Consider the following 43647-nt stretch of genomic DNA (forward strand, 5'->3'; position numbering starts at 1 on the left):
GACGCCGACCGGCGGTGGGAAGATTGACTGTTGAAGCGTCCATGTGTCCTCCAGAAGATGGTGTTGGAGGACATGATCGTCAGGGGATTACGAGCGACTGAGAAGATGACTTGGCTGGACGCTTACGTCGGAAAGGACTTCGAACACGGGGCGGGGTCGGGCAAGCATGCTTCTTGTTTCCTGGTTCATGACAACTCCAACAAAAGGTTTTCGGCTTCGATTCCAGTGATCATTTCATCCCGGCAGCCCTGAGTGCCTGTGCCAGGTGAACGCCACGGCTATCTCGCAATATACGCAGCCAAAAAAATGGATCCACCCCTGAATGAGCCGAGTTTTGCGAACGTGAGCATGCGCGATTGCGAATGTTGCAAACCATCTTGGGAATGAGGCTGAACCACTCTTGCACCGTTGATTGAGCGTCGCAGGAGGTGGCTTTCGGTACGACACGAGGCGATGCATAGGCCGCGTGCCGTATTGATCTTTTTGGCGATGCCTTCTTGGTTGGTAATGACAACGCCACCCCGTGGGCCGCGCTGGCTCTTAAAGCGCGCGCTCGAACATGGGAGATCCTTGAAGAATGAGTCCCGGCACCAGGCCGGGACGATGGATGCTGGAGACGCCTTTCTCAGGCAGCACGGGTGCGCAAGGTTCTCGCCGCGGCGACCATGTTGGTCAGCGCGGGCGTCACCTCTGCCCACTGGCGCGTCTTCAGGCCGCAATCCGGATTGACCCACAGGCGTTCGGCGGGGATGCGCTCGGCCGCCTTCTGCATCAGCGCAACAATGTGCTCCTGGGTCGGGATGTTGGGCGAGTGGATGTCATACACACCGGGGCCGATCTCGTTGGGGTACTTGAAGTCGTCGAAGGCATCGAGGAGCTCCATGTCGGAGCGGGCGGTTTCGATGGTGATCACGTCGGCGTCCATGTCCGCAATGGAGGCGATGATGTCGTTGAACTCCGAATAGCACATATGGGTGTGGATCTGGGTCTCGTCGCGGACGCCGTTGGCGGTGATGCGGAAGCTCTCCACTGCCCAGTCCAGGTAGTCTTGCCACTGGGCCTTGCGCAGCGGCAGGCCTTCGCGCAACGCGGCTTCGTCGATCTGGATCACGCGGATGCCGGCCTTCTCCAGGTCCAGCACTTCCTGGCGGATGGCCAGCGCAAGTTGCCTGCACGACGCCGAACGCGGCTGGTCGTCGCGCACGAAAGACCAGTTGAGGATCGTCACCGGGCCGGTGAGCATCCCCTTCATCGGTTTGCTGGTGAGGGACTGGGCGTAGGTGATCCATTCAATAGTCATCGGGCGGGGACGGCTGATGTCGCCGAACAGGATGGGTGGCTTCACGCAGCGGGAACCGTAGGACTGGACCCAGCCGAACTGACTGAAGACGTAGCCTTCGAGCTGCTCGCCGAAGTACTCGACCATGTCGTTGCGCTCCGCCTCCCCATGCACCAGCACATCCAGGCCCAGGGCCTCCTGCTCGCGTACGCTGCGTTCGATCTCCCGGCGCATCGCTGACTTGTAGCCGGCCATATCCAGATGGCCCGCCTTGAACTCGCTGCGTGCCTGGCGGATCTCCGCCGTTTGCGGAAAAGAACCGATGGTGGTGGTGGGAAATATGGGCAGCTTCAGCCATTCGGCCTGCTTGGGGGCCCGCTTGTTGTAGCGGCTTTCGCGCATGCCCAGGTGGGTATCGATGCACGCGACGGCGGCCTGGACGGCGGGATGGGTCACCCGCGATGACGTGCGCCGGGCGGCGAGCGCAGCCTGATTGGCGGCAAGTGCGTCGCGGACGGCGTCGCGGCCATCCCGCAATGCGGCGCCCAGCAGCTTCAATTCGTCGAGTTTCTGCAGGGCGAAAGCCAGCCAGGACTTCACTTCCGCATCCAGCTTCTCCTCGCTGGCCAGATCCACCGGCACATGCAGCAAGGAGCACGAAGGGGCAATCCACAGGCGCTCCCCCAGGCGCTGGGCAATTGGCTCCAGCCAGTCGAGCACTGCCGTGAGGTCAGTCTTCCAGATGTTGCGGCCGTTGATCACGCCCAGGGACAGCACCTTGCTGGAAGGAAGCAGGTTGAGGATGGGGCCCACGTCTTCACGACCATTGATCGCATCCACATGCAGCCCCGCCACCGGCAGATTGGCGGCCAGGTACTGGTTCTCCTGAAGCTGACCGAAATAGGTCGCCAACAGCAGCTTAGTTCGGCTGCTCTTGAGTTCGTGATAGGCAGTGTTGAAGGCGTGCCGCCAGTCCGCATCAAGTTCGGTGACCAGCAGCGGTTCGTCGATCTGCACCCATTCCACGCCCTGCTCCGCCAGAGTATCCAGCAGTTGGGCATAGACCGGGAGCAGGCGTGGCAGCAGCGCCAGCTTGTCGGAATCATCCTTGGCCTTGCCAATGGCCAGGTAAGTCACCGGGCCGATGATGACCGGCTTGGCCTTCACGCCCTGGGCCTTGGCTTCGGCGAGTTGTGCGAGCAGGCGCGAGGCATCGAGCTGGAAGTCGGTTTCTGCGGTGAATTCAGGGACGATGTAGTGGTAGTTGGTGTCGAACCACTTGGTCATCTCACCGGCGGTCACGCCACCGCAGCAGCCGGTATGGACCTCCGCGGCCTGGGCTGAACGGCCTCGGGCCACGCGGAAGGTATTGTCGAGCACATCCCCGTGAAAGCCGCGCACCCGCTCGGGCAGGTTGCCGAGGGTGAAGCTCATGTCCAGAACCTGATCGTAGTAGGAGAAGTCGCCCACGGGCACCAAATCAATACCGGTCTGATCAGCCCAGTGGCGCTGGCGCAATTGTGCGCCGAGAGCCTCCAGGGCATCGCGGGAAGAATCCCCCTTCCAGTAGGACTCCAGCGCGAATTTCAACTCGCGCCTAGCGCCGATGCGGGGAAAGCCAAGAGTGTGGGTGGTGGTCATGTGTTGCTCCGGGATGCGATGAAGCATCGAATGGTAGGGAGCAGAGTCAATGAAGTAAAATGGTCTTATCTCAACAATCTATGAATTTTTCTCACTCAAATGCTTGAGCGAATTCACCTAGCCGTCATTCTCGAAGTAGAAAACCGGGGTTCCCTGACGGCCGCTGCCGACACCCTGTGCGTTACCCAGTCCGCCCTCAGCCACAGCATGAAGAAGCTGGAACAGCAGCTTCGCACCGACATCTGGCGGCGCGAAGGACGCAGCTTGCGTCTTACCCAGGCCGGTGAGTACCTGCTTGCGGTCGCCAACCGGGTGCTGCCGCAGTTCTCCCAGGCAGAGGAGCGCCTGCGCCAGTTTGCCCAGGGCGAACGCGGCACGCTGCGCATCGGCATGGAATGTCACCCCTGTTACCAGTGGCTGCTCAAGGTGGTCTCTCCTTATCTGGCAGCCTGGCCCGACGTGGATGTGGATGTGAAGCAGAAATTCCAGTTCGGCGGCATTGGCGCCCTTTTTGGCTACGAGATCGACCTGCTGGTGACGCCTGATCCGCTGTTCAAGCCGGGGCTCATTTTCGAGCCGGTGCTCGACTACGAGCAGGTGTTGGTAGTCGCCCGGGATCACCCCTTGGCGCAGGCGCCCCATGTCACGCCCGGGCAGATCGCGCAGGAGATCCTGATTACCTATCCGGTTGCGCCCGACCGGCTCGACATCTATACCCGCTTCCTTCAGCCGGCGGGCATCGCCCCCAGGCGCCACAAGACCATCGAGACCACCGATATCATGCTGCAGATGGTTGCCAGCCGACGGGGTGTGGCCGCCCTGCCCCGCTGGCTGGTCCTGGAGTACGCCAGCAAGGTCGATGTGGTCCCCGTCCGTCTTGGGCCCGACGGTATCTCCAAGCAGATCTTCCTGGGCGTGCGGGAAACCGACAGCGCCATCGACTACCTCCAGGCCTTCATCGAACTGGCCCGCCAGCCGATGGCAGCCGCCGTTATGCCCTGACGCCCTTCAGCAGACTGATGATGCTGGAGAAGTCCAGCCCGCCATGGCCGGCCCGGCTGTGGGCGGCATACAGGGATTCGGCCAGGCTTCCCAGGGGTACCGGCGCGCGCCGGGCGATGGCCGCCTCCAGGGCGAGGCCCAGGTCCTTGAGCATCAGGTCGCTGCCGAAGCCGCCAGAATAGCCGCGGGAAGCCGGTACATTGTCCATCACGCCCGGTACCGGGTTGTACTTCTCGAGCACCCAGTTGCCGCCGGAGCTCGTCCTCATGATGCCGGCAAGCACCGCCGGATCCAGGCCGAGGGACTCGCCCAGGGACAGGGCCTCGCTTGTGCCAATCATTAGGATGCCCAGGAGCATGTTGTTGCACAGCTTGGCGGCCTGGCCGGCCCCGGCATCGCCCGCATGGGCGATGTTCTGCCCCATCTTGCGCAGCAGTGGCTCGGCCCGCGCCAGGTCGTCCTTGCACCCACCCACCATGAAGGTCAGGGTGCCAGCCGCAGCGCCGGCGGTGCCACCCGAGACGGGCGCGTCCAGCACCGCGATGCCGGCAGCCCGCCCCGCCTGGGCCAGCTTCTGCGAACTGGCCGGGGCGATGGTGCTGCAGTCGATGAGCAGGGTTCCGGCAGGCAGGTCAGCCAAAAGGCCGGGGGTCTCGCCGTCGCCGAGGAACAGCCCTTCCACGTGGTGGCTGGCCGGCAGCATGCTGATGACGACGTCGGCCCCGGCAACGGCGGCCCGGGCTGACTCGGCGATGTACGCGCCGTGTTCGGCAAGACGGTCCCGAGAGGCGGGATCGAGATCGAAGCCCCGCACGGACAAGCCTCCTTTGGCAAGGTTGGCGGCCATCGGCCCGCCCATGTTGCCCAGACCGATGAAGGCGATGGTGTGGTCGTTCATGTGTGTCTCCTTGATGTTGTCAGCCGAGATCGGCCAGGGGGTGTGAGCCCGCAGCGCGAAGACGGAAATGCGCGCCAATCTCGTCCGGCCCGACGTCCCGCAGACTGGCGTGGCGCCAGCGCGGGTTGCGGTCCTTGTCGATGAGCAACGCCCGCACGCCTTCGGCGAAATCACCTTGCACCGTGCACCCCACCGAGACCGCGTACTCCAGCCGGAACACGTCGGCCAGCGACAGATGCTGTACCCGCTGCCACAGGGCCCAGGAGAGGTGTGCCGAACTCGGCGCGCCGCGCGTGAAGGCCTTGCCGGCCGTTGCGAGCCAGGGATCGGCATCGTCGGCCAGGGCCGTCAGGCGTTCGGCGATGCCGTCCAGCCCATCGTGGCCGATCAGCGCCTCGATCCGGTCGAAGTGGGCCCGCAAAGGGCCCGCCAGGTTGTCACGCGGCGTTGACAGGCGATCAAGCAATGCGCCCAGGCGGGCGTGGTTGGCCTCGTTGCCGCCAGCGACCTCTGGCGCCTCCCAGCGCGTGTCGCCCAGCAGTCCCGCAACACGGGCTCGCTCAGACTCATCGACGATGAAATCCGCCAGGCCGGCAAAGCGCGCATCGGCGGCGCCGAGGGGCGCGCCGGTGAGCGCCAGGAACAGCCCCACATGGCCGGGCATGCGGCGCAGGAACCAGCTCCCGCCCACGTCCGGGTACAGCCCGATGGAGATCTCCGGCATCGCCATGCGGGTGGAAGGCGTTGCCACCCGGTGGGAGGCCCCTGCCATCAGCCCGATCCCTCCCCCCATCACAATGCCCTGCCCCCAGCACAGCACCGGCTTGGGATAGGTGTGAATGCGATAGTCGAGGCGGTATTCGCGCTCGAAGAAAGCCGCTGCCGCGGGCGCGACTTCGCCGGCCGGCACGGCCTTGATCGCCCGGTACAGGGCCGCCACGTCGCCGCCGGCGCAAAACGCCTTTTCGCCACTACCGTCAAGCAGCACCCCGACAATGTGGGGATCCGCGGCCCAGGCATCCAGCTGCGGCGCCAGTCGGTCGATCATTTCCAGGGACAGGGCGTTGAGGCTCTTCGGTGCATTGAGGGTGGCGTGCCCGAAGCGCCGGCCGCAGGCCGTGGGGATCTGACGCAGGATCACGCATTCATTGTCCATCGTTCGCTCCTTCATGCGTTGAGCCATTGCGGTTTGCGCTTCTCCAGGAAGGCAGCGACACCTTCACGCTGGTCCGCCGTATCGAAGAGCTTGACGAACTCGGCCCGCTCCACGGGCAGCGCCTCAACCGGAGACATGCTGCGGGCTGCCTGGATAAGGCGCTTGCAGGCCGTCACGCTGGTGGGGCTCTGGCGCTCGACGGACCGGGCCAGTTCAAGGGCGCGAGCAAGTGCTTCGCCCCGGCCGGTAACCTCTTCCACCAGGCCGATGCGCAGCGCCGTGGACGCATCCAGACGCTCGCCGCACAGGATCAGGCGCTTGGCCCAGCCCTCACCAACCAGCCACGACAGCCACTGGGTGCCGCCCGCGCAGGGCAACAGGCCTACCGCAGCCTCCGGCAAGGCGAGCACCGACTGCTCCTCGACCACCCGCAGATCGCAGGCGAGCGCACATTCAAGGCCGCCACCCATGGCGTAGCCGTTGATCGCGGCGATGGAGACACCGCGAAACCCGGCGAGCGCCTCGAAAGCCCGCCCAAAGGCATGGGACATCCCGGCGGCAACGGCCTTGTCGCCATCGGCGAAGAGCTTGAGGTCCGCCCCGGCCGAAAAGAACTTGTCGCCCTGGCCGGTCACCACCAGGCTGTAAATGTCTCTGTCGGCGTTGAGATGGTCGACCAGCTCGACGAGGGCCATCAGGCTCTCCTGGGTCCAGGTGTTGGCCGGCGGATTGGCCAGGGTCAGAATTGCGGTGTGGCCGCGCTTTTCGAGCTCGAGCCCGGGATAGGTCCGTGTGTTCATTGCAGTGTCTCCATGGAGTTGTCGTTGAGCATGCGGCGGGCGATGATGACGCGCATGATTTCGTTGGTGCCTTCGAGGATCTGGTGCACCCGCGCATCGCGCAGGTAGCGCTCCAGCGGGTATTCCCGGATGTAGCCGTAGCCGCCATGGATCTGCAGTGCCTCGTTGCAGATCGAGAAGCCCAGGTCGGTGGCAAGGCGCTTGGCCATGGCGCAGTAGAGGGTGGCACTGCCGGCGCCCGCATCCAGCCGGCTTGCCGCCAGGCGCACCATCTGCCGGGCAGCAACTAGTTCGGTGGCCATGTCGGCGAGCTTGAACTGGGTGTTCTGGAAGTCCGCCAACGTGCGGCCGAACTGGCGTCGCTCCTGGGCGTAGGCCAGCGCCGCGCTCAGGGCACCCTGTGCCGCCCCGACCGAGCAGGCGGCGATGTTCACCCGGCCTCCGTCCAGGCCCTTCATGGCAATGGCAAAGCCCTCCCCTTCGGCCCCCAGCATGTGCTGTGCCGGCACCCGCACACCATCAAAGGTGATCCCGCGGGTAGGCTGGCTGTTCCAGCCCATCTTGTCTTCCTTCTTGCCATAGCCGATGCCGGGGCTGTCAGCCTCGACCAGAAAGGCCGAGATGCCCTGAGGGCCTGCCTCACCGGTACGCGCCAGGACCACCAGCAGGTCGGTGGCACCGGCGCCGGAGATGAAGGCCTTGGCGCCATCCAGCACGAAATGGTCGCCATCACGACGGGCCCGGGTGGCGAGTGATGCCGCATCCGATCCGGCACCCGGCTCCGTGAGGCAATAGGAGGCCAGCAACTCCCCCATCGCCAGGCGCGGCCCCCATTTGGTGGCCACCTCCGGCCGGGCGAAGCGGGTCACCATCCAGGTCGCCATGTTGTGAATGGTCAGGTAAGCCGTGGTGGACGGGCAGGCGGCGGCCAGCTCTTCAAACACGATGCTGGCATCGAGCCGGGGCAGCCCCAGGCCACCATGTTCGGGCGCCGCATACAAGCCGCAGAAGCCCAGCTCACCGGCGCGTCGCAGGACGTCCACCGGGAAATGCCCCTCCGCGTCCCAGCGGGCGGCCTGGGGCGCAAACTCCCGCGCCGCAAACTCCCTTGCGGTATCACGGAAGGCGCGCTGATCTTCGGACAGTTCGAAGTCCATGATTGTGGCTCCGCGCCCGTGCCTACTTGAGGCTGATGGTGGTGTTGACCGGCGCCGCCACGTCGTCCTCGAACCAGCGCGCGGTGACTGTCTTGGTCTGGGTGTAGAACAGGACCACCTGCTTGCCGTAAGGGCCCAGATCACCGAGCTTGGACGCCCGCGAGCCGGTGAAGGAGAACAGCGGGACGGGCACCGGAATGGGTACGTTGATACCCACCTGACCCACGTCGATCTCCTCCTGGAACCTGCGGGCCGCCGCGCCGGACTGGGTGAAGATGGCAGTGCCGTTGCCATTGGGATTGGCGTTGATCAGGGCAATGGCGGCGTCAAGGGTGTCCACCGCCATGGTGCACAGCACCGGGCCGAAGACCTCCTCATCGTAGATCCGCGTCCCCGGCGTGACGCCGGAGAACAAGGTCGGGGCGATGAAGTTGCCCTTCGGGTAACCGGCCACCTCCGGCTGACGGCCGTCCAGCTCCAGGCTGGCGCCTTCGTTCACGCCCGCCTCGATGAGATCGAGGATGCGCGCCCGCGCGGCGGTGGAGATGACCGGCCCCACATCGGTACCCGGCTCGTGGCCGGCATTGACCTTCAGGCCACGCGCCCGCTCCACCAGCTCGGGCAACCAGGACGCTGCCGCGCCGACAAAGACCACCACGGAAGAGGCCATGCAGCGCTGGCCTGCCGCACCGAAGCCGGCACCCGCGAGGGCGTTGAGGGTTTGCTCCTTCTGCGCATCGGGCAACACCACCACGTGGTTCTTGGCGCCCATCATGCACTGGGCGCGCTTGCCGGCCTGGGTGGCGCGGTTGTACACGTGGGTCCCGACACGAGTCGAGCCCACAAAGGAGATGGCCTTGATGTCCGGGTGGTCGCACAGGCCATCCACCACCTCGGCCGCGCCATGAACCACGTTGAGCACGCCGGGCGGAATCCCCGCCTCCACCGCCAGCTCGACCAGACGCATGGTGGACAGGGGATCCTGTTCGGAGGGCTTGAGCACAAAGGTATTCCCGCAGGCGATGGCCATCGGGAACATCCACAGGGGGATCATCGCCGGGAAGTTGAAGGGGGTGATGCCGGCGCAGACCCCCAGAGGCTGAAGCAGCGTGTAGGTGTCCACACCGCCGGCCACATTGTTGGCCAGCTCACCCAGTTGCAGGCTGCCGATATTGGCGGCGTGCTCCACCACTTCCAGCCCGCGGAACACATCGCCTTCTGCATCGGCCAACGTCTTGCCCTGCTCGGCCGTCAGGATGGCAGCGACTTCCTTGAGATTCTCGCGGATGAGCTGCTGGTACTTCAGGAATATCCGTGCCCGGGTGCCGACCGGTGTCGACTTCCAGGTGGAGAGGGCCTTCCGTGCCGCGGCGACGGCCGCAGCCAACTCATCGCTCGTCGCCATTGGCACGCGGGCCAGAACTTCCTGGGTCGCGGGATTCACCACATCACGCCACTGGGTCGTGCGGGATTCAAGGAACTCGCCGCCAATCAGCAGCTTGACGGTAGGCACAGTACGGGGGGTGGAATCGATCATGCGTGTCTCCTTGACGTGTTTGTCATGACGGACCGGTTTGTCCCGGCACGTTCGGAGAGATCGTATTTACAGCTGCAGGAAACAACAATAAGCTATTGATGTAAACGAGAAATGTTGCGAATAAATTCGCACGTGGAATGATGATTCTGCGAATTGAGTGAATCCACCGGAGGAGACCCGAATTGAATCAAAAACTGTTCATCGGGCCACGCCTGAGAAGGCTGAGAGAGCAGGCCGGCTTGAACCAGGCGGCCATGGCCGGCCGCCTGGGCTTGTCCCTGAGTTATGTGTGCCAACTGGAGAACAACCAACGGCCGGTGAGCGCGGCCGTACTCCTCAAACTGGTCGAGGAATTCCAGTGCGACATCGCGGAGCTTTCGGAGGATCAGGACAGACGCCTGCTTGGGGAGTTGCAGACCATCTTCCGCGATCCGTCACTGGTCGGCAGACAAGCGGATCGGGTCGACATCGCCCGAATGGTGGAGCAGGTACCCGAGCTCGCATCGGCATTCATCGGCCTGGCCCAGAGGCACCACATGCTGCAAGAAGAATATGCGCTCATGGTGGATCGCATCCACGGCGACACGCAGCCTGCCACCCTGGCTCCGCTGCCCCACGAGATCGTTCGCGATTTCTTCAATCGTCGAAACAATCACATCGACAGCCTCGACCGCCTGGCCGAGGCGCTGGCCGCCGAGTTGCAGCTACGCCCCGGTGAGCGCGTCGCAGCCCTGCGCGAAGCACTGCGCAAACAGCACCGGATAGAGCTGATCCGCCTGGAGGAAGTGAAGGACGGAATACTGCGGCAGTTCGACGAGCGGAGAAGGCGCCTGGGTATCGCCAGTGGCCTGAGCGACGCCCAGCAGTCCTTCCAGATTGCAACCCAGTTCGCCCTGATTGCCCACCAGGAGGTGATTGATGCCGAGATCGCCGCGGCCGGCATCAATGAAGCCCAGGGGCAGGCCCTGGCCCGGCAAGGGCTGGCCCACTACTTCGCGGGTGCCCTGCTCATGCCCTATGCCGACTTTCTGGATGCGGCGCGCCGCGAGAAATATGACATCGAAGCCTTGCAGCGGCGTTTTGCCGTCGGCTTCGAGTCGGTCTGCCACCGGCTGTCCACGCTGCAAAGAAGCGGCGCCCGCGGTGTGCCCTTTTACCTGGTCAGGGTGGATCAGGCGGGCAACATCTCCAAGCGGCAAAGTGCCACCGCCTTTCATTTCGCCCGCCATGGTGGCGCATGCCCGCTCTGGCATGTGCACGATGCCTTCTCCCGCCCCGGCGCGATCATCACTCAGGTGGCCGAGATGCCCGACGGATCACGTTTCTTCGGTATTGCACGCACCATCAGCCGCGGTGGCGGCGGCTACGGTGCCCCCCGGAAACTCTTCTCCATTGGCCTGGGCTGTGAATTGAGTCAGGCCCGCCATTTGGTCTATGGCGATGGACTCGATCTCGATGCTCCGCACCGGGTGATTCCCATCGGCCCAGGTTGCCGGGTGTGCCCGCGGCAGAACTGTATCCAGCGCGCCTTCCCGCCCGCCGGACGAACCCTGGACATCCGGGTGGATCAGGAGTCCCTGGTGTCCTATCGCTTCGACGACGAAGCGCCAAGGGCGAGGCCGATGAACCTGTTGTAGCGGAACGGTGAGGGGAGGTGGATCGAAGGCACCTTGCCGTTCAGATGTCGGGCAATCATGAAGGCGTCTTCATCACCCGCTTGGCCACTTCGAGTCGGCGCCATACAAAATAATCAGTGAGTGCCTTTCTGGCTGCCTGACGGGCCCGATCCGGAGGGGCCTCCCTTTCCGTCAGCGCCTGCCTGGCATCGAGATCGGCCGTCAGAAAGCCGGGGCCGAGGGCCAGATAGATCTTGTCCGTCACGCGCTGCAATAGATCCTGCACGAAGGGATTGGTCTCCCAGTCATGATGAAAAGCCTCGAGATGCTCCGTGATCCTGAGCAGATCGGCCAGCTCGAATGCACTGAACTCGGTGACCGTGCAATGGTTGATGCGTCGATGAGCCACCGTGACCAGGCCGTCCCTGGCCAGTACCTTGATGGCCTCCCTGACCGGTGTGCGGCTGACTCCGAGCTCTCTTGCCACCGATGTCTCGTCGATGGCCGCGCCCGGAGGCAGCTCGTGATTCAGGATCCGGCTGCGCAGGGAATCGGCAATGGCCTCAAAGAGTGCTTTTGGACGAGGAATGGACTCAATCTGTGGCGCGGACATGCTCAATCCCAATACAAGCACCCTCCCCCTTCCGAATGGCTGATCCCGTTCGGAAGAGGCGAATAAAAGAGCCGCACGAACCCAGGTCCTGGAGAGACCCGCTCGGGAGAGAAGGAATTGGTTCGGCGGCGAAACCGTGGATCGATTTGCGGATTGCCGGGCTCGATCACCCGGCAATCCGCTGCGATCAGATGTAGCGTTTTTCGAGCGCGTCCCAGCCCGGTTTGCCCACCAGGCGCTGGCGCTCCGCAAAGGGCGTCACCAGACCGCCGGACTCCAGGATCTCCTTGTCGTCACGCAGCACGCCGAGGGCTTTCTGCATGCCCATCACCGCGCCCTGCAGCGCGGCATTGGCGTAGAGGACGATGCCGAAACCGAGCTCACCGAGCTCCGCGGCGTTGAAGATCGGTGTCCTGCCGCCAATGACCATGTTCATCAGCTGCGGGGTGGCGAGGCGCTGCGGGAGCGCCCGGATCTCTTCGGCCGTGGTGACGGCCTCGACGAACAGGATGTCGGCGCCGGCTTCGGCGAACCGCTGGGCCCGCTCGACGGCCGCCTCGAAGCCATGAACCGCCGCGGCGTCGGTGCGGGCCATGACCAGGAAATCCGGATCGCGGCGCGCATCCACGGCCGCCTTGATCTTGCTCACCGCCTCTTCGGTGGAGATCACGTCCTTGCCGGCAAAGTGCCCGCAACGCTTGGGCGCCACCTGGTCTTCGAGCTGAATGCAGTCGGCCCCGGCACGCTCCAGGGTGCGCACCGTGTGATACACGTTGAGGGCGTTGCCAAAGCCGGTATCGGCATCTACCAGCAGGGGCAGCTCGACGGCATCGCGGATACGCGCGGTGTGGTCGGCAATTTCGGCCAGGCCCATGAAGCCCTGGTCGGGCATGCCGAACCACATGTTGGTCACGCCGGCACCAGTGATGTAGAGGGCTTCGAAGCCCAGGTCGGCGATGACGCGTGCCGAGAGGGCGTTGAAGGCGCCGGGGACGATGACGCCACGCTTGGCGGCCACCAGTTCCTTGAGTTTCTTGCGGGAAGACATGGGGAGTCCTTGCTCAGAATGCGTCGCCGGGCACGCGGACCCAGCCTTCCATCAGAATCCGCGCACTGCGGCTCATGATGGCTTTGGTTACTGTCCATGTGCCGTCCACCAGACGGGCTTCGGCGCCCACGCGCAGGGTGCCGGAGGGGTGGCCGAAGCGCACCGCGCTACGCTCGCCCCCGCCGGCCGCCAGATTGACCAGGGTGCCGGGGATGGCCGCCGCCGTGCCGATGGCGACCGCCGCAGTGCCCATCATGGCGTGGTGCAGCTTGCCCATCGACAGGGCGCGCACCAGCAGGTCCACCTGGTCGGCGCTGATGGGCCTGCCCGATGAGGAAATGTAGCCATGGGGGGGCGCGACGAAGGCGATCTTGGGGGTGTGCTGGCGGGTGGCGGCCTCTTCGGGGGTCTTGATCAGACCCATGCGCAGGGCCCCGGCCACGCGGATCGCCTCGAAGCGGGCCAGGGCTGCCGGGTCGCCATTGATGGCTTCGCGCAGCTCGGTGCCGGTGTAGCCGATCTCGGCGGCATTGACGAAGACGGTCGGAATGCCGGCCGAGATCATCGTTGCCTTGAAGGTGCCGACGCCCGGCACTTCCAGCTCATCCACAGGCTTGCCGGTGGGGAACAGGGCACCGCGCTCCTCCCCTTCATCGGACGGTTCGACGAACTCCAGCATGATCTCGGCGGCCGGAAAATTCACGCCGTCGAGCTCGAAATCGCCCGTTTCCTGGACCTGCCCCGCCCTCACCGGCACGTGGGCGATGATGGTCTTGCCGATGTTGGCTTGCCAGATCCTCACCACGCAGACGCCGTCGTGGGGGACGCGCGCCGGATCCATCAGCCCGGCGTGGAGGGCGAAGGCGCCCGCAGCGGTGGACAGGTTGCCGCAGTTGCCGCTCCAGTCCACAAAGTCCTTGTCGATGGAGACCTGCCCGTAGAGGTAGTCCACATCGTGATCCGGCCGGGTGCTGCGGGACAGGATCACGCACTTGCTGGTGCTCGAGGTGGCCCCGCCCATGCCGTCGATATGGGTAGCGTAGGGGTCGGGGCTGCCGATCACGCGTTGGAACAAGCGGTCACGGGCCTTGCCCGGTACGCGACAGGATTCCGGCAGGTCGTCCAGCCGGAAGAACACTCCCTTGCTGGTGCCACCGCGCATGTAGGTGGCAGGAATGCGGATCTGGGGAACAGCGCTCATCAGGCGGTTTCCTTTTCAGTGGCCAGGAAGTCCTGGGCGAAACGCTGCAGGACGCCACCGGCTTCGTAGATCGAAACTTCTTCGGCCGTGTCCAGCCGGCAGGTGACGGGCAGCTCAATGGTCTGCCCGTTCCGGCGGTGGATCACCAGGGTCAGGTCGGTGCGCGGCTGGCGCGCGCCGATCACATCATAGGTTTCGGTGCCATCCAGGCCCAGCGTCAGGCGGGTGGTGCCGGGTTTGAACTCCAGGGGCAGCACCCCCATGCCCACCAGATTGGTCCGGTGGATACGTTCGAAGCCTTCGGCCACGATGGCCTCCACCCCTGCCAGGCGCACGCCCTTGGCCGCCCAGTCCCGGGACGAGCCCTGGCCGTAGTCGGCCCCGGCGACGATGATCAGGGGCTGCAGACGCAGCATGTAGGTTTCGATGGCTTCCCACATGCGCATCACCTGCCCTTCCGGCTCGACCCGCGCCAGCGAGCCCGCGCGGACGCTGCCATCGGCGTTGCGCACCATCTCGTTTCTGAGGGTCGGGTTGGCAAAGGTGGCACGCATGGCGGTCATGTGATCGCCCCGATGGGTGGCGTAGGAGTTGAAGTCTTCCTCCGGCAGGCCCATCTTCGCCAGGTATTCGCCGGCCGCCGAATCGGGAAGGATGGCGTTGGACGGCGACAGATGGTCGGTGGTGATGTTGTCCGGCAGGATGGCCAGGGGCCGCATGCCCTGCAGGGTCCGCTCGGCGGCCAGCATGCCCTCCCAGTAGGGCGGACGGCGGATGTAGGTGGACCGTGGGCGCCAGGCGTAGAGGGGGTTGATGGCGGTGCCCTCATCCCGGCGGGGGGCGAACATCGGTTCGTAGATCTGGCGGAACTGCTCGGGTTTCACGGCGCGGGCGACGATGGCGTCGATCTCCTCGTCGGATGGCCACAGGTCCTTCAGGCGGATCTCCCTGCCGTCCACCACGGCGAGCACGTCCTGCTCGATGTCGAAGCGCATCGTGCCGGCAATGGCGTAGGCCACCACCAGGGGCGGCGAGGCCAGGAAGGCCTGCTTGGCGTAGGGGTGGATGCGCCCGTCGAAGTTGCGGTTACCGGAGAGCACAGCGGTGGCGTAGAGATCGCGCTCGATGATCTCCTGCTGGATCGCCGGATCCAGGGCGCCGGACATGCCGTTGCAGGTGGTGCAGGCATACCCGACGATGCCGAAGCCGAGCTTCTCGAGTTCGGAGAGCAGCCCCGCCTCTTCCAGATACAGTCTGGCCACCTTTGACCCCGGCGCAAACGAGGTCTTGACCCAGGGCTTGCGGACAAGGCCCAGGGCGTTGGCGTTGCGGGCCAGCAAGCCGGCGGCCACCACGTTGCGCGGGTTGGAGGTGTTGGTGCAGCTGGTGATGGCGGCGATGATCACCGCGCCGTCGGGCAGCAGACCCTCATATTCTTCCGCCCGAGCCATTTCCAGCTTGACCGGGCCGGCGATACCGCGCTGGGTGAGCGCCGAGGTCGGCAGGCGCTTGTGGGGGTTGGACGGGCCGGCCATGTTGCGCACCACCGTCGTCAGGTCAAACTCCAGCACTCTTTCGTACTTCGCTGTCTTCAGTGTGTCCGCCCACAGGCCGGTGATCTTCGCGTACAGCTCCACCAGCGCGACCTGCTCCGGCGTGCGGCCGGTGAGCTTCAGATAGTCGATGGTTTGCGCATCGATGTAGAACATGGCGGCGGTGGCGCCGTACTCGGGACACATGTTGGAGATGGTGGCCCGATCACCGATGGACAGGCTGTCGGCCCCTTCGCCAAAGAACTCCACCCACGCACCGACGACCCGCTCCTGGCGCAGGAACTCGGTGAGCGCCAGCACGATGTCGGTGGCGGTGATGCCGGGTTGACGGGTGCCCGTCAGCCTGACACCGACGATGTCGGGCAGGCGCATCATCGACGCCCGGCCCAGCATGACGGTTTCCGCTTCGAGGCCCCCCACGCCGATGGCGATCACACCCAGGGCGTCCACATGGGGCGTATGACTGTCGGTGCCGACGCAGGTGTCGGGAAAGGCGACGCCGTCCCGCACCTGGATCACCGGCGACATTTTCTCCAGGTTGATCTGGTGCATGATCCCGTTGCCCGCCGGAATCACATCCACATTCTCGAAGGCCCGCTTGGTCCATTCGATGAAATGGAAGCGGTCTTCATTGCGGCGGTCTTCCACTGCCCGGTTCTTGGCGAAGGCCTCCGGATCGAAGCCGCCGTATTCCACCGCCAGGGAGTGATCGACGATGAGCTGGGTCGGCACCACGGGATTGACCTTGGCCGGATCGCCACCCTGATCGGCAATGGCGTCGCGCAGGCCGGCGAGGTCCACCAACGCGGTCTGGCCGAGGATGTCATGGCAGACCACCCGGGCCGGGTACCAGGGGAAGTCCATGTCACGCCGGCCCTCTATGATCTGCACCAGCGCATCGGTGAGCATGGCCGGGTCGCAGCGGCGGACCAGTTGCTCCGCCAGCACGCGGGCGACATAGGGCAGCCCGTCGTAGGCGCCTGGGCGGATGGCCTCGATGGCGGCACGGGCGTCAAAGTAGTCCAGCCGGGTGCCGGGCAGGAATTTGCGGTAAGCAGTGTTCATGGTCACCTGGCCCTTACTGGCGCTGCTCGATGGGCACGAAGACCCGGTTTTCCGGCCCGACATAGTTCGCACTCGGACGGATGATCTTGTTGTCGATACGCTGCTCGATGATGTGTGCCGCCCAGCCGGAGCTGCGGGCGATCACGAAGAGCGGGGTGAACATGGCCGTCGGGACGCCCATCATGTGGTAGCTCACGGCGCTGAACCAATCCAGGTTGGGGAACATCTGCTTGACCTCCCACATCACGGCTTCCAGGCGGGCTGCGATGTCGTACATCTTGGTGGAGCCTGCATCCACCGACAGTTCGGCCGCGACCCCCTTGATCACCTCGTTACGGGGGTCGGACACGGTATAGACCGGGTGGCCGAAACCAATCACGACCTCCTTGGCCTCAACGCGGCGACGGATGTCGGCCTCGGCTTCATCCGGGCTGTCGTAACGCTTCTGGATCTCGAAGGCCACCTCGTTGGCGCCCCCGTGCTTGGGGCCCCGCAGTGCACCGATGGCGCCGGTGATGGCCGAGTAGATGTCCGACCCCGTGCCGGCGATGACCCGGCCGGTGAAGGTGGAGGCATTGAATTCGTGCTCGGCGTAGAGGATCAGGGAGGTGTGCATGGCACGCTCCCACAGGGCCGAGGGCTTCTGCCCGTGCAGCAGGTGCAGGAAATGCGCGCCAATGGAGTCGTCATCCGTCTCCACATCGATGCGCTTGCCGTTGGTGGACCAGTGGTACCAGTAGAGCAGCATGGACCCCAGGGAGGCCATCAGGCGATCGGCGATGTCCCGTGCGCCCGGGATGTTATGGTCGTCCTTCTCCGGCAGGGCGCAGCCCAGCGCCGATACCCCGGTGCGCATCACGTCCATCGGATGGGCAGAAGCCGGCAGGCATTCCAGGGCTTCCTTGACGTTCGTCGGCAGTCCGCGCAGGGCCCTGAGCCTGGCCTTGTAGGCCTTCAGCTCCGCCCGGGTCGGTAGCTTGCCATGCACCAGCAGGTGGGCCACCTCTTCGAACTGGCAGCGCTTGGCGATATCGAGGATGTCGTAACCCCGGTAGTGCAGGTCATTGCCGCTCTTGCCCACGGTGCACAGGGCGGTGTCGCCGGCGGTGATGCCCGAGAGGGCCACCGACTTCTTGGGCTTGAATGAGGACTCTTGTGGTGTGTTCATTCCTGTCTCCTATGCAATCCGGCTAGGGCTTGCGCTTGTCTTGAGGAGTTCGCAATATACGCACCCTGACCGCAGTGACGAGCACTAAAAAGGCGAAGCGTTGCGAACACGATCCTGCGAAATTGCGAATATTGCGAAGATGCCATTCATTCAAACTCAAGAGAGGAGCACCAGATGAAGAAGACCTTCATGGGAATCCGTCTGCGACGCTTTCGTGAAGAGCGGGGCCTTACCCAGGTTGCCCTGGCCCGGGCCCTTGAGCTCTCCCCCAGCTACCTCAATCAGCTCGAGCAGAACCAGCGCCCCCTCAGCGTGCCGGTGCTGCTCAAGCTCAACGCCGTGTTCGGCGTCGATGTCCAGCAGTTCTCCGAGGACGACGAAGCCCGTCTCATCGCAGACCTGCGTGAAGTCTTCCTGTCTGCCCCCGGCGAGACCACGGTGTCCACCGCCGAGATCCGTGAGCTGGCGGCCAACATGCCCGCCGTGGCGCGCACGCTGATCGCAGCGGCACGTTTCGCCCGGCCCCCATGCCCTACGAGGAGGTGCGGGATTTCTTCTACGCCCGACACAATCACATCGACGAACTCGACCGCCTGGCCGAGTCGATCTTTGAATCCTGTGGCGACGGCAGGGATCTGGTCGCCGCCCTCACCCAGCGCCTGGAATCGGGGCACGGCGTGCGGGTCGCCATCGACAAGGACGACGGTGGTGCCCAGCGCAGCTATGACAGTGCCGCCCGGGTGCTGCGCCTGTCCTCGCGCCTCCAGTGGGGGCAGCAGGCCTTCCAGCTCGCCACCCAGATCGCCTTTCTCGAGGCCGGCAGCCTCATCGACGGGCTGGCGAGCGAAAGCAGCTTTGCCCTGGAAGAGTCCCGCGCCCTCGCCCGCATCGGCCTCGCCAGCTACTTTGCCGGAGCGCTGGTGCTGCCCTACAGCCGCTTCCTGGAGGCCGCCGAGGCGCTCCGCTACGACATCGGCCTGCTGGAAAGGCAGTTTGGCGTGGGCTTCGAGACGGTCTGCCACCGCCTGTCCACCCTTCAGCGCCCTGCTGCCCGCGGTGTGCCCTTCTTCTTCATCCGGGTGGATCGGGCTGGCAACATCTCCAAGCGTCAATCCGCCACCGATTTCCACTTCTCGCGCATCGGCGGCACCTGCCCCCTGTGGAATGTGTACGAGGCCTTCACCTCACCGGGGCGCATCTTCACCCAGATTGCGGCCATGCCCGACGGGCGCCGTTACCTGTGGATCGCCCGCACCACATCCCGGGAAGCCGGTGCCTATGGCTCTCCGGAGAAGACCTTCTCCATTGGCCTGGGCTGCGACCTGCGCCACGCGGACCGGCTGATCTACTCCCGCGGGCTGGACCTCGCCACCCCCGAGGCCGCCACGCCCATCGGCGCCGGCTGCAAGGTGTGCGAGCGGGATCATTGCTCACAGCGGGCCTTCCCGGCCATGGGGCGAAGCCTGTCCATCGACGCAGACCACCGCTACTTCGAGCCCTATCGCCAGGACTGAGGGCGCCCCGCCCTACTCCCAGGCCAGGGCACCTCCCGTCTGGTACTCGGTGACCCGCGTCTCGAAGAAGTTCTTCTCCTTGCGCAGGTTGGCCTGTTCGTCGAGCCAGGGCAGGACGTTCTCGGCACCGGGGAAGGGTTCGGCGAGGCCGACCTGGCGGGCCCGGCGGTTGGCCATGAAGCGGAACTGGCGGGTATGCAGGTCGGCGTTGTAGCCCAGGATGGGGTCGCGCAGGATGTAGGCGGCGTAGGCCGACTCGGCGGCTTCGGCTTCGTCCCACAGGGCCTTCAGGGCGGCGGGGTCGAGGCTCAGGTCCTCTTCCTTGAGCAGTTCGCGCACCACCCGGATGCCGAAGGCGCAGTGCAGCACCTCGTCGCGCATGATGTACTGCAGCTGCTCGGCGGCGCCCTTCATCAGGCCCCGGCGCTGCAGGGCGAAGATGGGGGTGAAGCCGTTGTAGAACCAGCAGCCTTCGAAGATCGCCGCGAAGAAGAAGTAGGACAGGGCGAATTCGTGCAGGTTGTCCCGGTCGGTCAGGTCGAAGTCGGGCCGCATCACCCGCTCCAGGCGCCGGTTGGCCAGGGCGATCTTGCCGTGGATGGCGGGCACCACCCGGTAGCGGTTGTAGATCTCCTGCTGGTCGAGGCCGATGCTCTCGATGCAGTGCTGGTAGGTCCAGGTGTGCAGGGCTTCTTCGTATACCTGGCGGGCCTGGTAGATCTGCAGCTCGGGGGCGCTCATCTTCTCCATCACCGCCAGGCCGATGTTGCGCATGGCCAGGATGTCGGAGGTGGTGAGGTAGGCCAGCACGTTCTCGAAGACGTGGCGTTCGGCGCCGCTGAGCTTGTGGTGGTAGTCGTGCACGTCCTGGGCCATGGAGATTTCCAGGGGCGTCCAGTGATTGCGGTTGGCCTTGAGGAAGAACTCCCAGGCCCAGGGGTACTTGAAGGGCGCCAGCTGGTTGATGTCGGTCTTGCCACCGACGATGCGCTTGTCGGCGGCATTCACCGGGGCCAGGGATGGCGCAGGGTGGGTCGCTGACGTGGCACCCGCAGGTGCAATGCCCAAGCCGGCCGGCGCCGGCCGGGGGGCAGAAGGGGCCGGGTTCGGCGTAACCGTTTCCCAGTCATCGAAGCGAAAGGCGTTCATGGTCTTGAATTCAGGCTGGTGAGCGCACCCGTTGTGGTGCGCAGGGTTCATTGGCAGGCTTCACAGTCCGGATTGTCGATGCTGCAGAAGCGGGGCTCCTCCCCTCCCCCGCTTTCGGCGCCACCCGTCTTTTCCATCTGGCTGGCACCCAGGGTGCGCAGGTAATAGGTGGTCTTGAGCCCGCGGATCCAGGCCAGCTTGTAGAGCTCGTCGAGCTTCTTGCCGGACGGCAGGGCCAGGTAGAGGTTGAGGGACTGGGCCTGGTCGATCCACTTCTGGCGCCGGGCGGCGGCCTCGATCAGCCAGCGGGGGTCGATCTCGAAGGCGGTGGCGTAGCGGGCCTTGAGTTCATCGGGCACCCGCTCGATGCGGGCCAGGGAGCCGTCGAAGTACTTCAGGTCGGAGACCATTACCGGGTCCCACAGGCCGAGAGCCTTCAGGTCGCGGACCAGGGCTTCATTGACCACCGTGAATTCGCCGGACAGGTTCGATTTGACGTAGAGGTTCTGGTAAGCAGGCTCGATGCTGGCCGACACGCCGATGATGTTGGAGATGGTGGCGGTGGGGGCAATGGCCACGCAGTTGGAGTTGCGCATGCCATGGCGGGCAATGTGGGCCTTGAGGGCGCTCCAGTCGAGGCGGACGTCCGGGTTGGTCTCCAGGTAGCCACCTCGGGCGGCGCCCAGGATGGCCAGGGACTCATGGGGCAGCACGCCCTTGTCCCACAGGCTGCCGCGGAAGCTGGAGTAAGCCCCCCGCTCCCGCGCCAGTTCGGCTGATGCCCAGTAGGCCTGGAAACACACGGCTTCCATGCTGGCGTCGGCAAACTCCACCGCGGCAGGCGAGGCGTAGGGAATGCCCAGCCGGTACAGGCAGTCGGCAAAGCCCATGATCCCGAGCCCCACCGGGCGATGGCGCAGGTTGGCGTTGCGGGCCTTGGGGGTGGCGTAGAAGTTGATGTCCACCACGTTGTCGAGCATGCGCATGGCGGTCTGCACCGTCCGCGCCAGCTTGGCCTGGTCGAGCTGGCCGTCCTTGAGATGGGCGAGCAGATTCACCGAGCCCAGGTTGCACACGGCGGTCTCGGCATCGGAGGTGTTGAGGGTGATCTCGGTGCACAGGTTGGAGCTGTGCACCACGCCCACGTGCTGCTGGGGAGAACGCAGATTGCACGGGTCCTTGAAGGTGATCCAGGGATGCCCGGTCTCGAACAGCATGGTCAGCATCTTGCGCCACAGCTGCACGGCGGGCAGCTTCTTGAAGAGGCGGATCTCGCCGGCCTCGGCTCGGGCTTCGTAGGCAAGGTAGGCGGTTTCGAAGGTCTGCCCGTATTTGTCGTGCAGGTCGGGCACGTCCGACGGCGAGAAGAGCGTCCACTCCGCGTTCTCGTGGACCCGTTTCATGAAGAGGTCGGGAATCCAGTTGGCGGTGTTCATGTCGTGGGTGCGGCGGCGCTCGTCGCCGGTGTTCTTGCGCAGCTCCAGGAACTCCTCGATGTCCAGGTGCCAGGTTTCCAGGTAGGCACATACGGCACCCTTGCGCTTGCCGCCCTGATTGACCGCCACCGCGGTGTCATTGACGACCTTGAGGAAGGGAATCACCCCCTGGCTCTGTCCGTTGGTGCCCTTGATACGGCTCCCCAGGGCGCGTACCGGCGTCCAGTCGTTGCCCAGGCCGCCGGCGTACTTCTGTAGCAGGGCGTTCTCCTTGATGGACTGGTAGATGCCCTCCAGGTCGTCGGCCACCGTGGTCAGGTAGCAGGAGGACAGCTGGGAATGCAGGGTGCCACTGTTGAACAAGGTCGGCGTGGAGCACATGAAATCGAAGCTCGAGATCAGGTCGTAGAACTCGATGGCCCGGGCCTCCCGGTCGATCTCGCCGAGGGCCAGCCCCATCGCCACACGCATGAAGAAGATCTGCGGCAGCTCGATGCGCCGGCCGTCGATGTGCAGGAAGTAGCGGTCGTAGAGGGTCTGAAGGCCCAGGTAGCCGAAGAGTCGATCCCGCTCGGGTCGGATAGCAGCGGCAAGCCGGTCCAGATCGAACTCGGCAAGGCGCGGGTCGAGCAGCTCCGCTTCGATCCCTTTCCGGATGAAGCGGGGGAGATAGTCCGTGCAGGCGGCGCCCATCTGTTCGGCGGGCACCGGACGATCCAGCACCTCCTGCACCAGCCTCGCCAGCAACAGGCGCGCGGTGGCGTAGTCGTAACCCGGGTCCGTCTCGATGAGACTGCGGGCCGACAGGATCAGGGCCTGGGTGACTTCCTCCACCGCGACCCCGTCGTACAGATTGCGCAGGGCGTGCTCAAGGATCAGATCTGCCGAGACGCTCTCCTCCAGCCCGATGCAGGCGGTTGCGCACACTGCTCGCAGCTCGGCGAGATCAAGGGGGTGCCTGGCGCCGTCCACCATTACGTGCAGCACGGAGGGCTCGACGGCCGAAACGCTCGCGACGAACCGGGCGGCCCGCTCCTCGGCACGGCGCTCCCGGTAGAGGACGTAGGCACGGGCCACGTCGTGCTCGCCGGAGCGCATCAGGGCCAGTTCCACCTGGTCCTGGATGTCCTCGATGTGCACGGTGCCCCCGTCGGGCAGGCGTCGGGTCAGTGAGCGCACCACCACGTCGGTAAGGCGCGCCACCACTTCCCGCACGCGGGAAGAGCCGGCACTCTGGCTCCCCTCCACGGCGAGGAAAGCCTTGGTCATCGCCACGGAGATCTTCTCCGGATCAAAGGCGACGACGGCGGCGTTGCGACGGATAACCTGGAAGGCGACGAGCGAGGGCTCGGTGCCTGCATTGAGGGCTAGGACGTTCGAGGACAAAGGGACTCTCCGGTTCGGGGGGCGGAGAATCCAGCGCAGATGGGCAGTGCGAGGCCGCGTCGGGATAGAGATACACCCCTACCCGGGTACGACTCGCCGCATTCGGAAAAACTCGACATGCACACACCTTTCGCCAGGGACACCCCGCCCTGTTGTTGCAAAGAAAGTTGTGGCAGGTCTCCTGGCTCTCGGGTCAGCGTGCACCACCGGCCTTCCCGGACCGATTCAGGCATCCAGTGGCAAAGTGGGAGTGGTGCACTCACCGATGACAGTTGCGGGGGCAGCTCCGGATTGCAGGTCTGAGCCTGGCACCGGATTCCCTTTTAATCCCCATGGCAGCGGGAACCAACAACGACTGCAGTATGCAGACGAGACCGATGTGTCGTCAACAAAAGTACTACATATAGTTGATTTCTAAAAATTCGTACCATATACGCGGACAGCGCCGCTTTACATGCGCGCTATTGAAGACCGCAGAGATGTCGGTTTGCCCAGTTCATCCCTACCCTGCTCTTGGTGAATGGTTCCGACTGCAATCAGCTGAACGAAAGAATCATTGTTTGCTAATATTCTGCGCTTGTGGCCATTCGGCTACCCCATACCAACACCCGAGGATATCCATGAAAACCGCCCACGATCTGGTCATGGCCGCCAAGGCCCTCATCCGTGAAGTGTCTCTTGACGATGCCGAACAAGCTATTCGCGACGCAGATGTGTTGCTGGATGTAAGAGAGGCAGATGAATTCGCGGCAGGTCATCTGCCTGGTGCCCTCCACATTTCCCGCGGAATGCTGGAGTTCAAGCTTGCCGGGACCCCCGAACTGGGCAGTCGGGATTTGAAGCTCGTGCTCTATTGCAAGACCGGCGGCCGGGCCGCACTCGCGGCCAGAGCCTTGCAGGATATGGGTTATGTCCACGTTCAATCCCTGGCGGGTGGCTTCGATGCCTGGGCAGCCACGGGCCGGCCGGTTGCCAGACCGAGTCTTCCTGCCTTTGATTGATCCTTTTCGGCCTGATCCGGGTTGGCGCCACAAATTTTCCGCTGGCCCGGTACCTTTGACGAACGTCCACACCATTTAGCTGTCGACTGAGACTCTGGAAGCCTGTAGTTTCAGACCGATTAGGCTATCAACGAACGTTGTGGAGTGTTTGAGTGAAGAAAAGGTTGATCTGGGCCCTGGTGGCAACTGCGTTTGCCGCACCTGCTGCCTCGCTGGAGTCTCCGGCGACCCCCCGTCTTGCGCCAACCGTCGAGCACGCCCAGACGGCTTACCTGAGCTCCCAGCTGCTGGGGCGCTATCACTACAAGACCCAACCCCTCGACGACGCCATGTCGGAGAGAATTTTCGAGCGCTATCTCAAGGCGCTTGATCCAGAGCGGCTGTTCTTTACCCAGGCGGACATCGACAGTTTCTCGGATGCCCGCACGCGGCTTGACGATGCGATCCAGCGCGGCAATCTGGGCATCCCGTTTGCCATCTTTCAGCGCTACGAGCAGCGCACCGTGGAACGACTGACCCATGCCCGCGAGGTGCTCAAGCAGGGTTTCGAGTTCGATACCAAGGAAAGTTATCCCTATCTGCGTGAGAAGGCTCCGTGGCCGAAGGATGACGCCGAAGTCCGCGACCTGTGGCGGAAGCGCGTCAAGAACGACTGGCTGCGCCTCAAACTGGCCGGCAAGGACGACAAGGCGATCCGCGAAACCCTCGAAAAGCGTTACGACAATTATCTGGCCCGCTCATCTCGCAACAAGAGCGATGACGTGTTCCAGATTTTCATGAACGCCTACGCCATGTCCATTGAGCCCCATACCAATTACCTGGGGCGCAGTGCTTCCGACGATTTCGATATCTCCATGCGTCTGTCCCTGGTGGGCATCGGTGCCGTTCTGCAGGAGCGGGACGAGTACATCACCATCCGCGAGCTGGTTCCTGGAGGCCCCGCGGCCAAGTCGGGCAAGCTGGCCGTCGGCGACCGCATTGTCGGCGTCGGTCAGGCCGAAGGGCCGATTGGCGATGTGGTCGGTGCACGGGTGGATGAGGTCGTCAAACTGATCCGTGGCGCCAAGGACACCCGCGTCGTGCTCGATATCCTGCCCGCTGACGGCGGCCCGGACGGCAAGCACAAGCAGGTGACCCTGGTGCGCGACAAGATCAAGCTTGAGGAGCAGGCGGCTCGCAAGTCGGTGATCCGGGTTGGCGAGGGCCCTGCCCTGCGCAAGATCGGTGTGATCACCCTCCCCGCCTTTTACGAGGACTTCGAAGGGCGCCGCCGGGGTGACAAGGATTTCCGCAGCGCCAGTCGTGACGTGGTGCGTCTGATCGACGAATTGAAGAAGGAGAAGGTTGACGGTCTGCTGGTGGATCTGCGCAACAACGGCGGTGGTTCGCTGCGGGAAGCTGTCGAGCTGACCGGGCTCTTCATCGACAAGGGGCCGGTCGTGCAGCAGCGCCGACCCGACGGAAAAATCGGCGTTGAAAGTGACGAGAACGCCGGTGTGGCCTGGGCCGGGCCGATGGCAGTCATGATCAACCGCGGCTCGGCTTCCGCATCCGAGATCTTTGCGGCTGCCCTGCAGGACTATGGCCGGGCCCCCATCCTTGGTGAGCAGAGCTTCGGCAAGGGCACGGTACAGACGCTGATCAACCTTGACGATATCGCCAAGAACGACAAGCCCAAGTTTGGTGACCTGAAAATGACCGTGGCCCAGTTCTTCAGGGTCAACGGTGGCACCACGCAGCTCAAGGGCGTGATGCCCGACATCCGCTTCCCGTCCATCGCGGATCCGGATTCACAGGGTGAGTCCAGCTACGACAACGCCCTGCCCTGGACCCAGATCGACGCCGCCAGCTATCGCCCGGTGGGTACGCTGAAGGATCTTGTTCCTGCCCTGCAAAGCCGGCACCAGGCGCGTGTTGCGAAGGACAAGAGCTTCCAGGCGCTGCTTGACGACGTGGCCGAGTTCAAACGACTGCGCGAGAACCGTTCAATCTCGCTGAACGAAGCTGAACGGCGCAAGGAAAAGGAAGTTCGGGAAGCACGGCTCAAGGCCAGAGAGAAGATCGACGGCAAAGACAAGCTTGCTGCCGCGTTGCGGGATGACGGCCTGCAGATGGGTGAGCGTAGCCTGGCAGCCGATCTCGCCGCAGAGAAGGCGCGCAAGGACGTCAAGGATGTGCTGCTGGATGAGGCGGCGCGTATCGTTGCCGATGAGGCCGAATTGCTGGGCGTTCGTCCGCAACTGGCCTTGCGGGAAAAGCAGAAATCCTTGCTGCAGCCGGCAGAGGCTGTCCGTTAGGACGCTTGCCGGGCCGGAGCGGTGCGTGGGCGGGACGCTTCGGTGTCTCGCCCGTCGCATAGAAGGCCGCGATAGCGCGAAACGCCCTGCAGCGTGGTGGGAACGAGTTCGTGGATGACTGACCACACCTGGTTGCGCCGTTCCCGGGCAGAGCCGGCGTGAGAAAAGTGCATTGCCTCCCAGCGCGCCCAAGGCACGTCTGGCATGTCAGCTTTGTCGGCCTCGGGAAGCGCGAGGGCACTTTCGCGCATGATGTCCAGTGACGTCATCACCTCTTCGCGCAAAGCCGGCAGCGCAAACAACGTTTCCCGGTCGCGGTTGGCAGCACAACGTCCAATGGCCTCTGCCGCATCCTGAATATTGCCCAGCAAGGCGCCGCGCAATACGTTGGCGCAGTCGCGGGGCCGCAGGGAGGGTGCAGTGTCTTGACGGGAGAGGGGGTGAGACATGGGGTGTTTTCCGGTGATGAGCCCCGGTCAGGGCCGGGAGAGTCCGGGACGAGCTTCTCTCGTCTAACGGGCGCCGAATTCTATCCCCAACGTATGACAGGAAAAAGTTGTTGCTGTAAGTCCATGTGACAAGCGGCACAAGGACCATTAACTGGATCTACCCGACGGAAAGCCAAAAAATAATGGCGACCCTGGAAGATCGCCATTTTTTAAGCGTGCCTGACAAAGTGCCTGACACGTCCCGCAGGGCGGGGATCAGCTGTTCACCGCATCCTTCAGCTTGGAGCCGGCGGAGAACTTGGGCTGCTTGGACGCCGCGATCTGGATCTCGGCGCCCGTCTGCGGGTTGCGACCGACGCGGGCAGCACGTTCGCCGACGGCGAAGGTGCCGAAACCAACGAGAGTCACGCTTTCGCCCTTGGCAAGGGCTTCGGTGATGATTTCCATAACGCCGTCAACGGCACGGCCGGCGTCGGCCTTGGTCAAACCACTCTTGCCTGCCAGCGCATCGATCAGTTCAGTCTTGTTCATAGCTCGTAATGGGTAGGTGATGAAAATGGGTGGATACAGGAGCTGAGGCAGGTGACGCTTTGCGCCTCAAGCGCACTACAACACCCGCGGGCAGTAGCTTACCTTGCTCTTTTCCGCCTGTGGCGCGAATCTCAAGGTTTTCCGGGGTTTTCCGCCGTGTTCCGGCACAAAAAGCATAATTCAGCCGTTTGCCAGCTCCCGCAAACGCTCCAGGGCCTCCTCAATGCGTTCCACGGCGATCACCTGCATCCCTGCAATTTCCTGCTTTGGCGCGTTGGCGCGGGGAACCAGGGCCACGCTAAAGCCCAGCTTGGCGGACTCCTTGAGGCGTTCCTGCCCCCGTGGTGCCGGACGTATTTCTCCGGCAAGACCAACCTCGCCGAAGACCACCAGCTGCCGCGGCAGGGGGCGATTGGTGAGGGATGAAACGATGGCCAGCAGCACCGCCAGATCCGCTGCCGGCTCGGCAATCTTGACGCCCCCGACGGCGTTCACGAACACATCCTGGTCAAAGCAAACGACACCTGCGTGCCGGTGCAGCACGGCCAGCAGCATGGCCAGACGGTTCTGTTCGAGCCCTACCGAGAGGCGCCGTGGGCTCGGGCTATGGGCGCTGTCCACCAGGGCCTGGATTTCGACGAGCAGCGGGCGGGTGCCTTCCTGGGTGACCAGCACGCAGGAGCCGGCCACCTGCTGTCCGTGCTGGGACAGGAAGATGGCCGATGGGTTGGAGACACCCTTCAGCCCCTTCTCGGTCATGGCGAACACACCCAGCTCATTCACCGCGCCGAAGCGATTCTTGAAAGCCCGCACCAGCCGGAAGCTGGAGTGGGTGTCACCTTCGAAATAGAGCACGGTATCGACGATGTGCTCCAGCACTCGAGGCCCGGCCAGGGCACCGTCCTTGGTCACATGGCCGACCATGATCAGTGTCGTGCCGCTCTGCTTGGCGAAACGCGTCAGCTGGGCGGCGCATTCCCGCACCTGGGCCACGGAGCCGGGGGCTGAACCGAGGCTCTCCGAGTAGATGGTCTGGATGGAGTCCACGACCGCCACGTCGGGCCGGAGCTCCCGCAGCGTGCCGAGGATACGCTCCAGGTTGATCTCGGGCAGGAGTTGCAGGCCGCCGGCGTCGAGTTGCAGGCGCCCCGCCCTCAGCGCCACCTGTTCGGCGGACTCTTCGCCGCTCACATACAAGGCCTTGAGGTGCCCGGAGAGCAGCGCCAGGGCCTGCAACAGCAGCGTGGATTTGCCGATCCCCGGATCTCCGCCAATCAGAACGACGCCGCCCGGCACCAGCCCGCCGCCCAGCACCCGGTCGAACTCATCGATGCCGGTGGGCACTCGGGGTGATTCCCGGGGGCTGATGTCAGCCAGGGTCTGCAGGCGGCCGGTTTCCCCGGCCAGGGCACTGAAGCGCTTGGCGACCGGCGCTTCGGGCTCGACAACCGATTCCACCAGGGTGTTCCAGGCCTTGCAGTGGGGGCACTGTCCCTGCCAGCGGGGCGACTTGCCCCCGCACTCGGAGCAGACGTGCTCGGTCTTTGCCTTGGCCATTCCCCCTACCCTTCCATAACCCGCACAGGAACCCGGGCAGCCAGGGCGCAGAACAACTCGTAGCTGATTGTGCCGGCTGCCGTCGCAACCTCATCGGCGGCCAGCCCTTGACCCCACAGGGTGACAGGCGAGCCGATGCCGGCTTCTTCCAGATGGGTGAGGTCGCAGGCCAGCATGTCCATGGATACGCGCCCGAGGGTACGGGTGCGGCGCCCGCCGACCAGGATGGGCGTGCCGGTGGGGGCATGGCGCGGGTAGCCGTCGGCATAGCCGCAGGCCACCACGCCGATACGCATGGGCCCGGGTGCCTCGAAGGTGCCACCGTAGCCGACACGCTCGCCTGGGCTGAGGGTCTGCACGCCGATGATCTCGCTGCTCAGGGTCATCACCGGCTTCAGGCCGAGGGCTTCCGCGCTGTGCAGATCGGGCATCGGCGACGCGCCATAGAGCATGATGCCCGGCCGCACCACCTGCCCGGCCGCTTCCGGAAAGCGCAGCAGCGCCGCGGAGTTGGCCAGGCTGACGGGTAGGTCCAGCCCGCTGGTGAATGTCTTGAACCTTGCCATCTGCGTGGAGATGCCGATCTCGTCATCGGCCCGGGCAAAGTGCGTCATCAGGGTGATGCTGCGCACCCAGCTCAGGGCGCGCAGGCGCGCCAGGGTGGCCCCCAGGGCATCGCCGGCAAAGCCCAGGCGGTTCATGCCCGAGTTGATCTTGAGCATCACGTCTATGGGTGCAGCAAGCGCCGCCCGCTCCAGCAGAGTCAGCTGGGCCTCGCTGTGGAGCGTGGGTGTCAGGCCCAGGGCGACGATGTCAGCCAGGTCGGCCGGCTCGAAAAAGCCTTCAAGCAGCACGATGGGCTGGGTCAGCCCGGCTTCCCGCAGGGCCCGGGCCTCTGCCAGATCGAGCAAGGCAAAACCGTCGGCGACGGGGCCCAGGGCCTGGATGGCGTTGGCCAGGCCGTGCCCGTAGGCGTTGGCCTTGACCACCGCGTAAGCCTTGGCCTGACCGGCCTTGTTGCGAGCGATAACGTAGTTTTGACGCAAGGCTTCCAGATCGATGGAAGCGCGAATCGGACGGGGCATGGATTCAGACTTTTTCGGTAGCGCACATACGGCCGATTTCCTCGGTGACGAAATCGGCAAAAGTGTTGACCAGACGGGAGCGGAATTTGTCCTTGAGCAGGATGACCTCCAGCGGTGTGTGCAGTCGGGGCGAAAGGGGCACACCCACGAGACGGCCCGCGGTGACGGCGCTGCGGATCGCCGCGGTCGACGCAATGGCGATGCCGAAGCCCTGGGCTGCCATGTGTTTGACGGTGGACAGGCTCCCCAGCTCGGCGGCCACATTAAGGTCCTCGAAGGGGATGCCGGCGGCCGAGAAGAACTGGTCCACCAGATCGCGGATGGCGTTGCCGGGCTCCCGGTGCAACAGCGGATAGGCCACCAGCTGCTCGGCGCGTACCGACTTCGCCGTGGCCAGGGGGTGATCCGGGGCCACGATCAATTGCAGCTCGTCCCGTCCGGCGCTGCGTCGGTCCAGGGTGGGCTGCTCGGTGATGATCTCGATCAGGCCCACGTCCAGGTTGCGATCCATCACCCGGCTTTCGATGAGCTGCGAATTACCGACGGAAACCCGGGGGACCACCCGCGGATAGCGCCGCTTGAAGCCTTCCAGCAGATAGGGCAGCCAGTAGCCGGCAATCGTGGTGCTGGTGCCCAGGTGCAGGATGCCGGAGAGCTCGTCGGTCAGCTCGGAGACCCGGGACTCGAGCTCTTCCGAGAGACCGAGGATGCGCTCGGCGTAGGCCATGACCAGCTCACCGGCGGAAGTGAGGGTGACCCGCCCGTGCCCGCGGTCAAAGAGCCGGGTGTTGAACTGTTCTTCCAGCTGCTTGATCTGGAAAGTCACGGCGGGCTGGGTCATGAACAAGGCTTCGGCAGCCCGGGTGAAGGACCCGTGCCTCGCCACCGCGTGGAAAACCTGGAGACGTCGATCGGCCATGGTTCATAAATCCGGTTTATGAGTACCCCATTGAATCACAACATTGATCCGTCCGCCAGAACCGACATGACCTTCGTGGTATAAAGCGCGGTCCGTCAAATTCACCGAGCTTCCATCTCCCTGCGATGCCCTTCGGTTTCTACATGATCATGGCGGCGCAGTTCTTCTCTGCGCTGGCCGACAATGCCCTGTTGATCGCCTCCATCTATGTACTCAGGGAGATGCAGGCCCCCCAGGAATACGAACCGCTCCTCAAGCTGTTCTTCACCCTGTCCTATGTGCTGCTGGCGGCATTTGTCGGGGCTTTTGCCGACTCCATGCCCAAGTGGCGGGTGATGCTGATCAGCAACACCATCAAGATAGGTGGCTGTTCGCTGATGTTCCTCGGGGTACATCCCCTGGCGGCTTACGCTGTCGTAGGGCTGGGCGCTGCAGCCTATTCGCCAGCCAAGTACGGCATCCTCACCGAATACCTGCCCCACCGCCTGCTGGTGGTGGCCAATGGCTGGATCGAGGGGCTTACGGTCGGTGCCATCATCCTGGGCACGCTGGTTGGCGGCATGCTCATCAAGCCGTCCTTTTCCCAGGCCCTGCTGGGCTTCGATCTGCCCCTGATCGATACGGGCGTTGATACGGTACCCGAGATGGCCCTGTGCGTAATCGGTGTGCTCTACGTGCTGGCGGCCCTGTTCAACCTCAAGGTGCCAGACACCGGGGTGGATCACAAAGCCCTGAAGAAGAACCCGATTTACCTGATTCATGATTTCAATCATTGTCTCCGGCTGTTGTGGCGGGACAAGCTCGGCCAGATCTCCCTGGCCACCACCACCCTCTTCTGGGGTGCTGGCGCAACCCTGCAGTTCATCGTGATCAAGTGGGCCGAGCAGGCTCTGCAACTGGATCTCTCCAAGGCGTCGATGCTGCAGGGCGTGGTGGCGGTGGGGGTGGCGATTGGTGCCGTCATGGCTGCCCGCATGGTGTCCATGCGCTCGTCAGTCAGGGTGATCCCCCTTGGCATCGCCATGGGCGTCATCGTCAATGTGATGATCTTCGTCACCGACATGAACCTGGCCATGGCGTTGATGGTGCTCATCGGCGCCCTGTCCGGCTTCTTCGTGGTACCCATGAATGCGCTGCTGCAACACCGCGGCCACATCCTGATGGGCGCCGGTCACTCCATCGCCGTGCAGAACTTCAACGAGAACCTGTCCATCCTGATCATGACCGGCCTCTACGCCTTCCTGATCAGCTCCGGCGTCTCCATCAACACGGTGGTGGTGGCCTTCGGGCTGTTCGTGGCGGGCACCATGTACATGGTCAAGCGCCGTCATGATGCCAACCAGCGCGAGTTTGATTCGGTCAGCGAACTTGACGACGTGCGTCACTGACGGGTTTCTCCGGCCCGGGCCGGAGAAACCTACTCGCTGCCGTCCAGCAGCTTGTGTGCCTCGGCGTGGCGATACATGTCCAGGGCAGTGGCCAGCCCCGTCTTCTGGCGAATGCCGGTCTGATAGTTGGCTACCGTCTTGGTGCTGAGAAACAGCCGGGTGGCAATTTCTTCCACCGTTCGCCCGGCCGCCAGCAAACGAAAGATCTCGAATTCCCGGGGCGACAGGCTCAGATGCCCGCCCTCCCCACCCTCCCCTGCCAGTGCGCCGGCAATGTCTGGCGACAGGGCCTGCTCGCCCCGTGCCACCTGGCGCACGGCGTCGATGAGGGCATCGGGCTCGCTGCTCTTGGTCAGATAGCCGTCAGCCCCCGCCTTGAGGGCCTGGGCAACCATGGCCGGGTTGTCGTGCATGGAAAAGATCAGCACCTTGAGCGCTGGCCGGCGCGCCTTGACCCGGGCCAGGGTTTCCAGCCCGCCGCGTCCGGGCATCGACAGGTCAAGCACCAGCACATCCGCCTCGTGACCTGAAAACCACTGGCAGGTCGAATCGCTGTCACTGAAGTCCGCCACCACCTGCATGTCGTCCTCAAGTTCGAGGAGTCGCCGGTAGCCTGTACGGACTACTGCATGATCATCGGCCAGGACCACCCTCAGCACGCCGGGTAGCGCCTCCTGCACGACGCTCATGACGGCTCGCCGACGGGCAGGCGCACCGACAGGCTCAGCCCCGGGCGTCCAGCCCCTGCCGTACGGGGGTTGATGTCAAGACTTCCGCCCCGGGCCCATACCCGCTCACGGATACCTGCCAGGCCGTTGCCATGGCTCATGGCTGCCTCTGGCGAGGCCATGCCAACACCGTCATCCGAGACCTGCCAGCACAACATGGCCGGCTGCTCGGCGTCGATGCAGACCGAGATATCCACCTGTCCGGCGTTGGCGTGGCGGGCAATGTTGGCAAGGGCTTCCTGGGTCATCCGGTATACGATCAGGCTGGTTTCACGGGGCAGGCACAGGGTGTGAGGTGTCACCGTGAGGTGGAACACGGTATTTTGTCCGCTCGCATCCTGCCAGCTTTTGACCAGTTCGTGGAGCAAGGGCTGCAGATCGACTGTCGTGTGCCCGGACTCCTTGCCGGCGTCGGGTTGCAGATGGCGCAGCAAGCTGCGGATTTCCTGATGGATCGCTGCGGTCTGGGCTTCCATGTCGCGCACTGCTGCATTCAGGCGTGGGGCCTCGCCCGTCTGGCGCAGCAGGTAGGCAATATTGGCGCGCAGGGCGGTCAGCCCCTGGCCCAGGTGTTCGTGGAGCTCGATGGCCAGGCTCGCCCGTTCATCCTCCTGCAGGGTCAGCATCTGCAGGGAGAGGTGCTTCTGCCGGGCCTCCGCCGCGGCCAGGGCTTCTGCCAGATGATTGAGCGCGCCGGCGATGTGATCCAGTTCGCGCACCGGCAGTCGTGGCAGGCGGGCACTGAAGTCCTGCTTGCGGAAGGATGCGATGGCCGCAACGATGCCTCGCAGGGGGCCGAAGGCGTAGCGTACGGCACCATAGAGCCCGGCCAGCATGGCCAGCCCGTAGGCCAGGAAGAGCCCGGCCATGCCAAGGATGCCGGAGACCGCCTCCTCCTGTTCGCTGGCCGGGTTGGGAATCAGGGTGGCCTGGAAGCGGCTGCCATCGCTGCGCTGCAGCAGCAGTTGTGTCCGTCGGGCCATGGCGTCGGAGGCGGTGGGCGCAGCCGGGATCAGAATCTGTCCGGCACCGTCTTCGAGCTGAAAATCCAGGTGGCGCAGCTTGCCCGATTTGCTGATGTCGCGCAGCTTGCCCACCTGGCCGGCAAGGGATTCGGGGGCGATGTTCTGGAGCGTGGACAGCTCGCCGACCAGTTGAGCGAGCTGGTCGGCCCCCTGGCTTTCCCGTCGGATGTCACCCTGGGCGCGCAGGGTGGCCACGGCCAATGCCACCCCGAAACAGGCAAGGAAGATCCACGCCGAACGCCGCATCAGCAGGCTTGTCATGTCCATGAGTGGCCGCTCCGGAAAAATGCGGGCTCCCGGAGGAGCCCGCGGTGACGGAGAGACTTCAGAGGCTGTAGCGCACGCCAACCCACACAGTCCGCGGTGCCCCAGGGGCATAGAAGGTGGAGCCCACCTGCGGGTACTCGCCCCCCACCTCACCAAAGGGTCGGGCCACCACGCCGCCGGCTGCCGAGAAGGCCGTGGAGCCCAGCTGGGCGCCGGTGGTGTACTCCCGGTCAAACAGGTTGTTGATCTGCCCGAACACCTGGAGTTGGCGGTTTACCCGGTAGCGGGCATTCAGGTTCATCACCGAGTAGCCCCCCGAACGGCCGGAGCCCAGGTAGTAGGTGCCATCCGGCTGGTGCTGATTGTTCTCGTTGCCGCGGGCGTAGGAGCCCGACACACCGATCAGGTCGGCCCCCATGGAGAAGGCCTGGGTGAAACGGTAGTCGGCGGACGCTTTGAGCATGTGCCGGGGAATCAGCGGGATGCGGTTGCCCTTCTTGATGTCGATGGTGCCCTCGAGGCCAGCGCCTTCCTCGTTGGTGCTGTTGCCGGTGCCACCGACTTCCTCGGATGAGCGATAGGTGGCGTCGAGATAGGTGTAGTTCACCGCCAGGCTCAGGGCACCCAGGGCCGTGCTTGCCCCGGCCTCGATCCCCTGACGGCGGGTCTTGCCGAAATTCTTGAAGTAGCCGTAGCCCAGCTGGTCATCCGCCACAAAAAGGATGTCGTCGTGGCTGGTGGAACGGAAGACGCCCAGGTTCCAGCGGCTGGCGGCATTCAGTTGCCCGCGCAGACCCAGGTCCCAGGTCTTGGTGACCACCTGCTTGAGGGGTGGGTCACCGGCCATGGCATTGGGCAGCTTGCAGGGGTTTTCCGGATTGGCGCAGCCCAGCTCGATGGCGGTGGGGGTGCGGCTGCCTTCGTTATAGCCGGCGTAGGCATTCCAGCTGCGCGACGGGGTGAAGGTGAGGCCGACGGCCGGGTTGAAGCGATTGAAGCTATGGTTGCCGTCCAGGGAGTCGGTGCCGCCACCCGGATTCAGGTTGTCCCGGTTCTTGACGGTGCTGCGGTTGTAGCGCCCGGACACGGTGGCGTGCCAGTAGTCATTGATCGACAGGGTGTCGGTGGCAAACACGCTGATGGTGCGGGTACGCCCATTGAGGCTGACGCGGGAATCCAGTGCGGTTTCACCCTCACCGGCATTCTGGCTGCCGTCGGCCCAGGCATCGACGGGCGTCACACTGTGGTCAGGGTTGATGTAGCCGTATTGGCCGGACTGCTGGAAGTGCAGGTTGCTCTGGTCGTAGCCGGCCCCGACGATGAACAGGTTCTTGCGTCCGGCCAGCTCGCCGGCCACGGAAGCCTGGCCCGACATGCCGAAGTTCTCCTGGTCGGTACGGGAGCGGTTGATCAGGCCGGTGCACTTTTCGTTGGGCTCATCGGCCAGCATGGTGTTGGCGAGACAGCGCCAGTAGGGAAAGGGCGTGTTGGAGGCGTTGGCGCCGCTGGTGGGGAAGCCGCTGTAGCCGGCTGCAGCCAGGGCGTTGCGTTCGCTCAGCGAGGGCTGATAGATCGAGTTCTCCAGGGCGCTTTCGTTGATGTCGCCGTTGTAGGTGGAGCTGGTGATCTTGCGGTAATAGACGTTGCCCGACAGCAGGGTCTGGTCGTTCAGGCTGTGCTTGCCGGTCAGATTCAGGAACATCGACCGGTTCCGGGTGATGTCGGGCTGAGTGTAGATGCTGCTGTAGTCCTGCTCCAGCAGGCGCTTCTCCTGCAGGCCGTTGCCGTTCATTCTGTTGTCTGCGTAGGCCACGCTCAGGTCCAGGTCGGTGCGGGCGTCCTGCCAGCCGAACTTGCCGAATACCTGGCGCAGGTCAGATGGCGAATTGGTGCGCCAGCCGTTCTCATGGAAGTGGTTGGCGGTGATGAACCACTCCAGCCCCTGATCGTTGAAGCCCCCGTGCTCGAACTCTACCGCACGCCGCCCGTAGGAGCCGGCACTGGCCTGCACCGAGGTGCCGGCGTGGGTGCGGCCCTCCTTCGTCTGGATGGCCAGGGCGCCGCCCAGGGTGTTGAGGCCGAACAAGGGGTTGGAGCCCGGCATCATGTTCATCGAGGCGATCGCCGAGCGGGGAATCAGGTCCCAGCTCACCACGTCGCCAAACGGCTGGTTGATGCGAACCCCGTCAAAGTACACCGACAGGCCCTGGGGGGTGCCAAGCAGCGGCGATGCCGTATAGCCACGGTAGTTAACATCCGGCTGGAAGGGGTTGTTCTGGGTTTCGTTGATATGTACGCCGTTCAGGCGTCGGTTCATGAAGGCCGAAATATCCAGCGCCATGCTGTCGTCGATGTCCCGGGCAGTGAAGGACTGGACCGGTGCCGGGATGTGGCTGACCGGTTGTTCTAGCCCCGGCAGGGGCGTCTGGCCGATCACCGTTACGGTGGGGGCTACCGTCTGCACGGTATCGGCGGCCTCAACGCTCGTGGCAAAGGCGGCGGCCAGCGCCAGCACCAGGGGGCGCACGCGGAGCTGGGGGACGGACGAGGGGGGCTGATGGCCTTGCATGAGGGGTAGTCTCCGAATTCTCTTGGTGGGACGCAGACTACCGGCGTGCTCTGCCTTCGACCATGGGAGAAACTCCCGACCTGCCCTCTACCCCCGCCAGGACGGGCTTTCAGGGGTGTGGGCGCATGGAAGGTGCCCGGCAAATCTCGTTGACGCATCGCAGCACTCTCAATAAAATGCGAATTGTTCGCATTTGTATTTGCACGACGGCAAGCCGACCGTGCAGCGGTGCCACTCTCAGCCAGCCAGCCACTTGCCAGCCAGCGCATGTTGCAAGCCAGCCAGGAACACACCTTCACTGGATGGAGATCGACATGAATCTTGCCCTCACTGCGCAGGGCCCCGCCGGGGTGGATCTGCCGGCCCCCTTCCTGGTCCGGCAGCAACCGAATACAAGCATCATGGGGGACACGCGCCGTACCGCCGCGGGTGTCGGTATCGCGACGCTGCTGCATGCCGGAATGCTGGCGGCCGTCGTCCATGCCATCACCCAAGGGAGTCCACCGGTCGTCATCCCGCCACAGCCCCTGATGACGGTGAGCCTGGTGACGCCTGAGGTGGAGAAACCGGCACCGACCCCCCGTCAGGAGCCGGTGAAAACGCCCGAAAAGAAGCTCAAGCCTGCCATCCGCCCCCAGCCGCCTGCACCCCAGGTTCGCCCGAACACGCCGCCGGTGCTTACATCAGCGGCGACCGCCAGCAATCCGGTGGAGGCGACCGCAGCGCCGGCACCCGCGACGCCTGTTGCCGCTCCGGCTCCCAGTCCGGCCCGTGAGGCTCCGGTTGCCGTGGTCGCACCACGCTTCGACGCCGCCTACCTTTCAAACCCCATCCCCGAGTATCCCCGCCTGTCCCGGCGCATGGGTGAGGAAGGTCGGGTGATGTTGCGGGTACATGTGGGCGCCGATGGCAAACCCCTTGAAGTCACGATTGCCAAGAGCAGCGGCTTCACCCGCCTTGACGAGATCGCCCGGGACACTGTTCTGCGCAGTTGGCGATTCGTGCCGGCACGCCAGGGTGATCAAGCCGTGGCCGGCACGGTCCGGGTGCCCATCGATTTCTCCCTGAATTCCTGATTTTCCCCCTTTCTTACCTTCCCATTCCGCTCCATTCCCGCAAAGGAACTCTCATGAACGAAAACACTTTCAGCATCGGTCAGATCTGGGCCCAGGGAGATAGCGTCTCCCACGCGGTGGCGATCATTCTCGTCGTCATGTCCCTCGCCTCCTGGTCGGTCATCCTCATCAAGGCCTGGGGGCTGATGCAGTTGCGGCGCATGAGCGCGGGGGCCAAGCAGTTCTGGCACACCACCAGTTTCGACGAGGGCATGGCGGCCCTTCAGCCCCTCCAGGCCGACAACCCCTTCCGTGATCTGGCCAGCCGCAGCACCGAGGCCGTCACCCACCACGTCAATCACCAGAACGAACTGCATGGCGTGCTCAACCTCAACGACTGGGTCACCAGCACCATGCGCCAGTCCATCGACGACACCACCAGCCGCATGCAGTCCGGGCTGTCCATCCTTGCCTCGGTCGGCTCCACCGCCCCCTTCATTGGCCTCTTCGGTACGGTCTGGGGTATCTACCACGCGCTCATCGGCATCGGCGCCGCCGGCCAGGCCACCCTCGACAAGGTTGCCGGCCCGGTGGGCGAGTCCCTGGTGATGACGGCAGGCGGCCTGGCTGTGGCCATTCCCGCGGTGCTGGGCTACAACGCCCTGGTGCGCGGCAACAAGGAGATCCTGGCCCGCCTGAAGCACTTCGCCCATGACCTGCACGCCTATCTGGTGACCGGCGGCAAGGTGCGCAAGAACCCGGCCAGCGTGCATCCCCTGCCCGCCCGGAAGGAAGCGCAATGAGCTTCCAGAGCAGCGACTTCGACGACGACGGAGATGTGATGTCGGAGATCAACATGACGCCCCTGGTGGACGTCATGCTGGTCCTGCTGATCATCTTCATCATCACCGTGCCGGTGATCAATCACGCAGTGAAGCTGGACCTGCCCAAGGCCAGCAGCCAGAAAGAGGAGATGAAGCCGCAGAAGATCAGTCTGTCCATCAATGCCGATGGCGCCCTGACCTGGAACGGCGAGAGTGTTCCGCTTGAAGGGCTGGACGCGCGCATGGAAGCCTCAGCCGCTCTGCAGCCGCAGCCGGAACTGCACCTCCAGGTGGACAAGCGCGCCGAGTACGACCACGTGGCCCAGTTGCTGTCGGCGGCCAGTCGGCATGGCCTGGGCAAGGTGGCCTTCGTGACAGAACCCGCCAGGAACTGACCGGACGTTTCCCGGCGCAGAAAAAGGCCGGAGGGTGCATCCTTGTGATGCCCCCTCCGGCTTTTTCATGGCTATGTTCGCGTTAAGTGTGGAAAGCGCTTTCGCTTCGACAGGTAAGGCTTGACAACATCGAAGAGAGGGACTGAACGACATTCGGATAAAGCCTGGAAAGCGCCTCCACCTCGGACGGCAAGCCTCAACAAGCCCGGCGTGCCTGTTCGGGGCAGGGTTTACATACCTAACGCGAACATAGCCTTTTTCATCTCATCCCGGTGTCGGCTGCAGCACGCTCAGCGTGTCAGTGTTCGGCGCCCACGGAGCGCTCGCCGGCCCACAGGGAGACCCGGTTGCGGCCGTTTTGTTTGGACTGGTAAAGGGCATTGTCGGCCTGGTCGATGAGTTCGGCCGGGTCTTTGGCTCCAAGTCGGATCGAGGCAACGCCGAAGCTCGAGGTGATGCGGATGCCTGGAATGTCGCGCACCGCTGCGCCGGCATGGTGTTCGATGGCCAGCCGCAAGCGCTCCGCCACGTCCAGCGCCTGCTCGGGGGTGGAGCCGGGCAGCATGATGCAGAACTCCTCGCCGCCGTAACGGCACAACATGTCCACCTCACGCAACTCGGAGCCCAGGCATTTGGCCACTGACTTGATCACCTGGTCGCCCACGGCATGGCCGTAACGGTCGTTGAAGGACTTGAAGTGGTCAATGTCGCTCATGATGCAGCACACCTCTTCTCCCTGTTCCTTCAACTGCGCGTAAAGGGGATCGGCGCTGCCAAAGAAGGCGCGGCGGTTGAGGCAGCCCGTCATCGGATCGCGGGTGGCCAGGCGGTGCAGTTCCTCGTTTTGACGACGGATCTCTTCCTTGGAGCTTTCCAGATCGGTGAGGGTGATCAGCAACTGGTCGTTGATGCGGTGAAGCATCGTGACATCGGAGAAATTTACCAGGCAGCCCCGCAGCCGGCCATGACCGTCGAGGATCGGTGAGCAGCCGACGATGGTGCGGACGGGTTCGTCCTCGTCGGGGTGGGTGATTTCCAGGGTTTCATCACTGATATTGGTGCGTGAGGCCATTGCCCGGGCCCACGGAAACTCGTCCGGGGACATATGAAAGCCTCCGACCAGCCACTCCATTTCAACGACCGGTTTGCCAGTGATCTCCTCCTGGGCCTGGGGATGAAGGCCCCGGAAGGCCCGATTTGCCAGCACCACCCTACCCTGCTTGTCCAGAATCAGCACCCCCTCGGCGAGGGTGTCAAAGGCGGTGCGGACCCGGTCTGGAATGGCGGTGGAGGGGTCGAGATATTCCAGGACCCGTCGCATGTACAGGTAGAACGCCAGGAACGTCCCCAGTCCAATGGACGCCAGCGCAACCAGAGGTGGGTAGGTGAGCCATCCTTGCAGCGATTCGGGCAGTACCGGGCGAAAGGCCAGCTCGATCTCGCCCCAGGGTTTGCCATCCGAGAGCACGGGCACACGCACCTGGGTCAGGGTGGAGGAGCCGTCCTCTGGCGGTTGCCAGTGGCGATCATGCTCGCCGGCCCGGGCGACGATACCCCCGCCATGCTGGCGGACCGCAAGGGAGCGCAGCTCCTTGTTGCGCTTCAGGACATCACCGAGCGTCTGCTGCAGGGTGGGGATGTCACCTACCTGCAGCAGCGCAGCCGACTGGATGGCCAGACCTTCGCTGATCTGCTGGCGGATCTCCCGGGCCAGTTCGGCCCGGTCGGGGATCAGACCGAAGACCATGTCGACCACCATCAGCAGGGACAGCACCAGGGCCACAAGGCCGATGGCGATCCGGGAAATGGGGTCGAGGGTCGGAAACGGAATCTTCATCAAGCCTGCCCTTCTCTCTCCTGATCGAACAAGTCGGCCACGCCTATCTCGTCCCGGGTCATCTCTTCATCCATCTGGCGTCCCCAGTCGCGCTCGTTCTCGTCTTCCGGGCCCAGCACTGGCAAGGGGTCGAAGGTGCGCCAGGCCGGCGCCACCATCAGGAGGCTGGCCACCAGGCCACCGGCCCGGGTTGCCCACCAAACGGCACCCACCGACAGCACGATGCCGGACAACTCCACCGCACGCAGCGCAAGCTGGACATCGGCGTAGGGCTCGGAGAGGGGGGCCTGCTTGGTGCGATCCACGTCAATCCGTGATCCGGTGGAGGTGCTGCCACTGGCCGGATCCTGACCGCTGAGCATGAACTCCATCAGCGCCCCGTCGGGGCTGGCGCCGAGGGTGAGGGTGATCTGGGCCTGGGTGAAGCGCACCAGGGACGCCACGGGGTAGCGCCGGCTGGGCCCCGCGCTGTCACCGGGGCCGTTGTGCTGCTGCGCGCCGTTGCCCTCCCCGCCCGGGGTTTCGGCGAGGCTCAGGGGGCTCGTCGTGGGGCCTTGTGAGGCGGGTCTCGGAGGCGTGGTTACCGGCGTTGCCGGGGGCGGACGGGGATTGAGGACCGGGCTCGGCGGCGGTTCATTGGCCGTCAGGTCGCCAGTGCCCGGGCCACCCGCCGGGGTGAAGCCCACGCTTGCCGTCAACTCATTGCCGTCCGTCTGCCCGTCGCTGACCCTCAGTACAAGCACCGGCCGCTCGGCAAAGGCCTCGTGGCGGAAGACGACGCTTCCGGCCAGCAGGTCGGCCTGGGAGAAACCGGATACGACCTGCCCGGGGGCAGAACGCAGTTCGAAGTGTCCGTTCTCCACGCGGACGACCGAATAGTGCAAGTCGCTCTGGGCCGAATCCACATCCGTCGCCATGAGGGCATCACCGCCCAAGGTCACCGCACCGCCTGAGCTCACCTGGAAAGTGGCCTTCACCAGGCTGGGGGCATCGTTGACCGGGGTGACGGTGAGCCTGACCTGCACCACTTCACCGGTCTCCTGCCCGTTGCTCGGCCGGTAGCTGAAGCTGTCGGTACCGTTCCAGTCGGGCTTGGGTGTGTAGCGGAAGCTGCCATCGGCGGCCAGCTCCAGCTGCCCGTTCGCCGGCCCGTCCACCAATTCTGCGCTCAGGCGGGTGCCGTCCGGATCGGTGTCGTTGGCCAGAACGCCCCCGTTGCCACGCTGCAGGGTGCTGTCTTCGTCCAGGGTGTAAGCGTCTTCCACGCCAATCGGCGTATCACTGAGCGGGGAAACGTTGAGGGTCAGTGCGTGGGTTCCTGCTTCGGTATCCACGCCGCCGTTCGCCGTGCCCCCGTTGTCCTGCACCCGGAAGCTCAGGGACGCGAGGGCCTGCCCGCTTGCATCGGCAGGAGGGGTGTAACGCAGTTGCCCCGTTGCGATGTCCGTTGCCGTGATCCATTCGCCATCGATGACTGCCCGACCATTGAGGCTGAGCACGCCACGGGAAGGCAGGCTGATGATCTGTACGGCGGCCAACTGGTGGATATTGTTGTCACCGGGGTCGGAGAAGCCAAAATCACCGGTGCTGAAAACGTGGCTGCTGTCCTCGTCCAGGAGAATGCTGCCATTGCTGCCCCGGGGCGCCTCGTTGAGCGCCGTGACCTTGATGGTCAGGCTCTGGGCCGTCGCCAGGGTGCCGTCCGAAACCTGGACGATCACGTTGTAAATGTTGTTTGTGCCCGCATCCGCAGGCCGCTCAAAATCGGGTTGCGCGATGAAGCGCAACAGGCCGCTGGTCCCGTCGATGGTAAACCGGGCGGCATCGGCGCCGCCGACGATGCTGTAAGTCAACGCCTGGGCGGGTTGGTCGGCATCCGTGGCGGTGACGGTCATCACGGCAGTGGTGTTCTCGGCCACGCTGGCGTTGTCACCGCTGGTGATCAGCGGGGGGCTGTCGTTGGCAGAGTACACGGTCACGGCGATGGCCTGGGTGTCGGTGCTGCCCTGACCGTCGGAGACTTGGACGATCACGTCGTAGACGTTGTAGCCACCCGCATCGGTTGGGGCTTCGAAGTCCGGCGCGGTGAGGAAACTCAATACGCCCGTGTTGGCGTCGATCTGGAAGCGTGCCGCATCGGCACCGCCGCTGATGCTGTAGGTCAGCGTCTGGGCGGGTTGATCCGCATCCGTGGCGGTGACGGTCATCACGGCTGTGGTGTTCTCCGCCACACTGGCCGTGTTGCCGCTGGTGATGACGGGGGCGCTGTCGTTGGCGGAAATCACTGTGACGGCGATGGCCTGGGTATCGGTGCTGCCCTGACCGTCGGAGACCTGGACGATCACGTCATAGACGTTGTCGCCGCCGGCATCGGTGGGCGCTTCGAAGTTCGGTGCGGCGAGGAAACTCAATACGCCCGTGTTGGCATCGATCTGGAAGTGGGCAGCATCGGCTCCGCCGACGATGCTGTAGGTCAGCGTTTGGGCGGGCTGGTCCGCGTC

Annotated in this window: 32 protein-coding genes, 1 pseudogene and 1 riboswitch; of the genes and pseudogenes, 10 read left to right on the forward strand and 23 right to left on the reverse strand. The window is 64.4% G+C overall.

Features of this window, described 5'->3' with window-relative positions; translation table 11 throughout:
* Positions 1 to 625: 625 nt before the first annotated feature.
* The gene (gene metE, locus ACIQ09_RS08710) at positions 626 to 2920 is read right to left on the reverse strand and encodes a 5-methyltetrahydropteroyltriglutamate--homocysteine S-methyltransferase (protein ID WP_398308250.1); all 2295 of its coding nucleotides are present in this window, start codon (positions 2918 to 2920) and stop codon (positions 626 to 628) included.
* Positions 2921 to 3019: 99 nt separating this feature from the next.
* On the opposite strand from metE, the gene ACIQ09_RS08715 reads away from it, so the two are divergent.
* Positions 3020 to 3922 (forward strand): LysR substrate-binding domain-containing protein, encoded by a 903-nt coding sequence (locus ACIQ09_RS08715; RefSeq protein ID WP_398308252.1) that lies wholly within the window; start codon positions 3020 to 3022, stop codon positions 3920 to 3922.
* Here ACIQ09_RS08715 and mmsB read toward each other — a convergent pair.
* From mmsB to ACIQ09_RS08740, 5 genes are read right to left on the reverse strand one after another with little or no spacing between them, the layout of a single operon-like run.
* Positions 3912 to 4820 carry a 3-hydroxyisobutyrate dehydrogenase gene (gene mmsB, locus ACIQ09_RS08720; protein ID WP_398308254.1) on the reverse strand — a complete coding sequence of 303 codons (909 nt, stop codon included), beginning with the start codon at positions 4818 to 4820 and terminating at the stop codon, positions 3912 to 3914. The two genes, ACIQ09_RS08715 and mmsB, sit on opposite strands and share 11 nt — an antisense overlap.
* Before the next feature lie 19 nt (positions 4821 to 4839).
* Positions 4840 to 5976: an enoyl-CoA hydratase/isomerase family protein gene (locus ACIQ09_RS08725; RefSeq protein ID WP_398308256.1), complete on the reverse strand. Its 1137-nt coding sequence runs from the start codon at positions 5974 to 5976 to the stop codon at positions 4840 to 4842.
* An 11-nt stretch (positions 5977 to 5987) separates the two neighbouring features.
* The gene (locus ACIQ09_RS08730; protein WP_398308258.1) at positions 5988 to 6776 is read right to left on the reverse strand and encodes an enoyl-CoA hydratase; all 789 of its coding nucleotides are present in this window, start codon (positions 6774 to 6776) and stop codon (positions 5988 to 5990) included.
* Positions 6773 to 7933 carry an acyl-CoA dehydrogenase family protein gene (locus ACIQ09_RS08735; RefSeq protein WP_398308260.1) on the reverse strand — a complete coding sequence of 387 codons (1161 nt, stop codon included), beginning with the start codon at positions 7931 to 7933 and terminating at the stop codon, positions 6773 to 6775. The genes ACIQ09_RS08730 and ACIQ09_RS08735 overlap by 4 nt, the downstream gene beginning before the upstream one ends.
* A 22-nt stretch (positions 7934 to 7955) precedes the next feature.
* Positions 7956 to 9470 carry a CoA-acylating methylmalonate-semialdehyde dehydrogenase gene (locus ACIQ09_RS08740; RefSeq protein ID WP_398308262.1) on the reverse strand — a complete coding sequence of 505 codons (1515 nt, stop codon included), beginning with the start codon at positions 9468 to 9470 and terminating at the stop codon, positions 7956 to 7958.
* A 182-nt stretch (positions 9471 to 9652) separates the two neighbouring features.
* Here ACIQ09_RS08740 and ACIQ09_RS08745 point away from each other — a divergent pair, with 182 nt between their 5' ends.
* Entirely contained in the window at positions 9653 to 11107 is a 1455-nt protein-coding gene (locus ACIQ09_RS08745; protein WP_398308264.1) for a short-chain fatty acyl-CoA regulator family protein, read from the forward strand.
* Positions 11108 to 11162: 55 nt separating this feature from the next.
* Here the strand turns inward: ACIQ09_RS08745 and ACIQ09_RS08750 are convergent, their stop codons facing one another.
* From ACIQ09_RS08750 to prpC, 5 genes are all read right to left on the reverse strand, one after another.
* The gene (locus ACIQ09_RS08750) at positions 11163 to 11720 is read right to left on the reverse strand and encodes a GntR family transcriptional regulator (protein ID WP_398308266.1); all 558 of its coding nucleotides are present in this window, start codon (positions 11718 to 11720) and stop codon (positions 11163 to 11165) included.
* A gap of 166 nt (positions 11721 to 11886) precedes the next feature.
* On the reverse strand, positions 11887 to 12747 hold the full coding sequence (locus tag ACIQ09_RS08755) for an oxaloacetate decarboxylase (protein WP_398308268.1): 861 nt from the start codon (positions 12745 to 12747) through the stop codon (positions 11887 to 11889).
* Between the two features lie 13 nt (positions 12748 to 12760).
* Positions 12761 to 13948, reverse strand: a complete 1188-nt coding sequence (prpF, locus tag ACIQ09_RS08760) for a 2-methylaconitate cis-trans isomerase PrpF (protein WP_398308270.1) — start codon at positions 13946 to 13948, stop codon at positions 12761 to 12763.
* Positions 13948 to 16566 carry a Fe/S-dependent 2-methylisocitrate dehydratase AcnD gene (acnD, locus tag ACIQ09_RS08765; protein WP_398308272.1) on the reverse strand — a complete coding sequence of 873 codons (2619 nt, stop codon included), beginning with the start codon at positions 16564 to 16566 and terminating at the stop codon, positions 13948 to 13950. Before acnD ends, prpF begins: the two co-directional genes overlap by 1 nt.
* Positions 16567 to 16579: 13 nt before the next feature.
* Positions 16580 to 17734, reverse strand: a complete 1155-nt coding sequence (gene prpC / locus ACIQ09_RS08770; protein ID WP_398308274.1) for a 2-methylcitrate synthase — start codon at positions 17732 to 17734, stop codon at positions 16580 to 16582.
* A 189-nt stretch (positions 17735 to 17923) separates the two neighbouring features.
* Between prpC and ACIQ09_RS08775 the strand changes: the two are divergent.
* A pseudogene (locus ACIQ09_RS08775) lies at positions 17924 to 18037 on the forward strand (helix-turn-helix domain-containing protein); the annotation flags it as partial.
* Positions 18038 to 18261: 224 nt separating this feature from the next.
* Positions 18262 to 19248: a short-chain fatty acyl-CoA regulator family protein gene (locus ACIQ09_RS08780; RefSeq protein WP_398308276.1), complete on the forward strand. Its 987-nt coding sequence runs from the start codon at positions 18262 to 18264 to the stop codon at positions 19246 to 19248.
* A gap of 12 nt (positions 19249 to 19260) precedes the next feature.
* On the opposite strand, the gene ACIQ09_RS08785 is transcribed toward ACIQ09_RS08780, so the two are convergent.
* Complete coding sequence (locus ACIQ09_RS08785; RefSeq protein WP_398308278.1) at positions 19261 to 20397, reverse strand: ribonucleotide-diphosphate reductase subunit beta; 1137 nt, start codon at positions 20395 to 20397, stop codon at positions 19261 to 19263.
* Positions 20398 to 20444: 47 nt separating this feature from the next.
* Positions 20445 to 23219, reverse strand: a complete 2775-nt coding sequence (locus ACIQ09_RS08790; protein ID WP_398308280.1) for a ribonucleoside-diphosphate reductase subunit alpha — start codon at positions 23217 to 23219, stop codon at positions 20445 to 20447.
* A 153-nt stretch (positions 23220 to 23372) separates the two neighbouring features.
* A riboswitch (cobalamin riboswitch) is annotated at positions 23373 to 23584 on the reverse strand.
* Between the two features lie 255 nt (positions 23585 to 23839).
* Here ACIQ09_RS08790 and ACIQ09_RS08795 point away from each other — a divergent pair.
* Together ACIQ09_RS08795 and ACIQ09_RS08800 are read left to right on the forward strand one after the other, a co-directional pair.
* The gene (locus ACIQ09_RS08795) at positions 23840 to 24220 is read left to right on the forward strand and encodes a rhodanese-like domain-containing protein (RefSeq protein WP_398308282.1); all 381 of its coding nucleotides are present in this window, start codon (positions 23840 to 23842) and stop codon (positions 24218 to 24220) included.
* Positions 24221 to 24372: 152 nt separating this feature from the next.
* Positions 24373 to 26517, forward strand: a complete 2145-nt coding sequence (locus ACIQ09_RS08800) for a carboxy terminal-processing peptidase (protein ID WP_398308284.1) — start codon at positions 24373 to 24375, stop codon at positions 26515 to 26517.
* On the opposite strand, the gene ACIQ09_RS08805 is transcribed toward ACIQ09_RS08800, so the two are convergent.
* From ACIQ09_RS08805 to ACIQ09_RS08825, 5 genes are all read right to left on the reverse strand, one after another.
* Positions 26514 to 26966 carry a hypothetical protein gene (locus ACIQ09_RS08805; RefSeq protein WP_398308286.1) on the reverse strand — a complete coding sequence of 151 codons (453 nt, stop codon included), beginning with the start codon at positions 26964 to 26966 and terminating at the stop codon, positions 26514 to 26516. The two genes, ACIQ09_RS08800 and ACIQ09_RS08805, sit on opposite strands and share 4 nt — an antisense overlap.
* A 255-nt stretch (positions 26967 to 27221) precedes the next feature.
* Positions 27222 to 27497, reverse strand: a complete 276-nt coding sequence (locus ACIQ09_RS08810; RefSeq protein ID WP_296403269.1) for an HU family DNA-binding protein — start codon at positions 27495 to 27497, stop codon at positions 27222 to 27224.
* A 180-nt stretch (positions 27498 to 27677) separates the two neighbouring features.
* Positions 27678 to 29054: a DNA repair protein RadA gene (gene radA / locus ACIQ09_RS08815; protein WP_398308289.1), complete on the reverse strand. Its 1377-nt coding sequence runs from the start codon at positions 29052 to 29054 to the stop codon at positions 27678 to 27680.
* A 5-nt stretch (positions 29055 to 29059) separates the two neighbouring features.
* A complete protein-coding gene (gene alr, locus ACIQ09_RS08820; protein ID WP_398308291.1) occupies positions 29060 to 30139 on the reverse strand; it encodes an alanine racemase in 1080 nt (359 codons plus the stop codon).
* 4 nt (positions 30140 to 30143) lie between these two features.
* A complete protein-coding gene (locus ACIQ09_RS08825; protein ID WP_398308293.1) occupies positions 30144 to 31058 on the reverse strand; it encodes a LysR family transcriptional regulator in 915 nt (304 codons plus the stop codon).
* Positions 31059 to 31183: 125 nt separating this feature from the next.
* Here ACIQ09_RS08825 and lplT point away from each other — a divergent pair, with 125 nt between their 5' ends.
* Positions 31184 to 32446, forward strand: coding sequence for a lysophospholipid transporter LplT (lplT, locus tag ACIQ09_RS08830; protein WP_398308295.1), 1263 nt, complete (start codon positions 31184 to 31186; stop codon positions 32444 to 32446).
* A 29-nt stretch (positions 32447 to 32475) separates the two neighbouring features.
* On the opposite strand, the gene ACIQ09_RS08835 is transcribed toward lplT, so the two are convergent.
* From ACIQ09_RS08835 to ACIQ09_RS08845, 3 genes are read right to left on the reverse strand one after another with little or no spacing between them, the layout of a single operon-like run.
* On the reverse strand, positions 32476 to 33135 hold the full coding sequence (locus ACIQ09_RS08835) for a response regulator (protein ID WP_398308297.1): 660 nt from the start codon (positions 33133 to 33135) through the stop codon (positions 32476 to 32478).
* A complete protein-coding gene (locus tag ACIQ09_RS08840; protein ID WP_398308299.1) occupies positions 33132 to 34466 on the reverse strand; it encodes a sensor histidine kinase in 1335 nt (444 codons plus the stop codon). The genes ACIQ09_RS08835 and ACIQ09_RS08840 overlap by 4 nt, the downstream gene beginning before the upstream one ends.
* A gap of 58 nt (positions 34467 to 34524) precedes the next feature.
* Complete coding sequence (locus tag ACIQ09_RS08845) at positions 34525 to 37035, reverse strand: TonB-dependent receptor (protein WP_398308301.1); 2511 nt, start codon at positions 37033 to 37035, stop codon at positions 34525 to 34527.
* 314 nt (positions 37036 to 37349) lie between these two features.
* Between ACIQ09_RS08845 and ACIQ09_RS08850 the strand changes: the two genes are divergently transcribed.
* Genes ACIQ09_RS08850 through ACIQ09_RS08860 form a run of 3 tightly spaced genes read left to right on the forward strand, consistent with a single transcriptional unit; the run spans position 37350 to position 39309 of the window.
* A complete protein-coding gene (locus ACIQ09_RS08850; RefSeq protein ID WP_398308303.1) occupies positions 37350 to 38111 on the forward strand; it encodes a TonB family protein in 762 nt (253 codons plus the stop codon).
* Between the two features lie 53 nt (positions 38112 to 38164).
* Entirely contained in the window at positions 38165 to 38893 is a 729-nt protein-coding gene (locus ACIQ09_RS08855) for a MotA/TolQ/ExbB proton channel family protein (RefSeq protein WP_398308305.1), read from the forward strand.
* Positions 38890 to 39309: an ExbD/TolR family protein gene (locus ACIQ09_RS08860; protein ID WP_398308307.1), complete on the forward strand. Its 420-nt coding sequence runs from the start codon at positions 38890 to 38892 to the stop codon at positions 39307 to 39309. The genes ACIQ09_RS08855 and ACIQ09_RS08860 overlap by 4 nt, the downstream gene beginning before the upstream one ends.
* 298 nt (positions 39310 to 39607) lie before the next feature.
* Here ACIQ09_RS08860 and ACIQ09_RS08865 read toward each other — a convergent pair whose 3' ends face one another.
* Together ACIQ09_RS08865 and ACIQ09_RS08870 are read right to left on the reverse strand one after the other, a co-directional pair.
* Positions 39608 to 41146 carry a diguanylate cyclase gene (locus ACIQ09_RS08865; RefSeq protein ID WP_398308309.1) on the reverse strand — a complete coding sequence of 513 codons (1539 nt, stop codon included), beginning with the start codon at positions 41144 to 41146 and terminating at the stop codon, positions 39608 to 39610.
* The coding region (locus ACIQ09_RS08870) for an Ig-like domain-containing protein (protein ID WP_398308311.1) at positions 41146 to 43647 on the reverse strand (2502 nt) is incomplete at its 5' end. The genes ACIQ09_RS08870 and ACIQ09_RS08865, both read right to left, overlap by 1 nt.

This window comes from Zoogloea sp., from assembly GCF_044344315.1.
Taxonomy (GTDB): Bacteria; Pseudomonadota; Gammaproteobacteria; order Burkholderiales; family Rhodocyclaceae; genus Zoogloea.

Excerpts from the sequence above, each read along its gene's own strand:
- metE (WP_398308250.1), bottom strand. The coding sequence starts at position 2,920 with ATGACCACCACCCACACTCTTGGCTTTCCCCGCATCGGCGCTAGGCGC.
- ACIQ09_RS08715 (WP_398308252.1), top strand. The coding sequence starts at position 3,020 with ATGCTTGAGCGAATTCACCTAGCCGTCATTCTCGAAGTAGAAAACCGG.
- mmsB (WP_398308254.1), bottom strand. The coding sequence starts at position 4,820 with ATGAACGACCACACCATCGCCTTCATCGGTCTGGGCAACATGGGCGGG.
- ACIQ09_RS08725 (WP_398308256.1), bottom strand. The coding sequence starts at position 5,976 with ATGGACAATGAATGCGTGATCCTGCGTCAGATCCCCACGGCCTGCGGC.
- ACIQ09_RS08730 (WP_398308258.1), bottom strand. The coding sequence starts at position 6,776 with ATGAACACACGGACCTATCCCGGGCTCGAGCTCGAAAAGCGCGGCCAC.
- ACIQ09_RS08735 (WP_398308260.1), bottom strand. The coding sequence starts at position 7,933 with ATGGACTTCGAACTGTCCGAAGATCAGCGCGCCTTCCGTGATACCGCA.
- ACIQ09_RS08740 (WP_398308262.1), bottom strand. The coding sequence starts at position 9,470 with ATGATCGATTCCACCCCCCGTACTGTGCCTACCGTCAAGCTGCTGATT.
- ACIQ09_RS08755 (WP_398308268.1), bottom strand. The coding sequence starts at position 12,747 with ATGTCTTCCCGCAAGAAACTCAAGGAACTGGTGGCCGCCAAGCGTGGC.
- prpF (WP_398308270.1), bottom strand. The coding sequence starts at position 13,948 with ATGAGCGCTGTTCCCCAGATCCGCATTCCTGCCACCTACATGCGCGGT.
- acnD (WP_398308272.1), bottom strand. The coding sequence starts at position 16,566 with ATGAACACTGCTTACCGCAAATTCCTGCCCGGCACCCGGCTGGACTAC.
- prpC (WP_398308274.1), bottom strand. The coding sequence starts at position 17,734 with ATGAACACACCACAAGAGTCCTCATTCAAGCCCAAGAAGTCGGTGGCC.
- ACIQ09_RS08780 (WP_398308276.1), top strand. The coding sequence starts at position 18,262 with ATGCCCTACGAGGAGGTGCGGGATTTCTTCTACGCCCGACACAATCAC.
- ACIQ09_RS08785 (WP_398308278.1), bottom strand. The coding sequence starts at position 20,397 with ATGAACGCCTTTCGCTTCGATGACTGGGAAACGGTTACGCCGAACCCG.
- ACIQ09_RS08795 (WP_398308282.1), top strand. The coding sequence starts at position 23,840 with ATGAAAACCGCCCACGATCTGGTCATGGCCGCCAAGGCCCTCATCCGT.
- ACIQ09_RS08805 (WP_398308286.1), bottom strand. The coding sequence starts at position 26,966 with ATGTCTCACCCCCTCTCCCGTCAAGACACTGCACCCTCCCTGCGGCCC.
- ACIQ09_RS08810 (WP_296403269.1), bottom strand. The coding sequence starts at position 27,497 with ATGAACAAGACTGAACTGATCGATGCGCTGGCAGGCAAGAGTGGTTTG.
- radA (WP_398308289.1), bottom strand. The coding sequence starts at position 29,054 with ATGGCCAAGGCAAAGACCGAGCACGTCTGCTCCGAGTGCGGGGGCAAG.
- alr (WP_398308291.1), bottom strand. The coding sequence starts at position 30,139 with ATGCCCCGTCCGATTCGCGCTTCCATCGATCTGGAAGCCTTGCGTCAA.
- ACIQ09_RS08825 (WP_398308293.1), bottom strand. The coding sequence starts at position 31,058 with ATGGCCGATCGACGTCTCCAGGTTTTCCACGCGGTGGCGAGGCACGGG.
- lplT (WP_398308295.1), top strand. The coding sequence starts at position 31,184 with ATGCCCTTCGGTTTCTACATGATCATGGCGGCGCAGTTCTTCTCTGCG.
- ACIQ09_RS08835 (WP_398308297.1), bottom strand. The coding sequence starts at position 33,135 with ATGAGCGTCGTGCAGGAGGCGCTACCCGGCGTGCTGAGGGTGGTCCTG.
- ACIQ09_RS08840 (WP_398308299.1), bottom strand. The coding sequence starts at position 34,466 with ATGGACATGACAAGCCTGCTGATGCGGCGTTCGGCGTGGATCTTCCTT.
- ACIQ09_RS08845 (WP_398308301.1), bottom strand. The coding sequence starts at position 37,035 with ATGCAAGGCCATCAGCCCCCCTCGTCCGTCCCCCAGCTCCGCGTGCGC.
- ACIQ09_RS08850 (WP_398308303.1), top strand. The coding sequence starts at position 37,350 with ATGAATCTTGCCCTCACTGCGCAGGGCCCCGCCGGGGTGGATCTGCCG.
- ACIQ09_RS08855 (WP_398308305.1), top strand. The coding sequence starts at position 38,165 with ATGAACGAAAACACTTTCAGCATCGGTCAGATCTGGGCCCAGGGAGAT.
- ACIQ09_RS08860 (WP_398308307.1), top strand. The coding sequence starts at position 38,890 with ATGAGCTTCCAGAGCAGCGACTTCGACGACGACGGAGATGTGATGTCG.
- ACIQ09_RS08865 (WP_398308309.1), bottom strand. The coding sequence starts at position 41,146 with ATGAAGATTCCGTTTCCGACCCTCGACCCCATTTCCCGGATCGCCATC.